Genomic DNA, 57,072 nt, shown 5'->3' on the forward strand with positions numbered 1-57,072 from the left:
AGTCGCCTGTGGGGGAGTTTGTGGATTTCCGGGCGGGGGTGCGTGGGTGGGTGTGGGGCCTGGGGGGGGCGGGGGAGGGGCACCCCCCCCCCCGCCGCCAGGGGCGGAAGCAGCCGCCCTGCTCCTCGACCTGCCAGGCCGGGCCATCGGCGACGGTGCCGATGGCGGTGAAGGATTTGATCGGTTCGCCCTCGCGCATGCCAGTGCGGGGTGAGTAGTAGACCAGTCCGTCCCCGGCCTTCATGCGTTCCACGGCCGCGCGCTTGCCGTGATTGGCCTGCGCGAAGCCGAGTTCCACACCCCGGCGGACATGATCGCGGGAGACGACCCCGAGCCAGTACCTGGTGCTCATACCAGCACCGCCTCGGCGGCCGCGACCAGCGCCTCGACATCGCCCTGCAGGGACTTGGCGAGATTGCCGCCCATGATCTTGTTCCAGAAGCCGCGCAGCGGGCCTTCCATGGTGATGCGGACCTTCACGGTGGTGCGCTCACCGTCGGTGGTGACCTCGTGGGCGAAGATCAGCCGCGCGCCGATCAGCGTGGACGAGTCGATGAATTCGGTGTCGGTGAGCTTGGTGACGACGAACTTGGTCTTGGGACCACCCTTGGGCTTGATGACGCCGGTCGCGCCCTGCTCGAACTCGCCGTCGAGCTTGGCCCACTCGGTGTCCTGGTTCCACTCGTGCCAGGTGGCCATGTCGGCCCACTTGGCGAAGAAGGCGGCGGGGGTGGCGGTCGAGGTGGCGGAGGCTTCAGCGATGAACGTCATGCAATTAGTATGCGCGCTTAGTACTTCTTCGTCAACCCCTGATCGTCGATCGGTTCGGAACAGGGTCGATCGGCTCACAACCGACCCTCCGCGGGGAACACGATCAGCGGCGAGTATGTTGCACCGACCGTGACTGCTACCGATCTGACCATGTACTCGACGACCTGGTGCGGCTACTGCCGTCGCCTCAAGAAGCAGCTCGACGAGGCCGGCATCACCTACGAGGTGATCGACATCGAGGACCACCCCGATGCCGCCGAATTCGTGGGCAGTGTGAACAACGGCAATCACGTTGTGCCGACCGTGAAGTACCGCGACGGCTCGACGGCCACCAACCCCACCCTGGTACAGGTGAAAGAGGCCCTGGCCGCCATCGGCTAGCCCCGGGGATGAAGAAAGAAGCCGCACACCAGTAGGTGTGCGGCTTCTTGTTGTGCCCGATCAGCTTTCGGCGGCCCAGGATTCGACAATGGTCCGGGCGATCGAAATCGACCCGGGCAGAAGCAGTTTCGCCTCGCCGCCGGTAGCCCCGGTGGGCGAGCCCCACGCGCCCGCGGCCAGCGCGGCCCGCACCTCGTCGCGGGTGAACCAGTAGGCCTCGGCGATCTCGCCGTCGTGGAAGGACAGCGGCTGGTCCGGGTCGGCGACGGCGGCGAAGCCGAGCATGAGCGAGCGCGGGAAGGGCCAGGGCTGGCTGCCCAGGTAGCGGATCTCGCGGACGTCGACGCCGACCTCCTCTTTGATCTCGCGTTCGACGCAGCGTTCCAGCGACTCCCCCGCCTCCACGAAACCGGCCAGCAGCGAGAACAACCCCTGCGGCCAGGTGTGCTGGCGGGCCAGCAGCACGCGGTCGCCGCCGTCGTGGATGAGGCAGATGACGGCCGGGTCGGTACGCGGGAAATCCTCGTGCCCGGTTTCGCTGATGCGCGACCAGCCGCCGTTGGCAGAGGTGGTGGAGGTGCCGTCGACCGCGCTGAAGGCGGCCTTGTCGTGCCAGTTCAGCAGGGCGATGGCGGTGGAGAGCAGGCCGGTGCCGAAATCGTCGAGGTCCAGGGTGGAGCCGTAAGCGCGCAGGTCGGCCAGCGTGCCCTCGATGGTGTTGTCGCGCACGGCCCACAGGTGGGTGCCGTCGTCGACGCCGAGGAAGACGGCCTCGGGCGCACGTTCGGGGGCGAGGGTGAGTGCGGGCTCGAGCACCACGGCCCCGTTGTCGACGCGGACCTGACCGCGCTTGTTCATTCGCAGGAGTTTGGCCTGGGCCCAGCCCTCTTTCAGGGCCTGTTCGTCGGAGCGGAGGTCTTCGGCCCGGTCGAGTGAGGTACGGGACAGCACCGGAACGGCATTCAGCTGGAAACCTGACACACCCCGAGACTAGACGGGCGTGATCGTCAGGCGTGGACGCGGCGCAGATAGAGGAGCTTGTCCCCCGTCTCGAGGGCGTCGGTCTCGGGATCGCCGACGCGGATGAGGCGGCCGTCGCGGACCACGCCCAGCACGATGTCGCGCAGGTGACGCGGGGAGCCGCCGATCTCCTCGGTCTCCACGTCGCGTTCGGCGATGGCGAAGCCGGCCTCGGGGGTGAGCAGGTCCTCGATCATGTCGACCACGGCCGGGGTGGTGGTGGCGATGCCGAGCAGGCGGCCGGCGGTCTCGGAGGACACCACCACCGAGTCGGCGCCGGACTGACGCAGCAGGTGGGTGTTCTCGGCCTCGCGCACCGCCGCGGAAATCTTTGCCCTGGGATTGATTTCGCGGGCGGTGAGGGTGACCAGGACGGCGGTGTCGTCGCGGTTGGCGGCCACCACGACGGCCGCGGCGTGCTGAACTCCGGCCAGCCGCAACACATCCGACTTGGTGGCCGAGCCGTGCACCGTCACCAGTCCGGCATTGGCGGCGAATTCGAGCACCTGCGGGTCGGTGTCGACCACCACGATGTCGCCGGCCTGCGCGCCGTCGGCCAGCATGGCGTCCACTGCGGTGCGGCCCTTGGTGCCGTAGCCGACTACCACGGTGTGATTACGCACGGTGCGCCTCCATCGCTGAATCTTGAACGCCTGCCGGGACCGTTCGGTGAGCACCGACAGAGTGGTGCCGACCAGGACGATGAGGAACAGGATCCGCAGCGGCGTGACAATGAGAATATTGATCAGCCGCGCGGTGGGGGTGACCGGTGTGATGTCGCCGTAGCCGGTGGTCGACAGCGACACCGTGGCGTAGTAGGCGCAGTCCAGCAGGCCCATCCGGTCGCGGGCGTTGTCGTGGTAGCCGTCGCGCCCGATGTACACCACCAGGGTGGCCCCCACCAGCAGCAGCACCGCCACGCCCAGCCGTCGCACCAGGGAGTACCAGGGGCTGGACTGGGCGGAGGGGACCCGCAGGACGCCGACCAGAGCGTGGTCGGGCCGCTCGGTGAGACCGGCCAGTCCGCGCGAGGAGTCACCGAACACGCGAATCACCGGTCATTTCGGGCACTTCTGGCTGCGGCACAGGTCCGGAGCGTACCGGGCGAAACGCCGTGCGGCGGTTCCGGCGGGCGCGCGTCGCGAAGTCGCGCGGCGGTCCGGGGCTCAGTGCAGCGGGTCCGGCGGCACCGATTCCGGATCGGGTGGCGGCTCGAAATCGGGTGGGAAATCGAAGCCCAGCACGGGATCCCGGTGCGAGCCCGGGCGGGCAGCGGCGCGCTCGGTGGGCATCGACGCCGAGGGCGGTGGCGCATCCGGGCCCGGTGGCGCTTCCGGGTCGGGTGGCGGCTCGAACCCGGGCGCGGGTTCATCGTCGTGTCCGGCGGGTTCGGGTCGCCCCGAAGCGGCCGGGAGACGCAGCATTTCGACATCGGTGGGCTCGGCAGGACCCGGGTGGTCGTCGTCCGGCTCGGGCGGGAGCGGGGGTTCGGGCGGGGCCGGCGGAATCCGGCGGGGGGCCGCGTCGGTGATGATGGCGGCGAGTTCGGCTGGGCCGGGCAGGTGTTCGGGGGCGATGGTGCGGCCGGTGCGGACGTAGTGGAAGGCGGCGACCGTCTCGGCCAGCAGGTCGGATTCGGTGCGGCCACTGCGGGCGGCCTCCAGACGGGCCCAGGCCAGCCGGTAGACGGCGAGCTGGACGGCGACCGAATCCTCGTCGGCGCGTTGCGGTTCCGCGCCGGTCTTCCAGTCGACGATTACCCAGGTGCCGTCGGGGCGGCGGAAGACGGCATCCATGCGGCCGCGAATCACGGTGCCCGCGATGGTGGTTTCGAAGGAGATCTCCACCTCGACGGGATTGCGGTCGGCCCACGGGGAGGCGAGGAAGGCCTCCTGCAGGCGCATGAGGTCGGCGTCGATGTCGGTGATGTCGGCCGCGCCGGGCAGTTCCTCGAAGCCGAGTAGGCGCGCGCCGCCGAACCAGCGCTGCAGCCAGGCGTGGAAAGCGGTGCCGCGGCGGGTGTAGGGGCTGGGTGGGTACGGGAGCGGACGGCGCAGGCGCGCGGCGAGTTTCGCGGGATCGGCGCTCAGGTCGACCAGCGCGGTGGCGGCGAGCTGGCCGGGAAGTTCGACCTCGCGCATGGCCTGTTCGGCGGCGCGGTGCTCGGCGATGAGGGCGCTGACATCCTCGGCCCAGCCTTCGGGATCCTCGTCCTCTGGCTCGGGATCTGCTGCGGCGCCGCCGAATTCGGGTCCGAAGTCGAGTTCTGTCTGCTGTGGGCGGGATTCGGCGCGCAGGGTGTCGAGTGCGGCCTTGACCAGGGTCACGCCCTCCTCCACGAACTCGCGGCGGGAGCCGAGGGGGTCGCGCGGCCAGGTGGCGGTCTGCGGGTTGTCGGTGAAGGGGTTGGGGGTGTCGGGCAGGGGCGGATCGTCCCAGCGGTCGATGTGCACACCGCGCGCCGGCGCCGAGCCCGGGGCCTCGGTCTCGTGTTTGAGTTCGAGCAGAAAAGCGGAGGGGCCCTTGGGTTTCGAGCCGGTCTCCGACCAGTGGTGGGCGGAGACGAACAGGGCGCGCTCGGTGCGGGTGAGGGCCACGTAGAACAGCCGGCGCTCCTCGTCGAGGCGACGGGCCGCGAGGGCCTTCTTATGGTCGTCGAGGGCGCGTTCCAGGTCGGCGCGGTCGTAGAGGTCGGCCAGGTCGAGGACGGGGACGCCGTCGGTGGCGTCCTCCTGCTCGCGGTCACCGCGCAGCGCGGTCGGGAGTTCGGCGAGCGCGCCCATCCAGGTGGCGGTGCCGGTGCCGGACGGGAAGGTGCCGTCCACCACGTGCGGGACCGCGACCACCTCCCATTCCAGGCCCTTGGCCGCATGCACGGTGAGCACCTGGACGCGGTCGTGAGCGACCTCGACTTCGCCTGGCTCCAAACCGTTTTCGACCTCTTCGGCGGCGGCGAGGAAGTCGAGCAGGCCGGACAGGGAGGAGCGGTGGTCGGCGGAGTATCCGGCCACCACCTCGGCGAAGGCGTCGAGGTGCTCGCGCCCGGCGGCGGCATGGGTGCGGCGGGCCTGGGTCTCCACGCCGATGCCGATGGTGCGCTCCACATCGGCGACCAGTTCGGCCAGCGGCTGCCCGGCCCGCTCGCGGAGCGCGGAGAGCTCGCGGCCGAGCGCCGTGATGCGGGCGAAGCCCTGGGCCGAATACTGGTCCGGCTCACCGGGATCGGCGATGGCGTCGCCGAGACCGGCCTTCTCGGCGGGTTCGGGCGCGACCTCGCGCAGCGCCTCGTCCAGGGTGGCGGTGTCGGTGATGGCGTCGGTCTGCCCGGCGGGGCGGCGGATGGACAGCTCCCGCGCACGGCGGGACAGGGCCGCAATGTCCGCGACGCCGATCCGCCAGCGGGCACCGGTCAGAATGCGCACCGCCGCGCTACCGGCCGACGGGTCGGCGACCAGGCGCAGGGTGGCGACGATATCGGCGACCTCCGGCGTGTGCAGCAGCCCGCCCAGGCCGACGATCTCCACGGGTAATCCGCGCTCCCGCAGGGCTTCCGCGAGCGGGGCGGCATCGGCATTGCGCCGCACCAGCACCGCGGAGGTGGGCGGCGGGTCGCCCGCGTCGCTCGCGGCCTCCCATTCGGCGGCGATCCGTTCGGCGACCCACTCCCGTTCCACCGCAACGGTTTCCGCGAGCGCCAAGGCGACCAGTCCGGCCGTGGCGTCCGGGCGGGGCCGCAGCGCGTCCACCGTCACTCCCCCGCCGCGCGCCGCCCGCTCGCGCAGGGGATCCGACACCAGGTTGGCCAGATCCAGGGCCTCCGGCGGATTCCGCCAGCTGGTGAGCAGCGGCAGGATCGGTGCGGGAATCCCCGGGGCACTGGGGAAGTCGGTGGCAAAGCGCGGCAGATTGGCCGCCGACGCGCCGCGCCAGCCGTAGATCGACTGCATGGGGTCGCCGACCGCGGTCACGGCCAGCGGTTGCCGGGTCCGCGCGGCGGCCGGGTCGGGCGGAGCCGTCACACCGAAGAGGGAGGAGAGCAGGATGCGCTGGGAGTGGCCGGTGTCCTGATACTCGTCCAGGAGGACCAGGCGGAAGCGATCGCGTTCGGCCGCACCGACTTCCGCGTGGGTGGCGGCCAGACGGGCGGACAAGGACATTTGCGCGCCGAAGTCCAGGGCGCCCCGGCGGCGCAGTTCCTCGGCGAGACGATCCACCAGGGGCAGCAGGGCGACGCGCTCGTGCTGCGCTTCGAGGAGGTCGAGGAGAGCCTTCTTGGGGCCGCCCTTCTGCCGGGGTCCGGCGGGGAGGGTGTGGACGAGGCGCTCCAATTCCAGGTGGGCCGCGGCCAATTGGTGCGGTTCCACCAGGTGTTCGGCGAGCTGGCCGGAGAGGGCGAGCACGGCCTCGGTGACGCCGACGGGGCTGCGGTCGGTGTCGAGGTCGCCGTCCCAGGTGGAGACGACCCGGTAGGCGAGCTGCCACAGCTGGGTCTGGGTGAGCAGGGTGGCGGTGGGTTCGACCGGCAGCAGCAGGCCGTATTCGGTGAGCAGGCGGCCCGCGTAGGAGTGGTAGGTGCTGATCTCCGGTTCGGACGAGGCGAGCTGGGCGCGCAGGTGGCCGGTGGGGTCGATGTCGCGCACCACCGGTGCGCCGGCCAGCCGGGCCAGCCGGGTGCGGATGCGCTGGGTGAGCTGCTGGGCCGCCTTGCGGGTGAAGGTCAGTCCCAGCACCTGTTCCGGTTCGACCAGGCCGTTGGCCACCATCCAGACCACGCGGGCGGCCATGGTCTCGGTCTTGCCCGCACCCGCGCCCGCCACCACCAGGGTGGGTCCCGGCGGGGCGGCGATAACAGCGGCTTGTTCGTCGGTGGGCGGCGGCAGGCCCAGCGCGTCGGCGAGCTGACGCGGGGTGACGCGCACTAGTCCGTCACCTGCCGGCCGGTGTCCTGCACGGGGCAGCTGCCGGCGACCTTGCAGTGACGGCAGCCGTCATTGCGCATGGCGAGGTAGCTGGGGCCCTTGGAGGCATCGGCGGCGTCGTGGATGACGGTGCGCCAGGTCTCGATTCCGTCCCCGTCCAGCGGCGGCTGGGTGCGCTGGGTCGCGCCCTCCTTGCTGCTGGGCTTGGCCACGTAGACCAGGCGCGCGCCGCCGGGCTCGCCCTCGCCGAGCGCGCCCTCGGCGGCGGCGACCTGATAGGTGGCCAGCTGTGCGTGCTCCTCGGCGGCCTGCTTGGAGATGGGGGTCTTGCCGGTCTTCACGTCGACGATGACGAAGCGGCCCAGGGCATCTCGCTCCACCCGGTCCACCCGGCCGCTGATCCGCACCGGCTGTTCGCCGGGGCCGCGGGCGGGCAGCACGCAGTCCACCGGCACCTCGACGCCGATGGCGGTGAGCTCGTCGCGGGTATTGCGCAACCAGGCCAGGAAGGTGTCGACCATGGTCTCGGTGCGGCGCAGTTCCGCCCGGGAGTGCCAGTTCTCACCGTCGCGGGCGGTGGGGTCGACCTTCTTCCACGCCTTGGCCAGGGCCTGTTTGACCTGGTCCTCGCTGACCTGCCCGGCCAGCGCCTGCACCAGGGTGTGCACCAGATTGCCCTTGAGCGCGTGCGGGTTCTCGCCGTCCCCGCCGCCGTGCCGCTCCAGCGCCCAGCGCAGCGGGCAGGTCTTCAGCTGATCCACGGTGGACGGCGACAGCGAGATCGCGCCTTCTTCGCTGTTCCACAGCGGATCCGCCGAGGAGAGCTCCGCGGTGCCGTACCAGTCGTCGGGGTGTGCGCCGCGCACCCCGGCCTCCGCCAGCCGCGCCAGCTGCCGGGCCGCGCGCAGGCGGCGCTCCGGCGCGGTCTCGGGATCGCAGGCGGCGGAGCGCAATTCGGCGATGAGGGCGTGCATGGCCAGGGCGCGGCCCGGGTCCACCGGCGGCGGGATCCGGCCCGGCCGGCCGTCGGCGGCCTCGCCGTCCATGTCGGCCAGGAACCGCGACGGCACCAGATCCTGGTCCCCCGTGACGGATTCGACCGCGGTCACCAGCAGTGACCGGCGCGCCCGGCTGCACGCCACCAGCAGCAGTCGCCGCTCCTCGGCCAGCAGCGGCGCGGCCCGGCTCACCTTCTCTCCCGAACCGCCCACGCCCGCAAGCAGATCCACCAGATCCTCAACGCCGAGCAGGGTGCCGCGCGGCCGCAGATCGGGCCAGATGCCCTCCTGCACGGCCGCCACCGCCACGGTGTCCCACTCCCGCCCGGCGGCCGCGTGCGCGCTGCAGATGGTCACCGCCTCGCCCGGATCGGTGACCGGCGCGTTGTCCTGCGGAATCTCCTGCTGCTCCAGGTATTCCACGAATCCTTCGATGGTGGCGCGCGGCAGCCGGTCCACATACGCCGCGGCCGCCTCGAACAACCCGACCACGGCGTCGAGGTCCCGATCGGCCTGCATCCCGACCGCTCCCCCGCGCTCGGACTGCCCCACCCACCGCCGCTCCAGCGTGGAGCTCGTCCACACCCCCCACATCACGTCTTCCAGCCCGCCCCCGTCCCGCCGCACCTTCCGCGCCCGCCCCAGCGCCTTCAGCACCCGCCGCAGCGGCGCGGCCTCCACCGGCGTGAGCTTCTCCAGCACCACCCGATTCCCGGCCCCCACCAGCAGATCCCGCAGAATTTCCGCCGACGACCGATCCAGGTCGGCGAATCGCTCCGCGTCCCGGTCGAATTCGGCGTCCGGTCGCGGCCGGACCGGGCTGTCGCCACGCGGCGGTGCGGCAGCGGACGACGAGCCCGCACCCGCACCGGGCGACTCGGAGGGCCGCCCGCTGTCTGTCGGATCCGATTCCGTCGCATCGGATTCGGCCGCGCCGATCGAATCGCGCTCGGCATCGTCCTCGGTCGCACGCTCCGGATATCCGAGCTCCATGACCGTGCGCCGGATACCGCGCCGCAGCCGCCGCAGACTGATCTGGTCGGCCCCGCCCAGCGGTCCGGCCAGCAGGTCGAGCGCGTCGTCGGCGGTGAACGCGATCGGCCGCGGATGCCGCACCGAGGTCGGATTGCCCGCGGTTACGGCCCGCAGCGCCAGCAACATCCACACCGCGCCCCGCCGCCGCGCGAGCGGAACATCCGCCGGCGGCTGCCGCACCGGCACACCGGCGGCCAGCAGCGCCCGCCGCAGCGGGGCCAGCGACAGTGGCACCGACCGCACGATCACCGCCATGTGCGACCAGGGCACCCCGTGGGTGAGATGCGCGCGCCGCAGATGATCGGCGATCAGTGCCGCCTCCTTCGCCGGTGTGGTCAGCACCTGCACCCGCACCTCGCCACCGGACTGCATACCGCCCCTGGCGCTCTCGGATCGACCGCGTTCATCGGTACCCCCGGCCGAGCACCGCGCCGAATCGCTCGCTCCGACCTGACTACGTCCGGTGCCGCCCCGATCGCCTGCGCCGGTCGTGCGCGGCGGGGCCGCGGCGGCGGGCCGGATGCCGTTCGGACGGCGCGTGCCGCCGTTGACGGTCGTGGACGTCGCGTCGTCCGGTCCCGATGTGCCGGCTGGGCCGTCGATGTGCGGCGGGGTTGTGGCACCGCGAGATTCGTCGCCGTCCACGAGGCCGGCGGCGATCTCGTGGAGGAAATCGAAGGTGACGGCAGTAGGGCGCGGATCGTGCGGTGGAGTGCGGTGGGGCGCGGCGCCGGGGAGGCGGGCCGCGATGCGGTCGGCTATTTCCTGGATAGCCGGGGTGGAGCGCTGGTTGTGGCGCAGGATGATTCGGCGGTCGGCGGGGGCGTCGGGGTCGGCGGCGAAGCGGGGGTCGGCGCCGCGGAAGGTGTAGACGGCCTGGTCGGGGTCGGCGGCGATGACCGTGGTGGCGGCGCCGCTGCCCAGGGCGCGGATGAGCTGGGCAGCATGGGGATCGAGGTGCTGGGCATCGTCGGCGAGGATGCAGTGCAGCCGATTGCGTTCGGCGGCAAGGAGTTCGGGGTCGGTGTAGAAGGCGTCGAGGGCGGCGGTGACGAGTTCGGCGGCGTCGAGGGCGGGGGCGCTGGCCTCGGGCACGTCCATGCCGACCGACCAGCGCAGCATCATGATCTGCTCGTAGCGTTCGGCGAAGCGCCCGGCGGCGACCCATTCCGGATGGCCGTGGGCGCGCCCGAGTTCGATGAGATCCTCGGGCCCCAGACCGCGTTCGGTGGCCCGCAGCATGAGGTCCCGCAATTGTTCGGCGAATCCGGCGGCGGGCAGCGCCGGATGCAGCCTTTCGGGCCATGCGGCGGCGCCGTCGGCGAGGTCGCCGCGCAGCAGTTCGCGCACCACGATGTCCTGCTCGGATCCGGTGAGCAGGCGCGGCGGCGGATTGCCGTGCGCCGCCGCGAACGAGCGCAGCAGTCCGAAGGCGTAGGAGTGGATGGTCCGCACCAGCGGCCCGCGGGTGGCGCCGGGCACCCCGCCCAGTTCCGGATCGGCCGCGGCGACGCGGGCGGTGATGGCGGCGCGCACGGCGGTGGCGGCGCGCTTGGTGTAGGTGAGCACCAGCACCGATTCGGGTGCGGCCCCGGCCAGGATGCGCGCGGCGGCCACATCGACCAGCAGCGCGGTCTTGCCGGTCCCGGGTCCGCCGAGCACCTGCCAGGGCTGCCAGCCGGGGTCGGCGCCGAGGTCGTCGAACAGCGGCCGGAGGGCGGCGTCCCACTCCCGTGAGGGGGTCTCCGCCTCGGCCCGGCGCACCAATTGCACCGAGCTATCCGATCGCATCACGTCGGCTATTTCAACAGACTGCCCCGACAGGTTTCGTTTGCCATGAGTTGGCCGTGCCGCCGATCACAGTCCGGAAGCTGTTCATATCGGGCGCAGGCAGCAGAATGGGCAGCGTGGTGGAGCTTCATAGTCATCGTTTCGGTCCCCCGACCGGTCCGGTCGTGCTGGCGTTGCACGGGTTGACGGGCCACGGCCGGCGCTGGCAGGCACTGGCCGACGAGCATCTCCCCGATGTCCGGATCATTGCACCGGATCTGCGGGGGCACGGGAGGTCGCCCGGCGTGCCGCCGTGGGATTTCGAAACTCTCGTCGATGATCTCGCGGCGCTGCTGGAGCGCGAGACGAGCGAACCCGTGGTGGTGCTCGGGCATTCGTTCGGCGCGGCCACCGCGGTGCATCTGGCGCATCGCCGCCCGGAGCTGGTGCGCGGGCTGGCACTGCTGGATCCGGCCATCGGCCTGGAACCCGAGCGCATGCTGGCCATCGCGAATTCCATGCTGGCGGCACCGGATTACGAGAGCCTCGAACAGGCCCGGTTCGACAAGCTGGAGACCTCGTGGGCCGAGGTGGACCCGGCGGTCCTGGATGCCGAGCTGGCGGAGCACCTGGTGCCCACCGCGAACGGCCGGGTGGGCTGGCGCATGACCATGCCGGCGATCATCGCCTTCTGGGGTGAGATCGCCCGGGACTTCGTGCTGCCGCCCCGCGAGATGCCGACGGTCATGGTGCAGGCGATGAAGGTGAACCCGCCGCTGGTGTCTCCGGACTTCCGCGCGGCGCTCACCGCTCACCTGGGTGACCGGCTCACCGTCCACGAATTCGATTGCGACCACATGGTCGCGCAGGCGCGGCCGGTGCAGACCGCCGCGCTGGTCCGTGCCCTGCTCTGACCCAGGAGGCGCGAAATGCCAACCACCGAAGCCGAAGTCGAGCGAGTACGCGAATTGGTCGCGGCCATTCCGCCCGGCCGGGTCGCCACCTACGGCGATATCGCGGCCGCGGCGGGTCTGTCCACGCCCCGCACGGTCGGCTGGATCATGCGCACCGATTCCGCGGACCTGCCGTGGCACCGGGTCCTGCGCGCAAACGGCACGCCCGCACCACATTTGGCGCATCGGCAGCTGGCCGAGCTGGCCGCGGAGGGCTGTCCGATCGCGGACGGCCGGGTGGACCTGCGGCGCGCCCGTTACCGGTTCGCCGAAACCTGATACGCGCCACCCCGCCCGCCGGTTACCGTGAAAAGATGTCCACCCGTCTGGCCTGCGTGGTGTTCGATGCGGTCGAGCCCAGGGCGGCGGCCCGGTTCTGGGCCGAGCTGCTGGGCTGGGAGGTGACGGTGGACCGGCCCGGCGAGGTCGATGTCGCCGCACCGGACCCGGACGCTCCGGACGTGGCGCTCACCTTCCTCCCGTCGCGGCGGCCCAAGACCGCCAAGAACCGCATCCACCTGGATCTGTGCAGCCGCTCGCTGGATCATCAGCGGCTGCAGGTGGACCGGGCGCTGGCCCTGGGCGCCCGCCGGCTGGACATCGGCCAGGGCGCGGTGCCGTGGACGGTGCTGGCCGATCCCGAGGGCAATGAGTTCTGCGTGCTGGAGCCGCGTGAGCAGTACGTGGACACCGGTGCGGTCGCGGCCATCGTGATGGATACCCGGGACCCGTCGCGGCTGGCCGAGTTCTGGTCCGCCGCCTGCGGCTGGCCGCTCACCCACCGGACCGCCCGCTACGCGGGTATCCGGGCCGCTACCGGGCAGGGCCCGTGGCTGGAATTCCTGCTCGAGCCGGCGGCGGCGGGTGAGCGCAGCCGTCTCCATCTGGATCTCGTCACCTTCCCCAGCGACGATCTCGTCGTGGAGGCGGCCCGGTTGCGGGCCGCGGGCGCGGTTCCGGTCGGCCCCGACGCACCGCCGTCCGGCGGTGAGTCACCGGCTGTCGAGCCGGTCCTGGTCCTGGCCGATCCGGAGACCAATGAATTCTGTCTCTTACGAGCGACTATCGAGTGACGCTGCTGATCCCGACCGCTTCCCCGCGCGAGGATCAGGTCCGGTTAGCCGTCAGGCCGCGCCGCGCTCGTAACGACGGCGCTCGCGCGGCGAAAGGCCGCCCCAGATGCCGAAGCGCTGATCGTGGGTGACTGCGTAGTCGAGGCATTCCTTGCGCACCTCGCAGGAGGAGCAAATGCGCTTGGCCTCCCGGGTGGAGCCGCCCTTGTCGGGAAAGAATGCCTCGGGATCGGTTTGGGTGCACAGCGCCTGCTGATGCCAGGATTCGCTCTCGGATCCGTCGCGGCGGGCGAGGGATTCGAACATTGCGTCGAAATTCGTGAAAAGCAGCTTCACTTCCTCTATCCCTTCAATAAGTTTCAGAAAGAAAAACGCGCGGTATGTTTTACGCGCGGCTCATACCGCAGTCACCACTGACGGCAGCGAGGCGGGCCTGCTCACCATTGACGAAGATACGACGGGCGTGCACGGCCGCCGGCGCACCCGACCACGGCGCGAGCGCGGTGGTGAACATGAGTTCGCACCAGCTCAATGCCGGAACCTCACCGCACGCGAGGGTATTCAGCAGAGACAGTTCCTGATCGCTGTCATTCCAGGCGGCGAACAGCCAGGAGGCATCCAGCCGGCCCAGGAATTCTTCGGCGTCTTCCGGAATGCCGAGCGGAGCATCTACCGCGAGGTGAACCACGGCCGAAATCGCATGGCGCATCCGCGCATCCAGGCCGACCCCGTCGTGCAACAGCAGACCTTCGAGCGACTCCCGCAATCCCGCGCCGCGATCGATCCGGAAGTCGTTGCGCCGAGCTGCGGTGGTAACGTCGAACATTTGTTTCCTCCCTTGAAATTGCGCTTGTCCCAAAAGCGCCACGGCCTGATTAAAAGTGGCTCGTGATCTTGTTGTCCAGTTTTGAGGCAATCTGGGGCAAACCCCTAGCAGTACTGACACTGGCCAGTGTGGGTACCCGTCGGGAACCTCACCGAACGGTGCCTGGCACCACACGGGCAAACATGTAGGGAGCGGCCGCTTCCGCCGTCTAGGGTCCGACCATGCCTTATGTGCGATCAGGTTCTGCAACAGTTCATTACGTCACCAGCCAGATCAACGGCCCGACCCTGCTGCTCGCCCACGGGTTCCTCATGGACGAGTCGATGTTCGAGCCGATGCGCGAACCTCTGGCAGACGCCGGTGTCAATCTCGTAACGGTCGATGCGCGGTGCCATGGTCGCACCCAGTCACCCGATGGCGAACCGTTCAGCTATTGGGATCTGGCGGCGGACGGATTTGCGGTCCTCGATGAACTAGGAATCGAGAAGGCGGTCATCGGCGGAATGAGCCAGGGCGGCTACGCCGCATTACGCATGGCACTGCTGGCGCCGGAGCGGGTGCAGGGCCTGGCCCTGATCGATACCGAGGCCACCGCGTGCAATCCGGCCGAATTGGCCTACTACCGCGAATTTTTCGAATGCTGGACCGGTCCGGAGCCGCTGGCCCCACTGGTCGCCGAATTGGCCCCGCAGCTCATCGGCGGCACCGATCCGCGGTTGTGGCGCGCCTGGACCAGCCGCTGGTACAACTCCGACCGCCAGAGCATCATGCCCGCCGCCCGGTGCCTGATGGACCGGCGCTCGGTACTGCATCGACTACCGGAGATCTCCGTGCCGGCCCTGGTGGTGCGCGGTAGTCACGACGCCAACAGCACCGCCCAGAAGTCCGAGGCGTTGGCCACCGGGCTGGCCGGGGCCGGCGGTGTGGTCACTATTCCGGGCGCGGGGCACGGCGCGGCCTGGACTCACCCGGAAGTGGTTGCGCCGCTGCTGATCCGGCTGGTCGAGCTGTCCAATGCCCGGCGGGAGAACCGGCTGACGCGGGCGCTGTCGACACCGTGGCCGCGAATGCGCGGGGGACGCGAGGTCCAAGCCGTGCGGTGACGGGGAGCCTTCCGCCCCGGGTGTTCGAGGGAGCGGGCCGTGCCCAGGGCGGTCAAGGCCGGCGGATTCTCACCCGGCCTCGTGCCAGCTCGGAATGCCGAGGAAGATTTGAATCTGGCTGGGGTAGGCCGCATTGAAGACACTGAACAGCTGCACCGCGATATCGAAGCGCTGGTTGCGCTCGCGGTCGCGCAGGCGCATGGTGGCGCGGGGCCGGCCGTAGGCCGCGACGCCCTCGTCCCACATTTCCCGGAAAAGTCCGAAACGTCCGAGTTCTCCGAGAAATTCAACCGACCAGGCGGTATCTCCAGAGCTCGCGATCAGACCGCGCAGCCAGTGCACGGTCAGCCGGACCTCCTCCTCCCACTCGACCATGACCTCGCGGGCGGCCTCGTTGCCCAGAAACCAGCGCAGGATATTGATGTCCCGCTCCAGCCCGGGGAAGGCGCGGGAGTAGCTTTCGTTGCAGGCGAGCACATTCCAGCGGGTGTCGACGTAGGCGGCGAGATTTGGTTCGTGCAGGTCGAGGGCGCGGCGCATGTCATCGGTGATTTCACCGCGCAGTTGTTCCACTGTGGGGAATTCGCTCACGCCGAGTCCGGCCAGATCGAGCAGATGCCGGCGCTCGACGGCCGACAGCGGGGTTATTCGGTCCAGATATCGCAGCAGCGCATCCACCACTTCGCGGGTGGGGTGGCCGCGATCGCCCTTCTCCAAATGGCTGATGTAGCTGGCACTCACGCCGGCATTGAACGCCAGCCTTTCTCGTGATACGCCTCGTTCATCACGCAGGCGGCGCAGCAGCAGTCCGAATGTCGGCGGCTTCAGATCGTCGGAGTCCCTATCCGGTTTCACGCCCAGCACCACGCCGTTCCCTCTCCACAAACATTCAGCAAACCAACCTTCATCGCTCTGAGTCCTCCCGGTACCGGACAGTGGGACCCGGTGTGACGCCTGGTGTGAACGGTGACGAACGCCGCGTACTCCGCCAGTTCTCAGGTCGGATACTGCCATATGAGATTGTTCTCAACGTTAAAACAAGACCATTTCTACTATGTGTCGTGGCACATCTCATAACGTAACGACTAACGGCAATTGCTTAGCAAGCGCAGGTTTCCGGGCGCGCCCAACAAGCTCCGAACAGCCTGCCACTACGATCTTCAACCATGCGCTGTGTACGAAGGACACGCCCCTGCCCCGGAACGGGCTCGTGACACCCGTCGACGCCATCGTGCTGGCCGGCGGAAAGGCCAGCCGGATGGGCGGGGTGGACAAGCCGGCCATCGTGGTCGGCGGGCAGTCCATGCTGGACGCGGCGCTGGCGGCGGTCGCCGACTGCGCACGCACCGTGGTGGTGGGCCCGCATCGGCCCGAATTGCCGCCGGAAATCCTTCAGGCACAGGAGATACCGGCCGGAGCGGGCCCGGTGGCGGCCATTGCCGCGGGGCTGGGCGCCCTCGCCGGTTGCGAGTTCCCGGCCGGGCTGATCGTGGTGCTGGCCGCCGACATGCCCTTCCTCACCGCCTCGGCGGTGGACGAATTGCTTTCCCACGCACGGGAATCCGGCAGCGACGCGGTCTTCGCCGCGGATGCCTCGGGCCGCCCGCAGTATCTGGTCGGGGTGTGGCGGCGCGCCGCCCTGGTCGCTGCTTTGAAAGACCTGGATTCCCTGGTGAATCGGCCGATGAAAGCGCTGGTGCCGGTGGATACCGCCATGGTTACGCTACCCGGCGTGGACGACTGCGACACCCCTGAGGACGTGCGGCGGGCCCGGACCGGGGCGGCACTCACGGCCGCGCCGCTGTGGCTCGACGAGGCCCGGGATGTGCTGCGCGGGAGCATCTCCCCGCTGCCGGTGCGCCGCGCGGTGCTGCGGGCCGCGCGCGGCGCGACGCTGGCCGCGCCCCTGCTCGCGGCGGACGCCCTGCCGCGCTTCGATGTCTCGGCCATGGACGGTTACGCGGTGAGCGGCGACGGGCCCTGGCAGCTGCGCCGCGATATCGGTTTCGCGGGCGGGCAGCGGCCGGTGGGCCTGCTGGACGGCGAGGCGGTGCGGATCGCCACCGGCGCGCACGTGCCCGACGGGACCGGTTCGGTGGTGCGCGACGAGTTCGTCCGCCTCGAGGCCGACGGCACGTTGTACCGGCTGCCGGACACCCCGATTCGCGAGGATGTGCGCCGGCGGGGCGAATACTGGCTCCCCGGTGCGGAAGTCGCGGCCGCGGGCACCCCGGTGACGGCCGCGCTGATCTCGGTGGCGGCCAGCGCGGAGGTCGCGGCGGCGGACGTGCGCGGCCCGGTGCGGGCGCGCATCGTCATGACCGGCGACGAGATTCGCGGCGAGGGGCCGCTGCACACCGGTCAAACCCGGGACTCGATCGGGCCCATCCTGCCCGATGTCCTGGGCTGGTACGGCGTGGCCACCATCGATCGGGTTCACCTGCGCGACACCGCGAATGCCTTCGACGAGGTGCTGGCCGCGGCCGCGGACTGCGATCTGCTCGTCATCGTCGGCGCGACCGGCGGCGGCGCGGCCGATCAGCTGCGCTCGGCGCTGGACCGCTCCGAGGCCACCATGCTGCTGCGCCGCCTGCGCCTGCGGCCCGGGGGCTCCACGGTGGCTGCGCAATTGGCCTCCGGCACAGTCGTTCTGGGGCTGCCGGGCAATCCGTTCGCGGCGATCGCGACCCTGCTCACGCTGATCGGCGCCACGGTCGAGGGCCTGACGGGTGCGACCCCGGCCCGCTCGATCGTGGGCCCGCTGGTGAACGCTGCCGAGCTGACCGCGCCGGTGTTGCGCATCGTCCCGGCCCAGGCGCTGCCCGGCGGCGGCTTCCGGGGCGATCTCCGGTTGCGCACCGCGCACCTGGCCGATCTGCTGCACCGTGACGGCGTGGTGGTCGTCCCGGCCGACGCCGTGGACGGCGCGCCGGCCGAATTCATCCCGCTGCGTGGGTGACGCGGGTTCAGGCGGGTAGCCCGAGAACTGTCAGCAACTGGCCGGGGTAGGCGGCGCTGTCGAGTCGGCCGTGCTGGGCGTAGACCTTGCGCTGCAGCCCGGTGACCGGATTGCGCAGCTGCACGGCCCACACATGCGGTGCGAACTCCACGCCGCCCTCGGACCAGGCCTGCCGGAATTTCGGGAATTGCCCGAGATCACGAATGAGATCAGCGAATCCGTCGGTATTGCCCGATCGCCCGATCAATCCGCGCATCCAGCGGGTGACCCGGCGGGCATCGGCCTCCCAATTCACGATGACCCGGGTGGCCAGCTCATTGCCGAAGAACCAGCGCAGCATATTGCCGTCCTCGGTCAGGCCCGGGAAGGCGGCGTCCCAGCTGTCATTGCTGGCCAGCAGGTTGGCGCGGGTGTCGAGCAGGGCGGCCATATTCGGGCTGTGCAGCTCCAGGGCCCGCAGCATCTCGGGTGTGATCGCCGCGCGCAGTTCACTCGGGGAGGGAAGCTCGCCCGATCCCAGGCCCGCGAGGTCGCCGAGCTGGCGGCGGTCCTCGGTGGACAGCGGGTCCAACCGGTGCAGATAGCGGGTGAGCGCCTCGACCACTTCCCGGGTCGGGTTGCCGCGGTCGCCTTTCTCCAAATGCGTGATGTAACTTGCGCTTACACCGGCGTTGAATGCCAAACGTTCGCGCGAAACACCGCGATTGTCACGCAGGCGGCGGAGCAGGTTTCCCAAGGTGGGTGCTTCGAGTTCCTGAGAATCCTGTCCATATACCGCTTTCGCGCCCACCTGGTTCCCTCCTGTACGGAATCCCGGTGGCCCACCGCGCCTCCCTGTGGAGGCGCCGCCGAGATCTCCTTCGAGACGGATACTTACACAGATTCGGATACGAACCGTTCCGCGCGGCAAATCCAGTCAGTATCACCGGATACTCCTATTGGTATAAGTTCCGGTGTGTCGTGGCAGTCAGCGCGGAATGGCGCTCCCCAAATTACTCTCAGGCCCCCAATGCGAGCGGCACTTGGACGGACACGATTTCGTCTCGGCGCGCGCGGGCCGGATCCGGGGCGGGAACCGCGTCCAGCAGGCGCCGCGTGTACTCCTCGCGCGGATGCCGAAAAACGGCTGTGACCGGCCCTGATTCGACTATGCGACCCTCCTGCAGCACCACCGCGCGGTCGGCCACCTGATGCACGACGGCGAGATCGTGGCTGATGAACAGGCAGGCGAATCCGTATTCGGCGCGCAGATCGGCGAAGAGTTCGAGCACCTGCGCCTGCACCGAGACATCCAGCGCGCTGGTCGGCTCGTCCGCCACCAGCAGCCGTGGCGCGAGGGCCAGCGCCCGCGCCAAGGCGACGCGCTGGCGTTGCCCGCCGGACAGCTCGCCCGGCCGCCGGCTCGCATACTCGCGTGGCAGGCGTACGGATTCGAGCAGATCCCCGACCCTGGCCCGCAACAGCGCCCCCGAGGCCGCCCGGTGCACCCGCAGCGGTTCGCCGATCGAGTCCTCGAGGCTGTGCCGCGGATCCAGCGAGGCGGCCACGTCCTGATGCACCAGCGCGACGTTCTTGCGCAGCCCCCGCAATTCCCGCTGAGACAATCCGGTCAACGAGACGCCTTGCAACACGACCTCTCCCGAAGCCGCGGGCACTAGTCCCAGCGCAGTACGGCCGAGAGTGCTCTTACCCGAACCCGATTCCCCGACCAGACCCACCACTTCGCGCGGAGCCAGAGTCAGCGAGACATCATGCAGGGCCTGAAAGCGCTGGCCGTGGCGGCGGTAGACCACCGACAGGTCGCTGAGACGCAGCACTGGCTCGGCCGCCGACTCAGCGGTGGGCGCTGACTTCCCCGCCCCCGTGAGCACACTGGCCCCGGAAACACCGGAGGCCGAGTCAGTACCCGAAATGTCCGAAGCATCCCGGGACACGACTGCGCCCGCGGGCACCGGGAACACCCCATTGAGCGGGGGCACCGCCGCAGCACGTGGGGTGGGCGATGCGACCCGTTCAGCCGACCCGTCCGCATTCGCCGACGGCGCAGAAAGACCTGCGACGGTCGGCGATGACGCAGACAGCCCTGTCACAGACGCCGATGACGAAGTCGGCGCCGCCACAGTCGACGGTGACGCTGGGCCGGCGGGCAGCACGGGGACCGCGGCCAGTAGTTCGCGGGTGTAAGTGGACTGCGGAGTCGTGAAAAGGTCGTGAACCGGCTGGGTTTCGACTATTTCACCGGCGCGCATGACCACCACGCGGTCGGCGATGGCGGCTACTACGCCCAGGTTGTGGGTGATGAAGAGGATCGCGGTGTTATTGCGGCGCTGGAGGTCCTGGAGGAGGTGGAGGATTTCGGCCTGGACGGTGACGTCGAGGGCGGTGGTGGGCTCGTCGGCGATGAGCAGGTCGGGGGCGCCGGAGAGGGCCAGGGCGATGACTACGCGTTGCTTCTGGCCGCCGGAGAGTTGGTGGGGGTACCAGTCGACGCGTCTGGCCGGTTCGGGGAGGTCGACCTGGGTGAGGAGTTCGATGGCGCGGGCGCGGGCCTCGGACCTGCTGATCCGGCGGTGGGCGCGCAGGGCTTCGGCGATCTGGGTTCCGATGCGGCGCACCGGGTTCAGCGCGGTCTGTGGTTCCTGGAAGACCATGGCCGCGCGGGTGCCGCGGAGGGGGCGCAGGTCGGTGTCGGTGGCGCCGATGATCTCGGTGCCGTCGAGGCGGATCGAGCCGGTGGCGGTCGCGCCGGTGGGAAGCAGTCCGAGGACGGCGCGGGCGGTGAGGGACTTGCCGGAGCCGGATTCGCCGACCAGCGCGACGGTTTCACCGCGCGCGACGCGGACGCCGACGCCGTTCACCACCGTACGCGGGCCGAAACTCACCACCAGGTCGCGAATGTCGAGCAAGGTGTCGTCGGGCCTACCCGTCTCCCCACCGCCGCCCCTGCTGGAATCGCTTCGCGATGCTCCGTTCATATCATCCTCCGGGCGCGGCCCAGAGCCTGGGCGATCAACAGGAATCCGAGAGTGAGCGCCGAAACCACCAGCAGCGGGCCGACGGCCATGGCGGGATTGGCGTCCAGGTTGCGGGTGGACTCGGCGATGATCGACCCGAGTGACGGGTCCGGCGGGCGCACGCCGATGCCGATGAAGCTCATGGCGCTGTCCACGAACACCGCCAGGGACAGTGACAGCGCCAGCTGCACAGCGAGTGGTTCGATCACATTGGGCAGCACGTGTTTCCGCAGTGTCCAGCCGGTGCTCGCACCGATCACCGCGGCGGCCTCCACGTAGGGCTGTTCGCGCACGGCCAGCACGGCGGTGCGGATCTGGCGGCCGAAGATGGGGAGTTCGGCGGCGATGATCACGATGACGACCGCGTGCGCGCCCGGCCCGGTGACCGCGGTGAGCGCGATGGCGAAGATGAGCGCCGGGAAGGCGAGAATGAGGTCGAAGACGCGCTGCGCCAGCACATCCGCCACCGGGTTGACGGTGGCCGCCAGGCCGATGATCGAGCCCAGCACCGCGCCCGCCGGGACCGCCAGGAAGGCGATGAGCAGGTCCATGCGGATGCCGTAGAGGGTCCGGGTGAACACATCCCGGTTGAGCTCATCGGTGCCCAGCCAGTGGTCGCCGCTCGGGCCGAGCAGGTTTGCACCCGGAATCTGCTCCAGCGGGTCGTATTTCGTGAGGAGCCCGGCGCCGAGGGCCGCCACCGCGATGAGGGCGATCAGCAGCACGCCCGCCAGCCCCTGCCCGCGGGTCAGCGCCCGCAGCAGCGGGCGCCCCGGATTCGGTTCGCGGCCCGGGCTTTCCGTGACCGTCGTGGTGCCGCCGCCCTCGGCGACGGCGAGCTCGCTCATGCGCGGCCTCCGATGCGAATGCGCGGATCCAGGTAGGCGTGCGCGATGTCGGTGGTCAGCTGGATGGCCACGAACACGGCCACCGAGAACAGCAGCAGCGCCTGCACCACCGGATAGTCGCGCCGGTTGATGCCCTGCTCGATGAGCTGGCCGATGCCGGGCCAGGCGAACGCGGCCTCCACCAGCACCGCGCCGCCGAGCAGGTTGCCGGTCTGGATGCCGAGCGCGGTGAGCATGGTGGGCAATGCGTTTCGCAGCGCGCCATGGGTGATAATGCGACGGCGCGGAATGCCGAGGGCGCGGGCGGTGAGGACGTAGGGCTTGGCCAGTTCGGTGCGCAGGGCCTCGGTGAGGAAGCGGGTCAGCGCGGCGGCCACCGGCAGTCCCAGGCAGATGGCGGGCAGCAGCAGATACTGGACGGCGATGTCGGGCCGGGCCAGGAACCCGTCCGGCGGGATGCCGCCCGCGGGCAGGATCGGAATGGCGACCGCGAACACCAGCACCAGCAGCACACCGGTCACGAAGACCGGGATGGCGACGGTCACCGTATTGGCGGCCGCCACGATCGCATTGAGCCAGCGCCGATCCCACAGGACCGAGGCGACCGATACCGCGAGGCTGACGATCACCGCCAGCGACAACGCCGCGGCGGCCAGGATGAGCGTGTTCGACAGACCCCGCACGATGAGATCCGCGATCTGACCACCGATCACATAGGACCGCCCCAGGTCTCCGGTCAACACACCGCGTAGCCATGACAGGTACTGCGCCGGGATGGGCCGGTCCAGGCCGAGCTGATGCCGGATGGCGGCAATGGTTTCCGGGGTGGCGTCCGGCCCGGCCAGGGTGGTGGCCGGATCGCCGGGCACCAGCCGCATCAGCAGGAAAATGAGCACCGAAGCGCCGAAGAGGACCGCGAGAGCCGACGGCACCCGGCGCAGCAGATAGGCGGTCATGCCAGGAACGCCTGGGTGAACACGTGCTCGCGGCGCTTGGTCCAGTCGAAGCCGTGCAGTTTCCGGGATGCGCTGTCCTGCGGGTAGTGCACGCCGATCTCGATCAGGAACAGGCTGTCCAGCAGTTGATCGCTGAGTGCCTGGTAGGCGCGGGTGGCGTCCGGGCCGGTGGCGCGCGGCAGCTGCCAGGCGGCGTCGGCGGCCGAGACATAGTCGGGCGATTCGTAGTGGGAGGCGTTCTTGCGCGCGTTGAACGGGTAGGCGCTGACCGTCAGCGTGGACGGCACGAACTGCGCCCAGGAGTGGTCGGTGATCCACAGGCCCGGGAACTGCGCGCCGATCAGCTGTTTGATGAAGGTGGCGTTCTCGGTGGGCGCGAGTTCCACCTCGATGCCGATCTCGGCGAGGTTGGCCTGCACGATCTGCGCGGCGGCCTCGAAGACCGGGTAGGCGGTGTTGTAGGTGAGCGGCAGCTTGGGCGGTTTGGGCAGCTGCGCCAGAATCTGCTTGGCCTTGGCCACATCTCGCGTGTAGCGGCTGTTGCGGGAGTCGTCGAAGGCGGGAGAGTTCTTGGGCCACGGCAGGTTCAGCGGATAGCCGGCGCCGCGGAAGACCTCCTTGATGATGCGCTCACGATCCAGGGCGTACGCGATGGCCTGGCGCACCCGCACATCGGCGAGGGCGGGGTCGGCGACATTCGCGCCGACGTAGACCTGCAGCTCGGCTCCCTCGAAGGTGATGACGCGGAAGCCGTCGGTCTTGGCGAGGTTCTCGTTGTCGCGGTAGGTGATGCCGTCGGCGAGGTGGATCTGGCCGGTCTTGAGGGCGTTGAGCTGCGCCTGATTGTCGGCGATGACGGTGAATTCGACGCGATCCAGGTAGGGGCGGTCCGGCACCCAGTAGGCAGTGTTCTTCTCGAACACCAACTGCTGGTTGGGGATTCGCTGCACGAACCGGAAGGGGCCGGTGCCGATGATCTTGTCACCGGTGGCGAGCTGGTCGATGGACTCGCTGTCCAGGATGGGCACGGTGTCGAGCAGGTCGAACAGATTGCTCAGCGGGTGCGCCAGCGTCAGCGTGATGCGGTGCGGATCGCTGGTGTCGAAGCCGGTGACGGCGGCGGCCGTGCTCTTCAGCTGCGCCGACCACTTGGGATCGGCGTAGGTGCGCAGCGAGAACTCGACGTCCTTGGAGGTGAACGAGCGGCCGCTGTGGAATTTCACGTCGTCGCGCAGGTCCAGGGTGATGGACTTGCCGTCGGGGGCGAGGGTCCAGCTCTTGGCCAGGAGCGGCTGGGGTTCGAGCTTGTCGTGCGGGTAGCGCACCAGGGATTCGAAGACCAGGCCGATCACATACGGAGTGGTGCCGGTATTGGTGAGCAGGTTGGCGGGCACGAGGTCCACCAGCACGCCGTACTTCAGTGTCCCGCCGCGCACGGGTTGCGCGTTGTCGTCGCCGCCGCGTTGCTGGTTCACCGCCGAGGTGCAGGCGGCCAGCGCTCCGCTGCCGAGGATCGCCAGGGCGGCGACGGCGGAACCGCGCAGGAAATGACGGCGGTGCAGACCGCCGGGGGACGAATTCATCTGGAAAACCTCGAGTGTGGACCGGGGCCGAATGGTGTGCGGCGACGCTATCCGTGGATGTATGACGGATCACCGGTTGCACGCAGCCAGAGTGAAACCCTGGCTCCGGCCCGGGCCCGCGCCCTTTGCTGGGGAGCATGTCAGTCCCCGCCCATGCCCGTGGCTATGAGAATTTCGCCGGCGAGATCGGCCGCACCACCGCCGATTCCACGCCGGAGTGGAACTATCCGCCGACCGCGCCCGCCGGTGCGCCCAATATCGTCGTGGTGCTGGTCGACGATATGGGTTTCAGCGATATCGGCCCGTTCGGGTCGGAGATCGAGACCCCGACCCTGGATCGGCTGGCCGCGAACGGATTGCGGCTCACCAACTTCCACACCACCCCGCTGTGCTCACCGTCGCGGGCGGCACTGCTGACCGGAATCAATTCCCACCGTGCGGGTTTCGGCTTCGTGGCGAATGCCGATCCCGGCTATCCGGGGCTGCGGCTGGAATTGGCCGATGACGTGCTGACGTTGCCGGAAATATTGCGTGCCAACGGATATGCGACCTACGCGGTGGGGAAATGGCATCTGGTCCGCGATGCCACGCTGCATCCGGCGGCGCACCGGGATTCGTGGCCGACGCAGCGTGGATTCGACCGGTACTACGGGTCGTTGGAGGGGTTGAACTCCTTCTACTATCCGAATCAGCTGATCTCCGACAGTTCGGCGGTGGATGTCGAGGAGTATCCGGAGGGGTACTACCTGACCGACGACTACACCGATCGCGCCATCGGATACCTCAAGGACCTGCGGGCGCACGATGCGGCCAAACCGTTCTTCCTCTACTTCGCGCACACCGCCATGCACGGGCCGTTGCAGGCCAAGCCGGCGGATCAGGCCAAGTATCGGGGGCGGTATCGGGAGGGCTGGGATCGGTTGCGGCAGAGCCGATTCGCGGCGCAGATCGCACAGGGGCTGTTCCCGGCGGGGACACAGCAGAAGCCGCGCAATACCGAGCCGGGTTATGAAGCGCAGGAGTGGGATGCGCTGACCGATGAGCAGCGGGCGCGGTTCGAGCGGTACATGGAGGTGTACGCGGGCATGGTCGACAGCATCGACCAGAGCCTGGGGCGGATCGTTGAGGTGCTCGAGCAGTTCGGCGAACTGGACAACACCATTATCGTTTTCACCTCCGACAATGGCGGCACCGCGGAGGGCGGGCCCGAGGGCACCCGGACCTATTTCGCGCAGTTCGCTCAGGTCGACGAGCCCGACTGGGAGCGGGATGTGCCGCACGACGACGAGTTGATCGGCACCGCGAAACTGGGGGTGCACTATCCGCGCGGGTGGGGGCAGGCGTCGAATACGCCGTTCCGTTTCTACAAGGGGCAGACCTTCGCCGGCGGGGTGCGGGTGCCGTTCGTGCTGTCGTGGCCCAGGGGGCTGCCGCGCACGGAGGCCGATACCGGGGTGCGCGAGGAGTACGTCTACATCACCGACCTCGTGCCCACGCTGCTGGAACTCGCCGGGCTCGAACGGCCGACGGTCCGGAACGGACTGCCCGCCAAGGACTTCGACGGCGTCTCGGCGGTGGATGTGCTGAGCGACCCGACCGCGGTCTCGCAGCACGTCGAGCAGTATTCGGAGATGACCGGCCACCGCGGCTTCTACCGCGACGGCTGGAAGCTCCTCGCGCTCTATGAGCCCGAGCGTGGCATCGACGACCCACGCTGGCAGCTGTTCGACGTCCGCACCGATCCGACCGAGCTCCACGATCTTTCCGAGCAGCGTCCGGACAAGGTTGCCGAACTCTCGGCCGCGTGGGACGAAGCCGCGTGGCACAACACGGTTTTCCCGCTCGTCACCCGGCAGGACCTGACTCGGCGCCGACCGGAGGAGGCCCGGCTCGGCGAGCAGGTCCGTATCCTGCCCGGCACCCCCACCCTCGAGCGGTACCGCTCCCAGCGACTGATCGCCTACCGCGACTTCACGATCACAGTGGAGTTGGCCGGCTACCGTCCCGGCGATGAGGGTGTTCTCGTCGCCCACGGTGACCCGCTCGGCGGCTACCTCCTCTACGTGGAGAATGGCCATCTGATCTTCGGCTACAACGCCTACGGCCGCTACACCGAAGCCGATGCCGGTGAAATCCCCTCCGGCAGCGGCCATTTCACCGTATCGGCCACCGTCCAACCCCACCTGCGCTGGGACTTCACCATCGGCATCGATGGCATCCGCGCGGCCAGCCTCCCCAACCAAGTCCAGCTCGTAGGCATGTCCCCCTGGACGGGGATCTCCGTCGGCCTCGACGCCCGAGGTCCCGTTTCCTGGCCTCTCCGCGACCGCCGGGGCGTCTTCCGCTATTCCGGCTCCCTCCACTCCATCACCTACCGGCCAGGCCCCGTCGGAGTGCCCGAGTCGGCCCAACAAGCTCTGGATTCCGAAGCCGAACTGATAGCGGAGTAGCAGACCCAAAACCCAAAGCCAGCAACCCAAAAGGACGAAGAGACAAAGAACCAAAAGATCAAAAGACAAAGACGCCTGGAGAAGGGAGGGGGGCCGGGCTTGGGGACGCGCCTTCGTCTACCAGCCCACTCACCTTTGAACCTCCATGTGGGTGTCGTTGCAGGAGGTATTCGCTTAGATCTCGGGTTTGGGGTATCCGCAGGATGGGATGTAGCGAGGAGAAGACGGCTGTGGTTGTTCGGTGTTCGAGGATTTCAGGGTGGGCTTGCGGTGGGTTTTGTCTGTAGAAGGTGATGTGTGCGGTCCGTGGGCTGGGGTCGGTGGGTGGCGCTTCCAGCCCGGCGTCAGCCCAAGTCCGGTAGGGCAGGCGAGATGACCACACCTCCCCGTCACTGCGCACGCCAGTAGGACATGCGCAGCCGGGATTCATGCGGCCCGTGAACCCCACCTCAGGCAACTCGATTCGATGGCAGCGGCGACCCACTCCCCAACGTGATGTCTGTCGTTCACGCGTGGGGTGCCTGTTGGGTCGAGGCTTTTCGGTGCGATCCATCCGGTGTGTCCCCGATAGGGGGAATCTTTGCCCATGACAACGGTTTTCCAACCCTCGGCACTGTCGTTGACCAGCGCGTGGCAGTGATCACAGACGAGCGTCAAGTTGGTCAGATCGGTGGGGCCGCCTTTGGCCCAGTCGGTGACATGGTGCACCGCACACATACTCGCGGGTGCCTCACATCCCGGGCGGGTGCAGCCCTTGTCGCGGGCGATCAATGCCAAACGCTGAGCCGGGCTGGCCAGTCGGTGGCAGCGACCCAGGTACAACGGCAGCCCGTCCGCGTCGAGGACCACCAGCACCGGCTTGGTCCCCTCGGCCATCTTCAAAGCCTCATTGATGGAGACGTGGCCACGAGTCGACGACCGTTGCAGTGGCGGCAACGCTTTCGGTGTCGTCGATGTTGCACATGCCCGGACGCGCGAGCTTGGCGAAGACGGCATCGAGCAGGGCCCGCAGTTCGGGGGTGATCCAGCCTTCGATCCAGCTCATCCCATCGACGCCGGGGCGGCCCAGAATGAGGCCGCGTCGGCGACGGCGGTCAGTGTCGGAGACGACCTTGCCGTCGGGGTCGACACGAGCCATAATCTCGCGGCCGATCTTCGGCAGGTCATCAGGCCACCCGACACGGGAGTGGCCGACCAGGATGTCCTCGGCCTCGGCGCGGGTTTCCATGGGAATGTCGGCGGGCAGATGGGTCATCACATCGATGATGTTGCGGACATGATCGCGTGAGATGTCGCCTGCCTCAAAGGCTTCGGCGGTCGCAGCCAAGGTGGCCGGACGCAGGTGGCCGGTAGGTTCGAAGAACTCACCGCACTGCATGGTGATCTTCACCCGCACCGACGCGTCGTACTTCGACAATCCAAAGGTCTGCCGCAGGAACGGCACCACATCCTTCGCCCCACTGCCTTCAGGCAACGAACGATTGCAGGCTTCGATGATCAGGCGTGAATCCAGCGCCGACAGTTGACGTTTGCAGGTCTCCAACCGCTGCATCAACTCCACGACCTCACCATCCGCAAGCGGAGTGAGGTTTCCGTGGAGGACGGAATTCGACAGGGTTTCGACGGCGGACGCCAGTTCTGCGATGCCGCACGTGTCGAGTGTCACCCCCGTCGAATTCATGCACTAATTCTATCGCTGCCCCCAACCGAGAGGAACCCGAAATGTCCTATATTCCATCATAATTCAATTCATTCATTTTGAAACAACCACTCCCTCAACGAATTTGGATGACGCATCGGATCGGTTTCAAGAACCGCCGGCGAGGGAGTCGACGATCTTGCCGATCCGGCGAGTGCGAGTCTCCGGTTTCTTGGCGTCGGTCACGGCGGTGACGTGCTCACGGCGGTTGGTGTACGAGAGCCCGTCGAAGGCGTCCTGCACGCCCGCCTCCCGCAGTGCGGCGGCGAGGTCGTCGGGGACAGCTATGGCGCGTTCCACGGCGTCACGCTCGACAGTGACGGCGACCCGGTCTCCAGCCCCCTTGCCGAGTTCGGCGCGGATCGCCTTCAGCAGCCCCAGGCACGGTCCCGCACCCATGTTGGCGATGGAGCCTCGGTACGGGATGCCGTCGAAGGTGGCCTGGACCGGGATGCGGCCGCCGCCACCGAGGGCGGTGATGATGTCGGGAGGAATGGGAATGTATGCACCACCGTTGGCAGCGGTCTCGATGACGCCGTCGAATCGTTGCATGGGTGCACGATATAGCGATCACTCAGCAATCCGAAGGTGTGTTAACAAATATTAAGTAACCGAGAACCAACCGTTTCGGAAGCTTCACCGACACTGCCCCGGAAGCCCCCTCCGAGAACTTGTTTCACTGCCTGCGAAGAGGTTTCCCCAGGTCGCGACCGCAAGGTGTGACCTCGGCCGCTACCCCGCAGTGACCGGAACATTGCGGCGATCTCACAGCTCACAAATGCGCTTCGAGCATTGTGAGCAAACCGTTTTGATGCCTCCCCCGGCGTCCCTACAGTCGAGCCAGCAGCCCGGTTTTCCAGCTCGAAGGGGGCGTTATGGCTATTACGCAGAACGGACACTCGTCCGCCGATGCGCTGCTTCGACTGGGGAAGTACTTCAACCGCGGCGAGGTGTCCGGTGACCTGCGCACCCTGCACAAGGTGGGCGGGCGCGAGGCCGACGAGTTCTACCGGGATCGGTGGTCGCACGACAAGGTGGTGCGGTCCACGCACGGCGTGAACTGCACCGGTTCGTGCTCGTGGAAGATCTACGTCTCCGACGGCGTGATCACCTGGGAGTCGCAGCAGACCGACTACCCGAGCGTCGGCGCCGACAAGCCGGAGTACGAGCCGCGCGGCTGTCCGCGTGGCGCGTCGTTCTCCTGGTACACCTACTCCCCCGCGCGCATCCGCTACCCGTACGTGCGCGGCACGCTGCTGGAGCTGTACCGCGACGCCAAGACGCGGCTCAAGGATCCGGTGCTGGCGTGGGAGTCCATTGTCGAGGACGCGGTCCGGGCCGAGGCCTACAAGTCCGCGCGCGGCAAGGGCGGGTTCGTGCGCGCCGAATGGTGGGAAGCCGCCGAAATCGCCGCCGCCGCACACGTTTACACGATCAAGAAGTACGGCCCCGACCGCATCGCGGGTTTCTCGCCGATCCCGGCCATGTCCATGGTCTCGCATGCGGTCGGCGCCCGGTTCATCTCGCTGATCGGCGGCTCGATGCTGTCGTTCTACGACTGGTACGCCGACCTACCCGTCGCCTCCCCGCAGGTCTTCGGCGACCAGACCGACGTGCCCGAGTCCGCCGACTGGTTCGACGCCGGCTATCTGATCATGTGGGGCTCCAATGTCCCGGTCACCCGAACCCCGGACGCGCACTACATGACCGAGGCCCGCTACCGCGGCCAGAAGGTCGTGGTGGTCTCCCCGGACTATGCCGACAACACCAAGTTCGCCGACGAGTGGGTGCCCGCGCGCCCGGGTACGGATGCCGCCCTGGCCATGGCCATGGGTCACGTGGTGCTGCGAGAGTTCTTCGTGGACAAGCAGACTCCGTATTTCAACGACTACGTCAAGCGCTACACCGATCTGCCGTACCTGGTGGTGCTGGACGAGCACGAGGGCGGCTGGTCCACCGAAGGCGACTACAGCGGTCACACCTTCACGCCCGGCAAGTTCCTCACCGCCGCCGATCTCGGCCGCACCGGCGAGGGCGTCGAGCACCAGACGGTGCTGCTGGACGCGGACGGTAGTCCGCAGGTGCCCAATGGCTCTCTCGGCCACCGCTTCAACGAGGCGGGCAAGGGGCGCTGGAACCTGGACCTGGGGGACACCGATCCCCTGCTGACCCTGCACGGGCGCACCGATGATGTTGCGGCCGTGCAGTTCCCCCGCTTCGACGGGCCGCCGGGTGGGTCCGAGGGCAATGATGCAGCCGTCCTCACCCGTGGCGTGCCGACCACCGTCATCGCGGGACGACGGGTGACGACGGTGTTCGACCTGCTGCTGGCACAGTATGGCGTAGCCCGGTCCGGCCTGCCCGGCAGTTGGCCGACCGGCTATGACGATGCGACCCAGCCGTACACTCCCGCCTGGCAGGAGTCGATCACCGGCGTCCCCGCCCAGCAGGCCGAACGCCTCGGCCGCGAATTCGCCGACAATGCCGAGCGTTCCAAGGGCCGGTCCATGATCCTCATGGGCGCGGGCACCAATCACTGGTTCCACTCCGACCAGATCTACCGCTCCTTCTTCACCCTGACCCTGCTCACCGGCTGCCAGGGCGTGAACGGCGGCGGCTGGGCGCATTACGTGGGCCAGGAGAAGTGCCGGCCGGTGACCGGTTGGGCCACACTGGCTTTCGCCTCGGACTGGCAGCGGCCGCCGCGGCAGATGCAGGGCACCGTGTTCTGGTACCTGGCCAACAACCAGTGGCGCTACGACCCGTTCACCTCCGAGTCGTTCGCCTCGCCGTTGAGCAAAGGCACGTTCTCCGGGCGCACGGCGGCCGACAATATCGCGCTCGCAACACGTCTGGGCTGGATGCCGTCGTATCCGACGCTCAACCGCAATCCCCTCGATCTCGTCGACGAGGCCGAGCAGGCGGGCAGGACGCCCGCGGATTATGTGGTGGACGGGCTGAAGTCGGGCGATCTCCGCTTCGCCTGCGAGGATCCCGATGCGCCCGAGAACTTCCCGCGCGTGCTGACGGTGTGGCGCGCCAACCTGCTGGGTTCCTCCGGCAAGGGCAACGAGTACTTCCACAAGCACCTGCTCGGCGCGGACTCCAACCTGCAGACCACCGAGACCACCGGGGTGCGCCCGCAGGAACTGGAATGGCGCGACGAGGCCGCCACCGGCAAGCTGGATCTGCTGATGTCGATGGACTTCCGCATGACGTCCACGACCCTGTTCTCCGACATCGTGTTCCCGGCCGCCACCTGGTACGAGAAGCACGACCTGTCCTCCACCGACATGCACCCGTTCGTGCACGCCTTCTCCCCGGCCATCTCCCCGCCGTGGGAGGCCAAGACCGATTTCGAGGCCTTCCACCGCATTGCCCGCGGGTTCTCCTGGCTGGCGGAGAAGCACCTGGGCGTGCGCCGGGACCTGGTCGCGATGCCACTGCAGCACGACACCGCCGACGCGCTGGCGCAGGCCGGCGGGCGGGTGCTGGACTGGAAGCACGGCGAATGCGAGCCCGTTCCGGGTGTCACCATGCCGAAACTCGTTGTCGTCGAACGTGACTACCCGAATGTCGCGGACAAGATGGCCGCGCTCGGGCCGTTGGTCGAAACGCTGGGACTCACCACCAAGGGTGTCACCACTCTGCCCGATATCGAGGTAGATTACCTGCGCGGCGTCAACGGCACTGTGGTTTCCGGTGTCGCGCAGGGCCGTCCGTCCCTGGCCAAGGACACCCACGCGGCCGAGGCGATCCTGGCACTGTCCGGCACCACCAACGGCCGGCTCGCGGTGGAAGGGTTCCATGCGCTGGAACGGCGCACCGGAACCGAGCTGGCCGACCTGGCTGCCGAACACGAGGGAAAGCGAATCACCTTCGCCGACACGCAGGCCCGGCCCGTTCCGGTGATCACCTCACCGGAATGGTCCGGGAGCGAGACGGGCGGCCGCCGGTATTCACCGTTCACCATCAATGTGGAGCGGTCCAAGCCCTGGCACACGCTGACCGGGCGGCAGCACTTCTATCTCGATCACGACTGGATGATGGAGCTGGGCGAGCAGCTGCCGATCTACCGGCCGCCGCTGGACATGACCGCGCTGTTCGCCGAGCCGGGTATCGGCAAGGTGAGCGAGAACGGCGTGACCGTGCGGTATCTGACGCCGCACTCGAAGTGGTCGATCCACTCCGCCTACCAGGACAACCTGCACATGCTGACGCTCTCGCGGGGCGGTCAGGCGATCTGGATGTCGGACAGGGACGCCGCGAAAATCGGTGTCGCCGACAATGATTGGATCGAGGCCATCAACCGCAACGGCATCGTGGTGGCCCGCGCGATCGTCTCGCACCGCATGCCCGAGGGCACGGTGTTCATGTATCACGCCCAGGACCGCGCGGTGAACGTGCCGCGCATCGAAGGCACGGCGGATGTCAAGCGGGGCAAGGGTAAACGCGGTGGTATCCACAATGCGCTGACCCGGATCATGATCAAGCCCTCGCACCTCATCGGTGGCTATGCGCAGCAGTCGTTCGCGCTGAACTACCACGGCCCCACCGGAAATCAGCGCGACGAGGTCACCACGATTCGCAAGCGCTCGCAGGAAGTGGAGTACTGATATGCGTGTGATGGCGCAACTGGCCATGGTCATGAACCTGGACAAGTGCATCGGCTGCCACACCTGCAGCGTCACCTGCAAGCAGGCCTGGACCAACCGTTCCGGCACCGAGTACGTGTGGTTCAACAATGTGGAAACCCGTCCGGGACAGGGTTATCCGCGTCGTTACGAGGACCAGGAGAAGTGGCAGGGCGGCTGGACCCTCGACAGGAAGGGCCGGCTGACCCTCAAGTCCGGGTCGCGGATGAAGCGGCTGCTCAATATCTTCGCCAACCCGGATCTGCCCACGGTGTCGGACTACTACGACCCGTGGAGCTACGACTACGACAATCTGCTGTCCGCACCGCAGATGGACACCACGCCGGTGGCGCGGCCCAAGTCGCTGATCACCGGTGAGGACACCAACGTCACCTGGGGCGCGAACTGGGACGACTCGCTGGGGTCGGGCCCGGAGCAGGTGGGTAAGGACCCGTTGCTGGCCAAGCTCTCCGAGCAGGTCAAGCTGGAGTTCGAAGAAACGTTCATGTTCTACCTGCCGCGCATCTGCGAGCACTGCCTCAACCCCTCCTGTGCCGCGTCGTGCCCGTCGGGTGCGATCTACAAGCGCGCCGAGGACGGCATCGTGCTCGTCGACCAGGACAAGTGCCGCGGCTGGCGGCAATGCGTCACCGGATGCCCGTACAAGAAGATCTACTTCAACCACAAGACCGGCAAGGCAGAGAAATGCACCTTCTGCTACCCGCGGGTGGAAGTCGGCATCCCCACCGTCTGCTCGGAAACCTGCGTCGGGCGACTGCGCTACATCGGGGTCATGCTCTACGACGCCGACAAGGTCCTCGAGGCCGCTTCGGTGGAGAACGACCAGGACCTCTATCCCTCCCAGCTGGGTGTGTTCCTCAACCCGCACGACCCGCGCGTCATCGCCGAGGCCGAACGGGCCGGGATCTCGCCGGAATGGATTCAGGCCGCCCAGGATTCACCGGTCTACAAGCTGATCGTGGACTACCAGATCGCGTTGCCGCTGCATCCGGAATACCGGACCATGCCCATGGTCTGGTACGTGCCGCCGCTGTCGCCGGTGGTGGACACCCTCACCCAGACCGGGCACGACGGGGAGAACCACAACAACCTCTTCGGCGCCATCGATGCTCTGCGTATTCCGTTGGAGTACTTGGCCGAACTGTTCACCGCCGGTGAGATCGGGCCGGTCCGCGCCTCGTTGCAGCGGCTCGCCGGGATGCGGTCGTTCATGCGCTCGATCAACCTCGGCCAGGAACCCGACCTGTCCATCCCGGACGCCGTCGGTCTCGAGCCCGAAGAGATCGAGGCCATGTACCGGCTGCTGGCCATCGCGAAGTACGAACACCGGTACGTGATCCCCTCGGGCGCGACTTCCCGTGCCCACGAACTGGATTCCCTCGCCACGGGATGCTCGCTCGACACCGACGGCGGCCCCGGCATGACGGCCTTCGACTACATGGCCGACAAATTCCACCTCACCGACACCAACGATGCCTCCCCCGACCGGAAATCCAACCGCATCAACCTGTTGAACTGGGACGGCAAGAGCACGAAAGGCTTGGTGCCCACCGAAACCGGCACCAATGGCTCCGGTGCCAACGGCTCCGGCGCCAATGGCCATGGCGGAAGCGGAGCGAACGGCAGCGGCGCCGGCGTATCCACCGCCACGTCCGGAAATGGCAACGGAAACGGCAACGGCCACCATGGTTCCGGTGTCGACGGCGTCAGCAACGGCGCTGCCGCCGCCGAGCCGGAACCCACCGGAGCCACACGATGAGCCTGCTGAAACCGCGACGGCGCACCGAACCCGCCGTCACCGCGCACGAAGAGGATCGGCGGCAGGCCTGGCGGCTGAACGCGCTGTCGCTCGACTACCCGCACCCGCGCACGCGCGCCATGATCGACGAACTCGACACCGCCGCAACGGAATCCACCGGAGCCCCGCGATGAGCCTGCTGAAACTGCGGCGACGGCCCGAACCCGCCGTCGCCATGAGCGAACGTGATCGGCGACTGGTATGGCGGCTGGGCGCGCTGCTGCTCGACTATCCAAGTGCGCAGACCCTGGCCATGCTCGACGAACTCGACGCCGCCGCAGCGGAATTGCCGGACGCGATCCGTCCGCTGCTGGCCGGGTTCCTCGCGCACCTGCGCACCGGCGATGCGATCGCGCTGGCCCAGGAGTATGTCGAGACCTTCGACATGCGCCGCCGGGCCAGCCTGCACCTGACCTTCTACGCCTACGGGGACACCCGCAAGCGCGGGATGGCGCTGCTGCGTTTCAAGCACGCCTACCGGCACGCCGGGGTCGAGCTCGGCGACGAGGAACTGCCCGACCACCTGCCCGTGCTGCTCGAATTCGCCGCCACCGTCGATCCCGTCGGCGGCGAACGACTGCTGGGCGAACACGTCCCGGTGCTGGAACTGCTGCGGTTGTCGCTTTCCGACACCGGATCTCCTTACGCCGGGGTGCTGGCGTCGGTGGTGGCGACCCTGCCACCGGTCACCACCGCCGACCGCCGGCGCATCGCCGAACTCGCCGCCCAGGGCCCGCCCGAGGAAGAAGTCGGATTGGAGCCCTTCGCCATGGACCCGCTCGCCTTCACCGGATCGGAGGCCCGCCGATGAGCTCCGCGCTCTGGCTGATGCTGCCCTACATCGCGTTCACGTCGTGCGTGCTCGGGCACCTGTGGCGCTATCGCACCGACCAGTTCGGCTGGACCACACGGTCTTCGCAGGTCTACGAGTCGCGGCTGCTGCGCCTGGGCAGCCCGCTGTTCCACTTCGGCATGCTCGGGGTGATCGGCGGGCACGTGCTCGGCGTGCTCATCCCGCAGTCCTGGACCGACGCCGTCGGCATCTCCGAGGAGACCTATCACGTGGTCGCCGTCTCCGCGGGATCCGTTGCGGGCGTGGCGGTCATCGCCGGGATCGGCATTCTGCTCTACCGCCGCGTCACCGTCCCCGCCGTCCGTCAGGCCACCACCACCAATGACAAGGTGATGTACATCCTGCTGGCCGCCGCCCTGATCACCGGTCTGCTCAACACCGTCGGCAGCAATCTGCTCTGGGGCACCTACAACTACCGCGAGACCGTCTCCCCCTGGTTCCGCAGCCTGTTCACCCTGCACCCGCATCCCGATCTCATGGTCGGCACCCCCTGGACCTTCCAGGCGCACGGCCTGATCGTGTTGTCCCTCATCGCCTTCTGGCCCTACACCCGCCTGGTCCACATGTTCTCCGCGCCCATCGGCTACCTGGTCCGCCCGTACGTGGTGTACCGCGCCAAGCCGAACAAGTCCGCGGACAAGACCCGCTACGCCCGCGCCTGGGATACCCCCGCCATTCCCCGTCGCTGAGACACCGGGCGTGCATCGATTTATCGATGGCGCCCGGTCCCGGCCGGTGTTATGGTTCGGCGCGGCCGAGCCGAACGGTTGGGCTCGAATTGTCTTCGGGGGAAACCATGTTCAATTGGTATGTGGGCCTGCTCGCGCTCAGTGGCGTGATCATGCTGGCGCTGGCGGTGGTGCGACAGGGGCAGAGCAGCGCCTCACGCTCGATCAACGGCATTTTCGGCGCGGTCTATCTCGGCTACGCCTTCTATCTCGCCTTCCTTTTCGACGGCGGCTCCTACCTCATCTTCTTCCAGGCGTTCATTCTGCCGGTCGTGATGGTGGTCAATTTCTTCCGCAATCGCACACCGAAGCCGAAACTCACCGAAACACAGAAAGCCTGGCGCGAATACCAGCGCTCCGCCGGGCAGCAATAGGCTCGCCGCGCGACAATAACGCGGTGTTCTCCAAGAAGACCGAGCCCGAGCGGGTTACGCCACCGGCCACGCCCTGCCCCGACTGCGGGGAACGCCGCGTGACCCTGAGCGGGAATATGGATACGTATCTGATCCAGCGCAATGGCGGGCGGGCCCTGACGGACCTGCTCGCCCTGCTCTGCCTCGGATGCGGACGGGTGTTCTTCTATGCCGAGCGGCTCGACAAAGTGCGGGCCGCGATGAAATCGACGACGTCCTGAGTGCGCGAGTCTGGCTGCTCCCGCGCTGCGCGCGTCAGGCGATCCAGAGCCTCGTCGAGGCGTGAGCTCGGGCCGTGCTCGGCGAGCAGCACGGCGATGGCCTCCCAGGTAACGGTGGTCGGGTTCGGTTGCGCCAGTAACTCTTCGAGATAGCTGTCCGGGTCGAGCAGGCGCAGCGCGCGGCGGGCGTGGGCGTGGACGCGCCGGGGCAGCTCTGCGCGAATGAGGTCGATATCGCCGGGCTGGACGTGACCCGGCTGGTCGGGGTCGAGGCGCACCGACCACAGCTGGTCCGGGTCCTCGGGTAGGCCCTCGCCCGGGAGCAGGCCCGGCCCCGCCGCGGTCTCGATCGCGAGCGGTGCACGGCCCAGGCGTTCGTTGCGCCAGTTGCGGAATTCCCACCACGCGGTCGGGGTCGCCCAGGCGCCCAGCCCGAGTCGGAGCATCTGCTGTCCACCGGTGAACGTTCGGAATGTCCGCGTCCGCGCCACGGTGGCCGTACCGCCGGGCATCACCCGCACCCAGGTCGGCTCCGCCCCCTCAAACCCATACGGCTGCAGCAGTTTTCCCGTATCGCGCATCAAGCGGCGCAGCGCCGACTCCGGTTTGACCATCCCCGCAGACTAGCCGCGCGAACCGACAGGATCCCGCACCTCGTCATCCGCCCAGGATGCCGCGCGTCGCCCGAACACGCCGCGCAGCAATACCGAACACGCCGCGCAGGCACGCCGGGTGTGCCTGCGCGGTCAGATCATCCGGACGAGCGACGGTACCGTCAGTGGCCGGACCAGATGTCGTTCACCGTGGCCGCGTAACCATCGTTGTTGGTCAGGGGCTGCAGGCCGAGGGCGGTGTCGATGGTACGGAGCAATCCGTACTGGTCGGTGCGCTGGGAGCTGGTGTAGCCGGGCTTCACGGAGTTCTGCGAGCCGAGCACGATGGTCGGGACCCGGTTCGGGAACAGCGGGCCGAACGCCTTGGTGGTGCCCTCGTCCCAGGTCAGGATGAGCAGCGAGCGCTGCTGCTTCCAGGCCGGCGAGTTGAGGATCGCAGGCAGGGTGGTGCTCAGCCAGCTGTCACCCGAGGCGACGCCGCAGCCCTCCATGTTGTGGCATTCGTTGGCGGCGAACCACACGAAGTTCGGGGTGGTGGCGGCGGATTGCAGGTCGGTCGTCATCTGCGTGAGCGGCTGCAGGTGCGCCGCGCAGTAGGACTGGTTGGACTTCATGTTCTGGAAGTACAAGAACGGCAGGTCATCCGGGTAGTACTGGCCGTGGGAGGACTGGTCGCAATTGCCGTTGGCGTCCTCGGCGTAGCCCTTCCAGGTCTTGTGCGCGGCGTCCACGCTGTTGCCGATGTGGCGCGCGTCGAGGGTCGTCGTGCCCACGCTGTTGTCGACCAGCCCGTACAGTCCGCCCGCCGCCAGCGCGACATAGTTCGGATCGCTCGGATGCGTCGTGGCGTAGGACTGGCTCAGCGTCGCGCCCTGCGGCCGCAGGCCGTTGATGTAGGGGGCCTGGGGATTACCGATGATGCCGGTCAGGCCGTCGTAATCCTGGTTCTCCAGGTAGACCACGAATACGTGGTCGTAACCAGGCACCGTCGAGGCGGGTGCGGTCAGCTTCGGCGCGGGCAGTGCGGCGTCGATGGTGAACGACAGGTTGTCGGCGTAGCCGTCGTTGGTGTCGCCGTAGGTCCAGCCGAAGTTCAGCTGGATCTTCACCGCGCGCGTGCCCTTCGGCAGGGTGCCCTTCGTATCACGCTGCAGCAGACCGGTTTTCAGGCCGCGATCGATGCTGCTCACGTCGTCGCACTCGGCGGAGCCGAGCTCGGACCCCGATGCGCTGAGGAACGTCGCCGTCATGTTGACCCGATCGTCCTGGGCACCGAATCCGCCCAGCCAGCCATTGAGATCGAAGCTCACGCCACCCTGGTCGATGGCCGCGCCCGCGGCCGAGACGCTGATGGTCTGATCCATCTCGGCATTACCGGTGCCGCCGCCGGCGAAGAACTTCGAACCCCGGTTCGACGGACCCGGCGAGGACGCGTCCGGCCATCCGGACTGTCCGTAGCACACCGCATTCGGCTCACCCTTGCCGATGGTCCAGCCCGGCAGCGTCATGCCGTCCAGCCCCTTCGGTGAGCACTGTGCCACCGCCTCGGCATCGCCATCCACGATCAGGTTCGGGCTCGTGACCGCGGCATGCGCCACGGACGGCGTGACCGCGGAGCCTCCCAACACGGCCAGTGCCGCCGCAGCCGTGATAGCGAAGAATTTGCCTTGGCTGTTTCCAACGCCTTTGTGGCGCATACATGTTCCTTTGCGGGTCGTTACCGAAGTGCGCCCCGAATGGAACAGGTTCTAGGTGTCGGATCACCGCTCTGCCCATGGCCGGGTGGTGAACACCACTCGGCTTTTGGACGGACGACCAGCAATGAGGAAGGTTGTGTCACAAGGAACGTCGGTCAGCAAGTACAGCTATCGACAAGCAACAGATCGAGCGTGGACTAGGCCTTCGTGCGGGCGACCCGCTTCGAGCGGGCGAAGTTCCGCATGATGGGCAGGTCGACCCAGTGGTAGAGCAGTGCGGCGAGGGCGGTGGACACGACCAGGCACAGCAGGGAGAAGCCGGCCCAGCCGAGGATGCCGAACTCCCTGCCGCCGATCAGGTATCGGGTGACCAGGACCATGACGGGGAACTGGATGAGGTAGAAGGCGAAGGAGACATTGCCGAGCCACACCATGCGCGGGTGGGAGTTGAGGCCGCGGATGCCGGCCAGGTCCCGGGCGGCCATGGTGGCCACCACCGCCGTCATCGGGGGCAGCAGCAGCACCGACATCTTGTAGTTCACCGGCACCACCCAGGTCGCCGCGTACGCGACGGTCAGCGCGGCCAGCGGCCAGGCGAGATTGGTATTGCGCCAACGACCTTCGAGCACCATGCGGGCCGCCAGCACGCCGAGGAAGAACTCCGGCAGGCGCGACAGCGGGAAGGTGTAGCTGAGCCAGTACGACGGGGACACCGGGATGTCGGGCTGCTGGAACCAGGCCGGGGAGGCGTGCAGTTCGTAGTGCGGCGACGCGTTGCCCGGAACCAGCCTCGGCGCAAAGGCATTCGCGATGCCCTTCGGACCGTCCACCCACAGGAAGTACGAGGTGTGCAGCAGGGCGATGCCCAGCATCAGCAGGCCCGCGGCCAGCAGCAGGCGGCGGGTCGGGATCCGCATGACCAGCGGCAGCAGCAGCGGAAAGCTCAGGTAGAACAGCACTTCCGCGGCCAGCGACCAGGACGGGACGTTCAGCCCGCCGACCGTGGTCCACTTCGGCACCCAGGTGTGCACGAGCAGCAGGTTCGGCACCCACACCACCGCGCGGTGCAGGGGCACGCTCGCCACCACGATGAAGGCGGCGGCGGCCAACAGGTGCGTCGGATAGATCTTGAGCACCCGCCGCCGGTAGAAGGCGCGCACCGACATGCCCGGCCGGAACGACCAGTAGATGATGAAGCCGGACAGCACGAAGAAGAACGTGACGCCCGCGGCCCCGAGCTGCATCGGGATCCACTCGTGGATGTGGCGGAACAGCGCCGACTTCTGGAACGGGTAGACCGGCAGGAACACCAAGGCGTGCAATACGAATACCGCGAACGCCGCCCACCACCGCGCGCCGGTCAGCGAGGGCAGCGCGGGCCGCTCCCGCCGGGCGCGCTCGGCGACGGACTCGGTGAGGCCCTTCGTCCGGACCGGCTCGGCCGTCAGGACCGGTTCGGCGGCCCGCGTGGACTGGGCGGGCTGGAGGAGCTGGGTGGTGTACTGCTCCACCCCGAGCGCGGCGGAGGCCTCGCGCGGGGCGACTTCGGGTGGGCGGGTCATCGTGCGTACCTCTCGTACAGTGCGTTTGCTACCACGGCGTCGCCCTGCGGAGCGGGGTGGAACGGCAGCCCGGCGATATTGACTTTCGGGTCGAACACTCCGTTGACCCACTGCTGCGGCGTACACAGCCCATGCCCGGCGGTGAGCGCGCGGGCGTCGAGGTATTCCAGGTTCAGCTGCGCGGCGGCTTCCCGCTCGGCCTGGTCGATGCGATTGAGGTACTCGACGACCGTGCGGCCGCGCGGCTGGGTGGCCGGGACGCCGGCGATGTCGAAGCAGATGGCGTCCTGGTCGGGCCGGAACAGCTCCGGGTAGCCGACGATCACGATGTGCGCGTTGGGGGCGTAGTACCGGATGTAGGTGATGACCTTGCTGATACGGGAGGCGTACTCGGCGCCGGTCACGTTCTGCGGGTCGGTCATTCGGCCGGCGGCCACCGCGTCGGGACCGCAGCCGCCGACAACGTCGTAGAAGCAGCGCTCGATCGAGCTCCACGGGGACTGTGGGGCGCCACCCCAGACGTCGTTGAGGCCGAACTGCACCGTCACCAGCTTGGTTTTCGGGCCGAACGAGCCCGCCTTGTCGGCATTGCCGGCCTGGACCTTCAGGGTGTATCCGTCCCCGGTGTCGAGCGACGCGCCCGGACACGACTGGTTCCACATCCGATCGGTGCCCTGCACGCCCATCAGTGCGCCCAGCTGCACCGGCCACGCGGTGTCACCGTGGTCGCACTTCTTCTCCTGCGACAGCGGGTTCCAGCCGTTGGCCGTGAACGAGTCGCCCAGGATGACGAGTTCCTTACCCTGCGGAACCGAATCCGCTTGCGCCCCCGATGTTCCCGTCATGGCTGCGGCGAACGCGACCACCGCGGCACACAGCCACCGACCGTTGATTCCCGACACGTGTGTACTCCGGTTTCGTCAGTAGCCTGCGCGGGGCTCGAACCCGGGGGCATCCAGGGTCGGCGGCGCGGGCTTGGGCGCCTGCTGGGTCTGCGGCGCGGGCTTGGGCGCAACCGGTTGTGCCGCAGGCGCTTCGGGCGCTGCGGGGGCCGCCGGCTGCGGGGCGGGTGCTTCGGTGGCGGCCTCCGGGGCCGCGGCGGGCGCGGGGGCCGCACTCGGCGCCGGGGCGGCGCTGCTCGCGGGAGCGGCCGAGCTGCTCACGACTACAGCGGTGGTGCTCGCCGGGGTGGCGGGCGTGTCGGCGGCCTTGTCGCTTCCGCACGCTGCCAGCGCGCCGATCAGCACGACCCCGCCGATGGCGGCCACCGCGGTGCGCGCGCCTGAGATACGGAACTTCATGAAACCCTCGAATCGCAAATTGAACGGTGAACTTTTCACTTTTGCGCGGAGTGTACAAGAGGCCCCGACGGCCGGGGTGCGGGATTCAGCAAACCGCAAAACCCCTGGACAATCGGGAAACTCAACGAGGAGGCTATCGATGGTCAACGGTCCGATCGACGGAATCTCGATGGCATCAGTGCCCGTATCGGTCGTAGATGGCATTGGCGACCACGGCGTCGCCCTGGCTCGACGGATGGAAGAACAGGCCGTCGAGATCGGTCCGTGGATCGAACACGCCATTCAGCCAGGGCTGCGACGAGCAGAGCCCATGACCGGTGGTGAGCGCGCGGGAATCCAGGAACCCGATGCCCAGCAGCTGGGCGGCTTCCCGCTGCGCCTGGTCGATGCGGTCGAAGTACTCCACCACCGCGCGACCGCGTGACTGGATGAACGGCGCGATGCCGCCGATGCTGAGACAGACCGTGCTGCTGCCCGGGGTGAACAACTCCGGATAGCCGACGAACACGATGCGGGCGTTCGGTGCGTAGTACTTGATGTAGGTGACCGCATTGTTCATGCGCTTGGCCATCAACGCCCCGGACACACCGTTGTAGTCGGGCATCCGGCCCTGGTCGATCGACTCCGGATCACAGCCGTCGACCAGGTTGAACACGCAGCCCTGCAACGACTTCCAGAGCGTCTGGTCGTTCTTGCCCCACTTGTCGTTGAGCCCGAACTGCAGCGTGACCACCTTGGTATTCGGCCCGAAAGCGCCTGCCTTGTCCGCTTTCTGGGCCTCCTGGGCCAGGCTCCACCCCGGGCCGCTGTCGATCGACGCGCCCGGGCAGGAGGGATCGGCCATCTCGTCGGTCCCGTACACGCCCATGAGCCGGCCCAGCTGCACCGGCCAGGCCGTCCGGCCGTGGCGCAGGCAGCTGTTGCCCTCGTCGAAGAAGTCCCAGGCGTTCGCGGAGAACGAATCACCCAGCACTACCAGCTCTTTGCCCGCGGGGGCGGCATCCGGCGAGGCCGGATCCGCGTTCGCCGCGGCCACGGTCGACACCGAGGCCGCGAGCGCTAACGCGGCGGCACACAGCCACCGCCCGCCATTACCCAGCACGAACCTGTCCAGCCTTCTCAGTAACCCGCACGCGGCTCGAATCCGGGCGCGTCCAGGGTCGGCGGCGCGGGTTTCTGCTGCTGCGTCTGCGGCGCAGGCTTGGGTGCGGCCGGCTGCGGCGCGACCGGTTGCGGCGCGACGACCTCCGGCGCGACGGGCTGCGGTGCGACGGGCTGCGGTGCGACCGGTTCCGTGGCCGCCGGTTGCGGCGCCGGGGCCTCGGTGGTCGGCGCGGGCGCGACGGTCGTCGGTGCGGGGGCGGCTGTGGAGCTCACTGATGTGGCGGCGGTGCTGGTGGCACCGCCCGGCGAACTGTCGGACGACTTGTCGCTGCCGCACCCGGCAACGCCTGCGATCAGCAGCCCCCCGCCGATCACGGCCGCGGCGACACGGACGGCAAACACCCCCACCGGTGTTGAAGACTTCATGGGTACCTCGAATTCAGGATCTGAAGTGACGTCTATTCACTTCAGCGGGGAGTGTACAAAACGCGTTCACCCCACCCACCCCGATTCGGGAAACTGCCCCCAACTTCCGGGGCATCGAATCCGATAATCCCTGGTCAGACGCACCTCATCCAGTGGAACAGGTTTCAACAGAAGGTCACAGCGGACTACCTCACCAGGCCGCCCAGGTCCGCGTATCCAAGCACAGATTCCGCACGAAGGGGCCACTATGGACTTCCCTCACCGAGCGCCCGACCCCACCCGCGCAACCCCACCCGATTTGAAGCAATGGCGGCGAACCCCGGCCCACCTGCCCATGGCGCAGATCTACAACAACGCCGCCACCGGCTCCGGCGTCCACAACTGACACGAACATGATGGCCTGCATCGGCGCGGCCGACTCGCGAAAAGCCCGCCGCGCCAATGCATTCTCGCTGGCGACGACCTTCCGCTACCAGTGCTGTTCACGGATCTTGACAGTTGCGGCTAGCGGCAGCAGTTCGGGTCGAGGACGACGCACAGGGCGGCGAGGGAGTCGCGCTGGGCGCGGTGGTAGGTGTTCATGCCACGGCGTTCGGACTCGATCAGGCCGGCCTTCTTCAGCTGGCCGAGGTGGTGGCTGACGGTGGATTCGGCGAGGGTGACGGCTGCGGCCAGGTCGCCGGTGTTCTCCTCGCCGAGGGGGCTGGCGAGGAGGAGGGACAGGAGTTTCACGCGGGCCGGGTCGGCAATGGCCTTGAGGCGCAGGGCGATTTCCAGGGCGGCGGCGTCGCCGACGGGACCGGCGGCGACGGGGGCGCAGCAGACCGGGGCGGACATGTCGATCACGGGCAGCGCCTTGGGCATGCGAACCAGGTTACCCACCTTCTTGACATATGTCGAAATAGTGGCGCAGACTCGGTCGCACCAGTTCTTCGACATATGTCTCACAAGTGGAGGTACGGTCTCATGTCTCGTGTTCAGCTCGCTCTCAACGTCGACAACATCGACCAGGCGGTGGCGTTCTACTCGACCCTGTTCCAGGCCGAGCCCGCCAAGCGCAAGCCCGGTTACGCCAATTTCGCCATCGCCGAGCCGCCGCTCAAGCTGGTGCTGATCGAGAATCCGGGGCACGGCGGCAGCCTCAACCACCTCGGGGTCGAGGTCGAGTCCAGCGACCAGGTGCACGCTGAGATCGCGCGGCTCTCCGAGGCCGGGATGTTCACCGAGGAGCAGATCGCGACCACCTGTTGCTTCGCCACCCAGGACAAGGTGTGGGTCACCGCGCCCGACGCCGAGCGCTGGGAGGTCTACACGGTGCTGGCCGATAGCGAAACCTTCGGTACCGCACCGGTTCTGGCCTCGGGAGCGGTCGCGGACGACGCGCAGGCCGTGGCGGTCTGCTGCGGCACCGCAGAGGAAGCCGCCGCTGAAGCGGCCTGCTGCGGCAGCGCGGCCAAGGCGGATGCCGTGGCCTCCGGGGCATCCTGCTGCGGCTGAGCCCGCACCGGGTCGTTCACCAGGTGTTCGCTTGCCCACGGATTCGATATCCATCAATATCGACGGGTGTCGAATCGAGTGCTTCCGCTGGCCGTGACCTCACCCGCGTGTGAGGTCACGCCCCTGGTCCGCGAACCGTTGACAGCGCAGGCCGCGTCGGAACTGGCGGCGGTGTTCAAGGCATTGTCGGACCCGGTGCGGTTGCGGCTGCTGTCGGTGATCGCCAGCCACACCGGGCAGGAAGCCTGCGTGTGCGACATCTCCGACGGCTTCGACGTCTCCCAGCCGACCATCTCCCATCACCTGCGGGTATTGCGCGAGGCGGGGCTGCTGTCGAGCGAGCGGCGCGGGTCGTGGGTGTACTACCGGGTCGAACCCGCCGCGCTGCACCAGCTTTCGGCACTACTGGATATCGCGCTACCCGAGGCGGCGGTCCGATGAACACGCTGAGACAACGACTGCTGGCCGAGTCCGTCGGCACCGGTCTGCTGGTGTGCGTGGTGGTCGGGTCCGGGATCGCGGCCCAGCAACTGTCCACACAGGATGTGGGTCTCCAACTACTGGAGAACTCGACCGCCACGGTGTTCGGGCTGGGCATCCTGATCCTGATGCTCGGCCCGGTTTCCGGGGCGCACTTCAATCCGGTTGTCTCGGCGGCGGATTGGTGGTCCGGACGCCGCCGCGGCACCGGCCTGAGCGCCACCGACCTGGCGGCCTACATCGGTGCGCAGATCCCCGGCGGGATCGCGGGGGCGGTGCTGGCCAACATCATGTTCGACCAGCCCGCCGCCCAGATCGCCACCCATCACCGCGTCACGACCGGCCATCTGGTCGGCGAGGTGGTCGCCACGGCCGGCCTGATCGCGGTCATCTTCGCGCTCGCCCGCACCGGCCGCGCGGCACTCTCGGCCGCAGCCGTCGCCGCCTACATCGGCTCGGCCTACTGGTTCACCAGCTCCACCAGTTTCGCCAACCCGGCCGTCACCGTCGGGCGCGTCTTCTCCGACACCTTCGCCGGGATCGCCCCCGCGTCGGTGCCGGCCTTCATCGCCGCCCAAATCCTCGGCGCCGCAATCGGTTTCGGCCTGATCTGGCTGCTCTACCCCGATCCCGTACCGGCGGACGACATCGTCACACCCCGCAACATCCAGACCTCCTGAAAGGCCCGCCCAGCCGATGACCGCCACACCCAGCGTGCTGTTCGTCTGCGTCCACAATGCCGGACGCTCCCAGATGGCCCAGGGCTTCCTCACCCACCTGGCCGGCGACGCGATCGAGGTCCGGTCGGCCGGGACCGCGCCCGCCGAGACCATCAACCCCGCCGCGGTCGAGGCGATGGCCGAACTCGGCATCGACATCACCGCTCAGACGCCGAAGATCCTCACGCCCGACACCGTGCAGACCTCCACCGTCGTCATCACCATGGGCTGCGGCGACACCTGCCCGTTTTTCCCCGGCGTCGACTACCGTGACTGGCAGCTCGACGACCCCGCCGGCCGAGACGTGGCGGCCGTCCGTCCCATTCGCGACGAAATCCGCACGCGCGTAGAGAAACTCATCGCCGAACTACTCCCCACCGGCCGGACCCACGTCTGATCCGCCCCAACCTGGTCGGCCATCTGCCGAGTCGGCAAGCAGTGGTGTTGATCGGCCCCGGCCGAGGATGGTTCCGGCGTTGATCTGCAGGATCTGTCCCGTGGTCCTTGCGGCCTCGGGCACGGCGAGATGCGGGATGGCAACGCTTGTTCCATTGCGTCCGAGCGGGATTCGGGAACACGATCGTCTTCCAGATCGGGTGTCGGGCGCTCGGTCCAGAATTCGGCGGCGGGCACGAATCCTCGCGACGATGTTGACGGTGCCGCCGTTCAGGGCGAGCCGCTTGGAATCTTTCGGCGTAAGCGCTCCGTGTCAGCCAGGCCAGGCAGGTGAGGGCTGCGGCGCGCTCCACACGCCCACGCGTCGAGATCAAAGCTATTTGCGAAAGAGTAAGGCGTACAGGACAATTCTGGTTCTCTCAATGATCGCGCGGCGGTAGAATTAGCACATGGATTCGAAGGGGGAAACACTCGACATGTGCGGTATCGCCGACCTGGCGGCCGCCGTCGAAACCCTGTCGAATTCCGTCCTGCACGGCAACCTGAACCCGTTCTGGACGGTGATGTCGTGGAGTTGATGCAGCGCCTGGAAACCTGCAAACGTCAACTGTCGGCACTGGATTCACGCCTGATCATCGAAGCCTGCAACCGCTCACTGCCCGAAGGTAGTGGGGCAAAAGACGTGGTGCCGTTCCTGCGGCAGACCTTGGGCCTGTCGAGGTACGACGCGTCGGTGCGAGTGAAGATCACCCGCCAGTGCGGAGAATTCTTCGAACCCACCGGACACTTGTGCCCGGCCACCTTGGCTGCGACCGCCGAAGCCTTTGAGGCAGGCGACATCTCACGCGACCACGTCCGCAACATCATCGACGTCATGCACCACCTGCCCACCGACATCCCCGCTGAGACGCGCGTGGAAGCCGAGCACATCCTGGTCGATCACGCCCGTGTCGGTTGGCCCGATGACCTGCCCAAGATCGGCCGCGACATCCTCGCTCGTGTCGACCCCGACGGCAAGGTCGTCTCCGACACCGACCGCCGTCGCCGCCGCGGCCTGATCCTCGGCCGCCCCGGGGTGGATGGCATGTCGTGGATCGAGGGCTGGATCACCCCCGAACTGCGGGCCCTGCTCGATGCCGTCTTCGCGAAGCTGGCGCGTCCGGGTATGTGCAACATCGACGACGCCGACAGCGTTGCCGCCACGGCCAAGGTCGTCGATTCGACAGTGTTGGAGGCGGCCGCCCGTCGCGACCGTCGTGATGCCGGGCAGCGCACCCACGACGCGTTGTTCGCGTTGCTGCAGCCCGGTGTCGACCCCGCCAAGCTGGGGTCGCACCGGGGTCTGCCGGTGCAGGCCATCCTGACCATGAACCTCGCCGACCTCGAACGTGGGGCCGGGGTCGCGACCACCGCCTCCGGCGGCCACGTGAGCATCAACGAGGCCCTCAAGATGGCCGAGGGCACCCGCCCGGTGCTGGCGGTCCTCGACGCCGACGGACTGCCGCTGTACCTGGGTCGCTGCGAACGCCTGGCCACCCCCGCCCAACGGTTGGCGTTGATCGCCCGCGACAATGGCTGTACCCGCCCGGGATGCGACGCACCCGCGAGCATGTGCGCGGTGCACCACATCACCGACTGGGCCAAAGGCGGCCCCACCGATCTGACCAACTTGACGCTCGTCTGTGATCACTGCCACGCGCTGGTCAACGACAGTGCCGAGGGTTGGAAAACCGTTGTCATGGGCAAAGATTCCCCCTATCGGGGACACACCGGATGGATCGCACCGAAAAGCCTCGACCCAACAGGCACCCCACGCGTGAACGACAGACATCACGTTGGGGAGTGGGTCGCCGCTGCCATCGATTCCAGTTGCCGGAGGTGGGGTGCTCGGGTGGCGTGATTCCCGGCCCGCTGGTGTCGGGCTGGCGTGCGCAGGGACGGGGAAGTGTGGTTACGTCGCCTCCCCAGCGCCCACGGTGATATTCCCACCACCGCCACTGCGATCCGCACCCGCGACAGCCACCTTGGTCTCAGTACTGAGACCGCCGCCCGGATCGTCAGCTCCGCCGCGACTGCCACGCCGATCGCCGCCGCGCCGTGACAGCCGCCTCGGCTGCTACTTCGATCGCCGCCTGACCGGGACCACATTCGGCCCCTTCGACGGCCACCACTGTGACAGCCGCCGCCATCTCCACCGCTTCACAGGCGACCGCCGCCGAGCGGGATCACCACCGAATCCAACAACCTCATCGTCAGGGGTGCTGGGGCCACCAACTGGAACTTGCTTGCGGCCGACGGTGGAGTTCATGACGTGGCGACTCCAACCCCCGGATCCGATGGAATACCTCCTGCAGCAATCCCCACATGCGGCTTCAAAGGTGAGGGGGCTGGTAGGTGAAGGCGCGGACGTGAGCCCGGCCCCCTCCCATTCCAGGCATCTTTCGTCTTTTGCTCCTTTGGGTCCTCGTCTGTGGCGCTTTGACTCCCCTATGGCGCACAGCGATTCCGGGTCAGCGAGTCAGCTCGACCAACTCGGCGCGAATCGGGCGGCCGGTTACTCGTTGAAGCAGCGGCGAATAGACCAGAGGGATGGCGAATTCGATGACGAGCATGGCGATGTAGAACCAGTGCGGCCAGCCGACGTAGGCGACGGTCAGTAGACGGACCACGCCGCCGGCGAAGAACAGCACCATGAGCAGGTGGATCAGGCCGGCGTAGCGGTCCAGGTCCCGGGCCGCCCACACACAGGCCGCGCCGTAGGAGAGGAAGAGCACCATCGAGAACCGCAGGTCGCCGTCCAAGGTGGCGTTGGGCGTGTTCGCGCCGATGATCGTGCTGGGCCCGATGAAGATGTGCGCCAAGGCGATCAAGACGCAGCAGACACCGAAAAAGGCTAGGAACCACTGTAATACGGCTCGCATGACCGCCCCTTCCCGGGCGAAACCCGGAGCTTGGTATACACGTGTCAACTAGATGATTCGGAGCGTAACCCCCTAGTACACACGCGTCAACTACGGTGGTGCCATGCCGCCGCGACGTCGCCTCAGCCCCGAACAGCGCCGCGCCGAATTACTGGACGTGGGTGCGCAGCTGTTCGCCGCCCTGCCGTACGACCAGGTACAGATGGACCAGATCGCCGAGCGGGCAGGCATCTCGCGAGCCCTGCTGTATCGCCACTTCCCCAGCAAGAGCGCACTTTTCGCCGCCATCTATCAGCGCGCCGCCGAAACGTTGCAGGCCGCGGTACACCTCGACCCCGGCCTCCCGCTGACCGACCAGGTCGCCGCCGGGCTCGACGCACACCTGGGGTACTTCGCCGCCAACCGCAATACGGTGCTGGCCGCCAACCGCGCGCTCTCCGGCGATCCGGTCGTCCAGGCGATCGTGTTCGGCGACCACACCGCCATGCACGACGAGATGCTCGCCGCCATTGGGCTCACCGGCCCGGCCCGCGACGTCATGTCGGCCCTGCTGACCTCGTGGCTGATGTTCGTCCACACCCTCTGCCTGGAATGGCTGGAACACCAGACCCTCACCCGCGAGCAGGTCCGCGCGGCCTGCCTCGGCGCACTGACCGGCGCGCTGGCCGCGGTACAGGATTCGCCCCGCTGACCGACCCGCCCTGGGCTGGAACGTGTTTCGGGGCCCAGGGCGGGTTCTCGGCTCAGCCCGCGAGCTTCGCCAAGTTCGGGAAGTTGCTCAGCTCCCAGCCGCCGTCCACCACCATGTCGATACCGGTGATGTAGGAGGCGTCGTCGGAGGCGAGGAACAGGCTGGGGGCGGCGATCTGTTCCGGGGTGGCGGGCGCGCCCATCGGGATGCGGTCCAGGAACATCTGTTTGGCGGGCTCGTAACCCATGACCGCGGCGACCAGCGGGGTGTCCACCAGGCCGGGGAGGATGGCGTTCACCCGGATGCGGAACTGGGCCAGCTCCAGGGCCGCGTTCTTGGTGAACATGACCACGCCCGCCTTGCCGGTGGAGTACGGGCTGCCACCGGGCATCGGCACGCGGGCGTCGAGCGAGGAGATGTTCACGATCGCGCCGCCGCCGGTCGACTTCATCAGGCGCGCTTCATGTTTGGTGCACAGGAAGACGCTCTTCTGAATCAGGTCGATGGTGAAATCCCAGTCGGCCTCGGTGAGGTCGGTGACCGCGCCGATACGGGATGCGCCCGCCACATTGAAGGCCGCGTCGAGACGGCCGAAACGGGATGCGGCGGTGGCGATCCCGGCCTCCACCTGGGCCTCGTCGGTGACGTCGGTGACCACGGGGACGAAGGCGTCGCCGAGTTCGGCGGCCTTCTTCCCGAGACCTGCCTCGTCGATGTCGAGGCCGACCACATTCGCGCCCTCGGCGATCAGCGCGGCGGCGATGGCCGCGCCGATACCGGAGGCCGCACCGGTGACGACCGCGGCACGGCCGTCGAATCTACGGGCGTTCATCGGGCACCTGCCCGCAGGAATTCGCCGGTGCGTTCCCTGCCCAGGGTGTCGGCCTTCTCCCCCAGCCCGAAGACGAACTCGCCGTTCACCAGCACCGCGGTGACCGTGTCGTCATTGCGGTTGACCATGCGGGAGAGGTTGTCGAACTCCGGAATCGGGTTCTCGGCATAGGCTTCCAGGCTGTCGTCCAGCCGCGCCGGATCGATGATCAGCACATCGGCCCGATCGCCCTCGCGCAGGTGACCGGCATCCAGGCCGTACCAGTCGGCCAGCTCGCCGGACACCCGGTGCACGGCGTGCTCGACCGTCATGAACGGCCGGCCCGCCTGTTGCGCCTTGTGCACGCGCTTCAGCAGCCGCAGCCCGAAGTTGTAGAAGGCCATGTTCCGCAGATGCGCGCCGGCGTCCGAAAAGCCCAGCTGCACACTGGGATCCGCGGCCAGCACGTCCAGCACCTCGGGCCGGTGATTGGAGATGGTGGTGCGCCAGCGCACCTTGGGCCCGTACTCCACCACCAGATCCAGGAAGGCGTCCACCGGGTGCACGCCGCCGCGATCCACGCCGACCTGACCGAAGGTCTTGCCGATCACGCTCGCATCCGGGCACTCGGTGATCTCGGCGTCGAAGAAGTCCCGATGCCAGACCCGCGGACCCCACTTCTTGTCGTAGTCCTTGCGGAACCAGCGGCGGTAGTTCTCGTCGGCCAGCAGTTCCCGCCGCTCCTCCAGCTGGTTGGACAGGTGCAGAGCCGCTGCGCCGGAACCGAATTCCTCGAACACCGGCAGATCGATGCCGTCGGAGTACACCTCGAACGGCACCGGCAGATGCTGCCAGCGGAAGTCGCCGCCGAGCCCGTTGATGATCCGGCCCAGCAGCGGAAAGACCTTCACCACACCGGGAATCGCCTTGATATCGGCCGCCGACAGCAGGCTCACCTTCAGTTTGGGCCGGAAGAAGCCCAGGCTGCTGGCCGCCATGCCGAGCATGCTCTGCGGCTTGGCGACGTCGGGACCGCCCTGCAGCGCCCGCTTGCGGTCGCGCAGAATGCGATTCAGCCGCCGCCGCTCCTTGCCGGTGGCGTAGGTCGACGGCAGCGTCCGCGACCGGCACACCTCGCCGTCCAGCTTGTCGAACAGCAGCTGCTGCGAGGACATGCCGACGAATCCGGCGTCCAGCGCCTCGGTCAGCTTGTGCTCCATGGCCGTCAGCTCGGACTCGGTCGGCTGCACATCCGGATCGGTGGCCCGCTGCAAGCCCAGCTGGGACGCCCGGATATCCGAATGACCGATGAAGGCAGCGACATTCGGGCCCAGCGGCAGCGACTCCAGCGCCGCCACATAGCCGTGCGCGCTGTTCCAGGTCTTCAGCGCGTCCACCGCCTCGACCACGTGCTTGCGCGGAATCGCCTCCACCCGGCCGAACAGGTCACCCGCGTCCGAGCCGCCGACATGCACGGTGGACAGCGAGCACGACCCGAGCAGCAGCGTGGTGACGCCGTGCCGCAGCGACTCCGACAGCGTCGGGTCCAGCAGCACCTCCACGTCGTAGTGGGTGTGAATATCGATCATGCCCGGCATGACCCAGCGGCCGGTCGCGTCGATCACTCGCGCACAGCCGGTCTCGTCCAGCGGGGCGGACGACACGGTCGCCACCCGGCCATCCCGGATGCCGAGATTACGGATGGCCGAGGGTGCGCCGGTGCCGTCGAACCAGCGCCCATTCTTGATGATGGTGTCGTACACAGGAATTCACTTTCCCAGGGAGAGGTCACGGCGCAGTACCTTGCCGGTGGCATTGCGCGGCAACGGATCCGCGGTGACCAGCCAGCGGGCGGGCACCTTGAAGTAGGCCAACTGCTTGGCCACATGATCGCGCAACTCGTCCTCCGACAGCTGCTCCGGGTCGTCGACCACCACGATCGCGGCGACCTCCTGCCCCAGATCCTCGTGCGGGACACCGATCACCGCCGACTCACGCACCAGCGGGTGCTCGTCGAGGACGTTCTCGATCTCCTGCGGGTACACGTTCTCGCCACCCCGCAGGATGAGATCCGAACGGCGGCCGGAAATGTAGAGCTTGCCCTGCCGCAGCGTGCCGTAGTCACCGGTGCGCAGCCAACGGTTCTCATCGATCGCGGCCCGGGTGGCTTCCTCGTTGTTCCAGTAGCCGAGCATGACGTACGGGCTGCGGATGCAGACCTCGCCCTCCTCGCCATCGGGCACCGGCTTACCGTCGAGGTCGCGAACCTCGACCGACACACCGACCACCGCACGACCCACGGTCTCGTTGTCAGCGGCCAACTCCGGCGGGGTCGCCACCGTCGCGGCGGTACCGGACTCGGTGCACCCGTAACTGGTGGTCAGGCCCTGCAACGCGACCGGGAACCGCTCCCTCAACCGCTGCACCAGCGCCGGAGACGACGGCGCGGAATTGAGCGAGAACGCCGTCAGCGACGACAAGTCATAGCGCGAGATGTCCACGGCCAGAATGCGACTCGCCAACGTCGGCACCGCCGCCCAGTTGGTGACCTTCTCGGTCTCGACCAGCTGCAGCAGTGATTCGGCATCGAACTCGCCCGAGGTCGGGAAGACGACCGCGTCACCGGTGGCCAGACGCGGGATCGACAGGTTGTGCAGGCTCGCGATGTGGAACAACGGCATCGTCGCCAGGTAGCGACGGCCCGCCGGGGAACCGTCCCACCCCTGCCCACGGAAACCGGCCGCCAACGCGTCCATGAACCGGTGATAGTCGGCGACGGCGACCATGTTCTGCTGAGTGTGCACCACACCCTTCGGACGACCCGTGGTCCCGGAGGTGTAGAGGATGATCGCCGGATCGTCCTCGGACACCTCGGCACTCAGGTTGCCGCCGGCGAACTCCTGGATCAGGGCGGGCAGGTCGGTTTCCATGGTCAGCACCGGAATGTCGGTGCCGGTCTCGGCGGCCAGCGCGGCGCGTTTGGCGTCGGCGATCACGACCTTCGGGGAAGAGTGCTCGAGACCGTAGGCGATCTCGCGCGGCACCCACCACGCGTTGTAACCGACCGGGATCGCCCCCAACCTTTGCGCGGCCCAGAACGTCAACACCCACTCGGGAGTGTTGGCGGCCAGGATGCCGATCCGGTCGCCCTTGCCCACGCCGTAGCGTTCGGCCAACGCCGCGGCCAAAGCTCCGGCGGCCGCGTAGTGCTCGGCGAAGGTGTAGCGGGTCCGCGCGGACACCAGATAGTCGCGATCGCCCAGCTCCCGCGAGGCTTCCAGCAGTTCCAGCAGCGAACCACGGCGATGCTTGAACACCGGCAGCGGCACACCCAGCACCGGCTCGACCGTCATCTCGAACGGCCCACCCGGCCCGGTCAGCTTCCCGGCCACCTGCGCGGCCAGAGCCTGCAGATCAACAGCGTTGGTCATGAATCAAGTCCTCGAATCCGATTGCGCGAACCTTCGCAGCTTGCCCGAGTGAGGCCCGTCACGCACGTCCCCTCACTGTGTCGAAGGTCGCCTTCATATAGGCGTCGGCCCGCTCGGAGCCGATCAGGCCGGGTGCCATGCGGTTCATGGCGTAGGCGAACGTGACGCGGTGGTCCAGATCGTTGACGACGTGCGCGCCACCCAGTCCGTTCCACCAGCAGACGCGGCCGTCCGGCACCTGCGGGGCGGTCTGCGCGTGCGGCAGGCCGTAGCCGATGCCGAAGCGCAGCGGCAGCAGGATGGCCAGGTCCACCCCATCGGACTGCTGCTCGAAGATCAGGTCGATGGTCTTGTCCGACAGGAACTTCCGGCCGGCCAGCTCGCCGCCATTGCTGATCACCGACTGCAGCCGGGCGATGGAGCGGGCATTGCCGTGGCCGCCCATGCCGCCCAGCTCCGCCTGCCGCCAGCCCGGGGTCGCGCACTCGGCGAAGTCGAGCAGGGGCTGGAACAGCGTCTTGAACATAACGCTGTCCTGCGGCAGCAGCGACTGATCGAACTCGGGGAGATCCGGCGGCACCAGGGTGGCGATGCGGTCGAAATCGGCTGCGGGCGTGCCGATGTGGAAGTCCGCGCCCAGCGGCCGCGCCAGCTCCTCCGTGAAGAAGCTGCCCAGCGGGCGGCCGGTGACGCGCTTGATCACCGCACCCAGCAGGTGGCCGTAGTTCATGGCGTGATAGCCCGAGACAGTGCCCGGCTCCCACCAGGGCGCCTGCGCCGCAAGGCGATCCGAGGCCGCGTCGATGTCGTAGATGTCCGACAACACGATCGGGGCCTCCCAGCCGGAAACGCCCGAGGTATGCGAAAGCAGGTGCCGCACTTCGATATCGGCCTTGCCGTTCGCCGCGAACTCCGGCCAGTAGTGGGCCACCTTCTGGTGCACGTCCAGCTCACCGCGGTCGACCAGCAGCAGCACGCTCAGCGCGACCATGGTCTTGGTGATGGAGAAGGTGTTCACCAGGGTGTCCGCGGTCCACGGCCGGGTCTGCTCCGGATCGGCCCAGCCGCCCCAGAGATCCACCACCGTTTCGCCGTCGACGGTCACGCACACCGAGGCGCCCAGCTCCGCGCCCGACTCCACCTGCTCGGTGAAAGCCGCACGGACAGCGTCGAATTCGTCGGCACAGAATCCAGCCACGTTGCTCATCCTGACCGCTCCCCTCTACGCCCGCACCAGCGCGCGACTGCGCACCGGCAGCGTGTTGCCCGCGGCGGCGGCGCGTCGCGCGCCCTCCACCAGTTCCTTCTTCAGCTCGCGGACATAGACGTCGAAGTCGATCTGAATGGTGTGCCGCGGCGAGTTGTAGTAGCGCTCGGCGCGTTCGGCCTCCGCCTTCGCCACCGCCGCCGTCATATCCGCCTGCGACGGGAACCGGTAGTTGCCCGACAGGTACGCCGCGACCAGTTTGGACTGCTGCTCGGCGAAGTTCACCAGGGTCGGCATCGGCTGGGCCAGGCCGAGATAGAAGAGATTGTCGATCTCGGGCTTCATCATCTGGCGGTACAGCGGCAGCTTGTTGTTGTCGTCGGGCCGCAGCGCCGGATCGGTGAAGAACGGGAAGCTGATGTGATAGCCGGTGGCGCACACCACCACATCCACCTCTTCGGACGAGCCGTCCGCGAAATGCACGGTCTTGCCGTCCAGCTTGGTGATCGCGGGCTTGAAATCGATATCGCCGCAGCCGACCCGGTGCAGAAACTCCTCGCTCGCCGACGGATGCGCCTCGAACGGCAGATGATCCGGCTTGGGCAGACCGTAATCCTCCATGCGGCCGCGGTTCTTGACCACGAAACGCTGCTTGAGCTTGAGCGCCACCTTCGGTGGCATCCACGCCGGCACCACCTGGGTGTCACCGACCTTGCCGTTGACGTACTTGGGCAGCACCCACACGCCGCGGCGGGCCGAGACCCACAGCTTCGAGGCGATGAACTTCTGCGACAGCTCCGAGGCAATGTCCAGGCCCGAATTGCCCATGCCCACCACCACGACGCGCTTGCCGCGCATATCGATCGGGTCGAACGGGTCGTTGTAGGCGTGCGAATGGATCAGCGTGCCGTCGAATTCACCCGGGTAGTCGGGCGTACGCGGATCCCAGTGGTGGCCATTGGCCACGATCAGCGCATCGTAGGTCTCGACGCGGCCCTGATCGGTGGTCACCGTCCACAGGCCGTCGCTGCCGCGCTCGGCCGAAATCACCTTGTTGCCGAAGACGATTCGATCGCGGATGTCGAAATGGTCGACGTAATCCTTGAAGTACTGGTGCAACTGGCTGTGGTGCGGGAAGTCCGGCCATTCCTCGGGCGCCGGGAAGTCCTCGAACTGCAGCCGGAATTTC

At 68.0% G+C, this 57,072-nt stretch carries 53 protein-coding genes (1 of these 53 only partly in view); 22 read left to right on the plus strand and 31 right to left on the minus strand.

What is annotated here, in order from left to right; genetic code table 11:
- Positions 1-352: EVE domain-containing protein (locus ACFXHE_RS03565; protein ID WP_379379398.1), on the minus strand; the 352-nt coding region annotated here is incomplete at its 3' end.
- On the minus strand, positions 349-771 hold the full coding sequence (locus tag ACFXHE_RS03570; RefSeq protein WP_379379400.1) for an SRPBCC family protein: 423 nt from the start codon (positions 769-771) through the stop codon (positions 349-351). The genes ACFXHE_RS03565 and ACFXHE_RS03570, both read right to left, overlap by 4 nt.
- A 129-nt stretch (positions 772-900) precedes the next feature.
- On the opposite strand from ACFXHE_RS03570, the gene ACFXHE_RS03575 reads away from it, so the two are divergent.
- Complete coding sequence (locus tag ACFXHE_RS03575) at positions 901-1,152, plus strand: mycoredoxin (protein ID WP_354840418.1); 252 nt, start codon at positions 901-903, stop codon at positions 1,150-1,152.
- Between the two features lie 60 nt (positions 1,153-1,212).
- On the opposite strand, the gene nudC is transcribed toward ACFXHE_RS03575, so the two are convergent.
- The 4 genes from nudC to ACFXHE_RS03595 all read right to left on the minus strand — a co-directional run bounded on the left by nudC (position 1,213) and on the right by ACFXHE_RS03595 (position 10,915).
- The gene (gene nudC / locus ACFXHE_RS03580) at positions 1,213-2,133 is read right to left on the minus strand and encodes an NAD(+) diphosphatase (RefSeq protein WP_379379402.1); all 921 of its coding nucleotides are present in this window, start codon (positions 2,131-2,133) and stop codon (positions 1,213-1,215) included.
- A gap of 26 nt (positions 2,134-2,159) precedes the next feature.
- Positions 2,160-3,218, minus strand: a complete 1,059-nt coding sequence (locus ACFXHE_RS03585) for a potassium channel family protein (protein WP_379379404.1) — start codon at positions 3,216-3,218, stop codon at positions 2,160-2,162.
- Between the two features lie 120 nt (positions 3,219-3,338).
- Positions 3,339-7,091: an ATP-dependent helicase gene (locus ACFXHE_RS03590; protein WP_379379406.1), complete on the minus strand. Its 3,753-nt coding sequence runs from the start codon at positions 7,089-7,091 to the stop codon at positions 3,339-3,341.
- A complete protein-coding gene (locus ACFXHE_RS03595) occupies positions 7,091-10,915 on the minus strand; it encodes an ATP-dependent helicase (protein ID WP_379380371.1) in 3,825 nt (1,274 codons plus the stop codon). The genes ACFXHE_RS03590 and ACFXHE_RS03595 overlap by 1 nt, the downstream gene beginning before the upstream one ends.
- A 107-nt stretch (positions 10,916-11,022) precedes the next feature.
- Here ACFXHE_RS03595 and ACFXHE_RS03600 point away from each other — a divergent pair, with 107 nt between their 5' ends.
- From ACFXHE_RS03600 to ACFXHE_RS03610, 3 genes are read left to right on the plus strand one after another with little or no spacing between them, the layout of a single operon-like run.
- Positions 11,023-11,808, plus strand: a complete 786-nt coding sequence (locus tag ACFXHE_RS03600; RefSeq protein WP_379379408.1) for an alpha/beta fold hydrolase — start codon at positions 11,023-11,025, stop codon at positions 11,806-11,808.
- A 15-nt stretch (positions 11,809-11,823) separates the two neighbouring features.
- Positions 11,824-12,126: an MGMT family protein gene (locus tag ACFXHE_RS03605; RefSeq protein ID WP_354840404.1), complete on the plus strand. Its 303-nt coding sequence runs from the start codon at positions 11,824-11,826 to the stop codon at positions 12,124-12,126.
- Between the two features lie 35 nt (positions 12,127-12,161).
- A complete protein-coding gene (locus ACFXHE_RS03610) occupies positions 12,162-12,920 on the plus strand; it encodes a VOC family protein (protein ID WP_379379410.1) in 759 nt (252 codons plus the stop codon).
- Between the two features lie 51 nt (positions 12,921-12,971).
- Here the strand turns inward: ACFXHE_RS03610 and ACFXHE_RS03615 are convergent, their stop codons facing one another.
- The gene (locus ACFXHE_RS03615; protein ID WP_379379412.1) at positions 12,972-13,256 is read right to left on the minus strand and encodes a WhiB family transcriptional regulator; all 285 of its coding nucleotides are present in this window, start codon (positions 13,254-13,256) and stop codon (positions 12,972-12,974) included.
- A 49-nt stretch (positions 13,257-13,305) separates the two neighbouring features.
- The gene (locus ACFXHE_RS03620; RefSeq protein WP_379379414.1) at positions 13,306-13,788 is read right to left on the minus strand and encodes a hypothetical protein; all 483 of its coding nucleotides are present in this window, start codon (positions 13,786-13,788) and stop codon (positions 13,306-13,308) included.
- A gap of 179 nt (positions 13,789-13,967) precedes the next feature.
- Between ACFXHE_RS03620 and ACFXHE_RS03625 the strand changes: the two genes are divergently transcribed.
- A complete protein-coding gene (locus ACFXHE_RS03625; RefSeq protein WP_379379416.1) occupies positions 13,968-14,849 on the plus strand; it encodes an alpha/beta fold hydrolase in 882 nt (293 codons plus the stop codon).
- A gap of 69 nt (positions 14,850-14,918) precedes the next feature.
- On the opposite strand, the gene ACFXHE_RS03630 is transcribed toward ACFXHE_RS03625, so the two are convergent.
- Positions 14,919-15,704 carry a helix-turn-helix domain-containing protein gene (locus tag ACFXHE_RS03630; RefSeq protein WP_379379418.1) on the minus strand — a complete coding sequence of 262 codons (786 nt, stop codon included), beginning with the start codon at positions 15,702-15,704 and terminating at the stop codon, positions 14,919-14,921.
- A 355-nt stretch (positions 15,705-16,059) separates the two neighbouring features.
- On the opposite strand from ACFXHE_RS03630, the gene ACFXHE_RS03635 reads away from it, so the two are divergent.
- A complete protein-coding gene (locus tag ACFXHE_RS03635; RefSeq protein ID WP_379379420.1) occupies positions 16,060-17,808 on the plus strand; it encodes an NTP transferase domain-containing protein in 1,749 nt (582 codons plus the stop codon).
- Positions 17,809-17,815: 7 nt separating this feature from the next.
- On the opposite strand, the gene ACFXHE_RS03640 is transcribed toward ACFXHE_RS03635, so the two are convergent.
- From ACFXHE_RS03640 to ACFXHE_RS03660, 5 genes are all read right to left on the minus strand, one after another.
- Positions 17,816-18,544: a helix-turn-helix domain-containing protein gene (locus ACFXHE_RS03640; RefSeq protein ID WP_379380373.1), complete on the minus strand. Its 729-nt coding sequence runs from the start codon at positions 18,542-18,544 to the stop codon at positions 17,816-17,818.
- A gap of 262 nt (positions 18,545-18,806) precedes the next feature.
- Entirely contained in the window at positions 18,807-20,783 is a 1,977-nt protein-coding gene (locus ACFXHE_RS03645; RefSeq protein WP_379379422.1) for a dipeptide ABC transporter ATP-binding protein, read from the minus strand.
- The gene (locus ACFXHE_RS03650; protein ID WP_379379424.1) at positions 20,780-21,670 is read right to left on the minus strand and encodes an ABC transporter permease; all 891 of its coding nucleotides are present in this window, start codon (positions 21,668-21,670) and stop codon (positions 20,780-20,782) included. Before ACFXHE_RS03650 ends, ACFXHE_RS03645 begins: the two co-directional genes overlap by 4 nt.
- Positions 21,667-22,626 carry an ABC transporter permease gene (locus ACFXHE_RS03655; RefSeq protein WP_379379426.1) on the minus strand — a complete coding sequence of 320 codons (960 nt, stop codon included), beginning with the start codon at positions 22,624-22,626 and terminating at the stop codon, positions 21,667-21,669. Before ACFXHE_RS03655 ends, ACFXHE_RS03650 begins: the two co-directional genes overlap by 4 nt.
- Positions 22,623-24,209 (minus strand): ABC transporter substrate-binding protein, encoded by a 1,587-nt coding sequence (locus ACFXHE_RS03660; RefSeq protein WP_379379428.1) that lies wholly within the window; start codon positions 24,207-24,209, stop codon positions 22,623-22,625. Before ACFXHE_RS03660 ends, ACFXHE_RS03655 begins: the two co-directional genes overlap by 4 nt.
- Positions 24,210-24,346: 137 nt before the next feature.
- Here ACFXHE_RS03660 and ACFXHE_RS03665 point away from each other — a divergent pair, with 137 nt between their 5' ends.
- On the plus strand, positions 24,347-26,659 hold the full coding sequence (locus ACFXHE_RS03665; protein WP_379379430.1) for an arylsulfatase: 2,313 nt from the start codon (positions 24,347-24,349) through the stop codon (positions 26,657-26,659).
- Positions 26,660-27,085: 426 nt separating this feature from the next.
- Here the strand turns inward: ACFXHE_RS03665 and ACFXHE_RS03670 are convergent, their stop codons facing one another.
- From ACFXHE_RS03670 to ACFXHE_RS03680, 3 genes are all read right to left on the minus strand, one after another.
- Positions 27,086-27,535 (minus strand): HNH endonuclease, encoded by a 450-nt coding sequence (locus tag ACFXHE_RS03670; protein WP_379379432.1) that lies wholly within the window; start codon positions 27,533-27,535, stop codon positions 27,086-27,088.
- A gap of 10 nt (positions 27,536-27,545) precedes the next feature.
- Positions 27,546-28,340: a DUF222 domain-containing protein gene (locus tag ACFXHE_RS03675; RefSeq protein ID WP_379379433.1), complete on the minus strand. Its 795-nt coding sequence runs from the start codon at positions 28,338-28,340 to the stop codon at positions 27,546-27,548.
- A 126-nt stretch (positions 28,341-28,466) separates the two neighbouring features.
- Positions 28,467-28,910, minus strand: coding sequence for a YdeI/OmpD-associated family protein (locus ACFXHE_RS03680; protein WP_379379435.1), 444 nt, complete (start codon positions 28,908-28,910; stop codon positions 28,467-28,469).
- A 323-nt stretch (positions 28,911-29,233) separates the two neighbouring features.
- Between ACFXHE_RS03680 and ACFXHE_RS03685 the strand changes: the two genes are divergently transcribed.
- The 7 genes from ACFXHE_RS03685 to ACFXHE_RS03715 all read left to right on the plus strand — a co-directional run bounded on the left by ACFXHE_RS03685 (position 29,234) and on the right by ACFXHE_RS03715 (position 37,026).
- Positions 29,234-32,974: a nitrate reductase subunit alpha gene (locus ACFXHE_RS03685; RefSeq protein ID WP_379379436.1), complete on the plus strand. Its 3,741-nt coding sequence runs from the start codon at positions 29,234-29,236 to the stop codon at positions 32,972-32,974.
- Positions 32,975-32,984: 10 nt separating this feature from the next.
- Positions 32,985-34,772, plus strand: a complete 1,788-nt coding sequence (gene narH / locus ACFXHE_RS03690; protein ID WP_379380375.1) for a nitrate reductase subunit beta — start codon at positions 32,985-32,987, stop codon at positions 34,770-34,772.
- Positions 34,769-34,945, plus strand: coding sequence for a hypothetical protein (locus ACFXHE_RS03695; protein WP_379379438.1), 177 nt, complete (start codon positions 34,769-34,771; stop codon positions 34,943-34,945). Before narH ends, ACFXHE_RS03695 begins: the two co-directional genes overlap by 4 nt.
- A complete protein-coding gene (gene narJ, locus ACFXHE_RS03700) occupies positions 34,942-35,622 on the plus strand; it encodes a nitrate reductase molybdenum cofactor assembly chaperone (RefSeq protein ID WP_379379440.1) in 681 nt (226 codons plus the stop codon). Before ACFXHE_RS03695 ends, narJ begins: the two co-directional genes overlap by 4 nt.
- Entirely contained in the window at positions 35,619-36,353 is a 735-nt protein-coding gene (gene narI, locus ACFXHE_RS03705; RefSeq protein WP_379379442.1) for a respiratory nitrate reductase subunit gamma, read from the plus strand. Before narJ ends, narI begins: the two co-directional genes overlap by 4 nt.
- A gap of 122 nt (positions 36,354-36,475) precedes the next feature.
- Entirely contained in the window at positions 36,476-36,766 is a 291-nt protein-coding gene (locus ACFXHE_RS03710; protein ID WP_379379444.1) for a hypothetical protein, read from the plus strand.
- 23 nt (positions 36,767-36,789) lie between these two features.
- Complete coding sequence (locus tag ACFXHE_RS03715; protein WP_379379446.1) at positions 36,790-37,026, plus strand: hypothetical protein; 237 nt, start codon at positions 36,790-36,792, stop codon at positions 37,024-37,026.
- Here ACFXHE_RS03715 and ACFXHE_RS03720 read toward each other — a convergent pair.
- The 7 genes from ACFXHE_RS03720 to ACFXHE_RS03750 form a co-directional block, all read right to left on the minus strand.
- Complete coding sequence (locus tag ACFXHE_RS03720) at positions 36,972-37,640, minus strand: hypothetical protein (RefSeq protein WP_379379448.1); 669 nt, start codon at positions 37,638-37,640, stop codon at positions 36,972-36,974. The two genes, ACFXHE_RS03715 and ACFXHE_RS03720, sit on opposite strands and share 55 nt — an antisense overlap.
- A 161-nt stretch (positions 37,641-37,801) precedes the next feature.
- On the minus strand, positions 37,802-39,337 hold the full coding sequence (locus ACFXHE_RS03725; RefSeq protein WP_379379450.1) for an alkaline phosphatase family protein: 1,536 nt from the start codon (positions 39,335-39,337) through the stop codon (positions 37,802-37,804).
- 197 nt (positions 39,338-39,534) lie between these two features.
- The gene (locus tag ACFXHE_RS03730; protein WP_379379452.1) at positions 39,535-40,899 is read right to left on the minus strand and encodes an acyltransferase family protein; all 1,365 of its coding nucleotides are present in this window, start codon (positions 40,897-40,899) and stop codon (positions 39,535-39,537) included.
- Entirely contained in the window at positions 40,896-41,801 is a 906-nt protein-coding gene (locus tag ACFXHE_RS03735; RefSeq protein ID WP_379379454.1) for an SGNH/GDSL hydrolase family protein, read from the minus strand. The genes ACFXHE_RS03730 and ACFXHE_RS03735 overlap by 4 nt, the downstream gene beginning before the upstream one ends.
- An 18-nt stretch (positions 41,802-41,819) precedes the next feature.
- Positions 41,820-42,200 carry a hypothetical protein gene (locus tag ACFXHE_RS03740; RefSeq protein ID WP_379379455.1) on the minus strand — a complete coding sequence of 127 codons (381 nt, stop codon included), beginning with the start codon at positions 42,198-42,200 and terminating at the stop codon, positions 41,820-41,822.
- A 175-nt stretch (positions 42,201-42,375) separates the two neighbouring features.
- Positions 42,376-43,302 (minus strand): SGNH/GDSL hydrolase family protein, encoded by a 927-nt coding sequence (locus ACFXHE_RS03745; protein WP_379379457.1) that lies wholly within the window; start codon positions 43,300-43,302, stop codon positions 42,376-42,378.
- 17 nt (positions 43,303-43,319) lie between these two features.
- The gene (locus ACFXHE_RS03750; RefSeq protein ID WP_379379459.1) at positions 43,320-43,730 is read right to left on the minus strand and encodes a hypothetical protein; all 411 of its coding nucleotides are present in this window, start codon (positions 43,728-43,730) and stop codon (positions 43,320-43,322) included.
- A gap of 247 nt (positions 43,731-43,977) precedes the next feature.
- Between ACFXHE_RS03750 and ACFXHE_RS03755 the strand changes: the two genes are divergently transcribed.
- Entirely contained in the window at positions 43,978-44,115 is a 138-nt protein-coding gene (locus ACFXHE_RS03755) for a hypothetical protein (RefSeq protein WP_379379461.1), read from the plus strand.
- A 119-nt stretch (positions 44,116-44,234) separates the two neighbouring features.
- Here ACFXHE_RS03755 and ACFXHE_RS03760 read toward each other — a convergent pair whose 3' ends face one another.
- Positions 44,235-44,594 (minus strand): Rv2640c family ArsR-like transcriptional regulator, encoded by a 360-nt coding sequence (locus tag ACFXHE_RS03760; protein ID WP_364607655.1) that lies wholly within the window; start codon positions 44,592-44,594, stop codon positions 44,235-44,237.
- A 102-nt stretch (positions 44,595-44,696) separates the two neighbouring features.
- Here ACFXHE_RS03760 and ACFXHE_RS03765 point away from each other — a divergent pair, with 102 nt between their 5' ends.
- The 6 genes from ACFXHE_RS03765 (at position 44,697) to ACFXHE_RS03790 (ending at position 48,722) form a co-directional block, all read left to right on the plus strand.
- On the plus strand, positions 44,697-45,227 hold the full coding sequence (locus ACFXHE_RS03765; RefSeq protein ID WP_379379463.1) for an ArsI/CadI family heavy metal resistance metalloenzyme: 531 nt from the start codon (positions 44,697-44,699) through the stop codon (positions 45,225-45,227).
- A gap of 66 nt (positions 45,228-45,293) precedes the next feature.
- The gene (locus ACFXHE_RS03770; protein ID WP_379379465.1) at positions 45,294-45,668 is read left to right on the plus strand and encodes an ArsR/SmtB family transcription factor; all 375 of its coding nucleotides are present in this window, start codon (positions 45,294-45,296) and stop codon (positions 45,666-45,668) included.
- The gene (locus tag ACFXHE_RS03775; RefSeq protein ID WP_379379467.1) at positions 45,665-46,387 is read left to right on the plus strand and encodes an aquaporin; all 723 of its coding nucleotides are present in this window, start codon (positions 45,665-45,667) and stop codon (positions 46,385-46,387) included. The genes ACFXHE_RS03770 and ACFXHE_RS03775 overlap by 4 nt, the downstream gene beginning before the upstream one ends.
- A gap of 16 nt (positions 46,388-46,403) precedes the next feature.
- Positions 46,404-46,823 (plus strand): arsenate reductase ArsC, encoded by a 420-nt coding sequence (locus ACFXHE_RS03780; RefSeq protein WP_379379469.1) that lies wholly within the window; start codon positions 46,404-46,406, stop codon positions 46,821-46,823.
- A 448-nt stretch (positions 46,824-47,271) separates the two neighbouring features.
- Positions 47,272-47,400 (plus strand): hypothetical protein, encoded by a 129-nt coding sequence (locus ACFXHE_RS03785; RefSeq protein WP_379379471.1) that lies wholly within the window; start codon positions 47,272-47,274, stop codon positions 47,398-47,400.
- Complete coding sequence (locus tag ACFXHE_RS03790; protein ID WP_379380377.1) at positions 47,400-48,722, plus strand: DUF222 domain-containing protein; 1,323 nt, start codon at positions 47,400-47,402, stop codon at positions 48,720-48,722. The genes ACFXHE_RS03785 and ACFXHE_RS03790 overlap by 1 nt, the downstream gene beginning before the upstream one ends.
- 610 nt (positions 48,723-49,332) lie before the next feature.
- On the opposite strand, the gene ACFXHE_RS03795 is transcribed toward ACFXHE_RS03790, so the two are convergent.
- The gene (locus ACFXHE_RS03795; protein WP_379379473.1) at positions 49,333-49,743 is read right to left on the minus strand and encodes a DUF4345 domain-containing protein; all 411 of its coding nucleotides are present in this window, start codon (positions 49,741-49,743) and stop codon (positions 49,333-49,335) included.
- Positions 49,744-49,846: 103 nt separating this feature from the next.
- Here ACFXHE_RS03795 and ACFXHE_RS03800 point away from each other — a divergent pair, with 103 nt between their 5' ends.
- Entirely contained in the window at positions 49,847-50,434 is a 588-nt protein-coding gene (locus ACFXHE_RS03800; RefSeq protein WP_379379475.1) for a TetR/AcrR family transcriptional regulator, read from the plus strand.
- 52 nt (positions 50,435-50,486) lie between these two features.
- On the opposite strand, the gene ACFXHE_RS03805 is transcribed toward ACFXHE_RS03800, so the two are convergent.
- The 5 genes in view from ACFXHE_RS03805 to ACFXHE_RS03825 are tightly spaced (at most 58 nt apart) and all read right to left on the minus strand, a layout consistent with a single transcriptional unit that may run on beyond the window.
- Positions 50,487-51,266, minus strand: coding sequence for an SDR family NAD(P)-dependent oxidoreductase (locus ACFXHE_RS03805; RefSeq protein WP_379379477.1), 780 nt, complete (start codon positions 51,264-51,266; stop codon positions 50,487-50,489).
- Entirely contained in the window at positions 51,263-53,008 is a 1,746-nt protein-coding gene (locus ACFXHE_RS03810; RefSeq protein ID WP_379379479.1) for an amidohydrolase family protein, read from the minus strand. Before ACFXHE_RS03810 ends, ACFXHE_RS03805 begins: the two co-directional genes overlap by 4 nt.
- A 6-nt stretch (positions 53,009-53,014) precedes the next feature.
- Complete coding sequence (locus tag ACFXHE_RS03815; protein WP_379379481.1) at positions 53,015-54,676, minus strand: class I adenylate-forming enzyme family protein; 1,662 nt, start codon at positions 54,674-54,676, stop codon at positions 53,015-53,017.
- Positions 54,677-54,734: 58 nt separating this feature from the next.
- The gene (locus ACFXHE_RS03820) at positions 54,735-55,883 is read right to left on the minus strand and encodes a serine hydrolase domain-containing protein (RefSeq protein ID WP_379379483.1); all 1,149 of its coding nucleotides are present in this window, start codon (positions 55,881-55,883) and stop codon (positions 54,735-54,737) included.
- A gap of 15 nt (positions 55,884-55,898) precedes the next feature.
- On the minus strand, positions 55,899-57,072 hold the 3' portion of the coding sequence (locus ACFXHE_RS03825; RefSeq protein ID WP_379379485.1) for a flavin-containing monooxygenase. Its footprint extends 179 nt past the window's final position; only the last 1,174 of its 1,353 coding nucleotides appear in the window; its start codon lies off the right edge, out of view — the gene reads right to left on this strand; it ends in the stop codon at positions 55,899-55,901.

This window comes from Nocardia sp. NPDC059229, assembly GCF_042754165.1.
In the GTDB taxonomy this organism is placed as follows: Bacteria; Actinomycetota; Actinomycetes; order Mycobacteriales; family Mycobacteriaceae; genus Nocardia.

Bases quoted from the DNA above. Each gene is read 5' to 3' on its own strand.
- ACFXHE_RS03570 (WP_379379400.1), bottom strand. From the start codon at position 771: ATGACGTTCATCGCTGAAGCCTCCGCCACCTCGACCGCCACCCCCGCC.
- ACFXHE_RS03595 (WP_379380371.1), bottom strand. From the start codon at position 10,915: ATGCGATCGGATAGCTCGGTGCAATTGGTGCGCCGGGCCGAGGCGGAG.
- ACFXHE_RS03600 (WP_379379408.1), top strand. From the start codon at position 11,023: ATGGGCAGCGTGGTGGAGCTTCATAGTCATCGTTTCGGTCCCCCGACC.
- ACFXHE_RS03605 (WP_354840404.1), top strand. From the start codon at position 11,824: ATGCCAACCACCGAAGCCGAAGTCGAGCGAGTACGCGAATTGGTCGCG.
- ACFXHE_RS03610 (WP_379379410.1), top strand. From the start codon at position 12,162: ATGTCCACCCGTCTGGCCTGCGTGGTGTTCGATGCGGTCGAGCCCAGG.
- ACFXHE_RS03625 (WP_379379416.1), top strand. From the start codon at position 13,968: ATGCCTTATGTGCGATCAGGTTCTGCAACAGTTCATTACGTCACCAGC.
- ACFXHE_RS03645 (WP_379379422.1), bottom strand. From the start codon at position 20,783: ATGAACGGAGCATCGCGAAGCGATTCCAGCAGGGGCGGCGGTGGGGAG.
- ACFXHE_RS03650 (WP_379379424.1), bottom strand. From the start codon at position 21,670: ATGAGCGAGCTCGCCGTCGCCGAGGGCGGCGGCACCACGACGGTCACG.
- ACFXHE_RS03655 (WP_379379426.1), bottom strand. From the start codon at position 22,626: ATGACCGCCTATCTGCTGCGCCGGGTGCCGTCGGCTCTCGCGGTCCTC.
- ACFXHE_RS03660 (WP_379379428.1), bottom strand. From the start codon at position 24,209: ATGAATTCGTCCCCCGGCGGTCTGCACCGCCGTCATTTCCTGCGCGGT.
- ACFXHE_RS03665 (WP_379379430.1), top strand. From the start codon at position 24,347: ATGTCAGTCCCCGCCCATGCCCGTGGCTATGAGAATTTCGCCGGCGAG.
- ACFXHE_RS03670 (WP_379379432.1), bottom strand. From the start codon at position 27,535: ATGGCCGAGGGGACCAAGCCGGTGCTGGTGGTCCTCGACGCGGACGGG.
- ACFXHE_RS03675 (WP_379379433.1), bottom strand. From the start codon at position 28,340: ATGAATTCGACGGGGGTGACACTCGACACGTGCGGCATCGCAGAACTG.
- ACFXHE_RS03680 (WP_379379435.1), bottom strand. From the start codon at position 28,910: ATGCAACGATTCGACGGCGTCATCGAGACCGCTGCCAACGGTGGTGCA.
- ACFXHE_RS03685 (WP_379379436.1), top strand. From the start codon at position 29,234: ATGGCTATTACGCAGAACGGACACTCGTCCGCCGATGCGCTGCTTCGA.
- narH (WP_379380375.1), top strand. From the start codon at position 32,985: ATGGCGCAACTGGCCATGGTCATGAACCTGGACAAGTGCATCGGCTGC.
- ACFXHE_RS03695 (WP_379379438.1), top strand. From the start codon at position 34,769: ATGAGCCTGCTGAAACCGCGACGGCGCACCGAACCCGCCGTCACCGCG.
- narJ (WP_379379440.1), top strand. From the start codon at position 34,942: ATGAGCCTGCTGAAACTGCGGCGACGGCCCGAACCCGCCGTCGCCATG.
- narI (WP_379379442.1), top strand. From the start codon at position 35,619: ATGAGCTCCGCGCTCTGGCTGATGCTGCCCTACATCGCGTTCACGTCG.
- ACFXHE_RS03720 (WP_379379448.1), bottom strand. From the start codon at position 37,640: ATGGTCAAACCGGAGTCGGCGCTGCGCCGCTTGATGCGCGATACGGGA.
- ACFXHE_RS03725 (WP_379379450.1), bottom strand. From the start codon at position 39,337: ATGCGCCACAAAGGCGTTGGAAACAGCCAAGGCAAATTCTTCGCTATC.
- ACFXHE_RS03730 (WP_379379452.1), bottom strand. From the start codon at position 40,899: ATGACCCGCCCACCCGAAGTCGCCCCGCGCGAGGCCTCCGCCGCGCTC.
- ACFXHE_RS03740 (WP_379379455.1), bottom strand. From the start codon at position 42,200: ATGAAGTTCCGTATCTCAGGCGCGCGCACCGCGGTGGCCGCCATCGGC.
- ACFXHE_RS03750 (WP_379379459.1), bottom strand. From the start codon at position 43,730: ATGAAGTCTTCAACACCGGTGGGGGTGTTTGCCGTCCGTGTCGCCGCG.
- ACFXHE_RS03755 (WP_379379461.1), top strand. From the start codon at position 43,978: ATGGACTTCCCTCACCGAGCGCCCGACCCCACCCGCGCAACCCCACCC.
- ACFXHE_RS03760 (WP_364607655.1), bottom strand. From the start codon at position 44,594: ATGCCCAAGGCGCTGCCCGTGATCGACATGTCCGCCCCGGTCTGCTGC.
- ACFXHE_RS03765 (WP_379379463.1), top strand. From the start codon at position 44,697: ATGTCTCGTGTTCAGCTCGCTCTCAACGTCGACAACATCGACCAGGCG.
- ACFXHE_RS03775 (WP_379379467.1), top strand. From the start codon at position 45,665: ATGAACACGCTGAGACAACGACTGCTGGCCGAGTCCGTCGGCACCGGT.
- ACFXHE_RS03780 (WP_379379469.1), top strand. From the start codon at position 46,404: ATGACCGCCACACCCAGCGTGCTGTTCGTCTGCGTCCACAATGCCGGA.
- ACFXHE_RS03785 (WP_379379471.1), top strand. From the start codon at position 47,272: ATGGATTCGAAGGGGGAAACACTCGACATGTGCGGTATCGCCGACCTG.
- ACFXHE_RS03790 (WP_379380377.1), top strand. From the start codon at position 47,400: ATGCAGCGCCTGGAAACCTGCAAACGTCAACTGTCGGCACTGGATTCA.
- ACFXHE_RS03795 (WP_379379473.1), bottom strand. From the start codon at position 49,743: ATGCGAGCCGTATTACAGTGGTTCCTAGCCTTTTTCGGTGTCTGCTGC.
- ACFXHE_RS03800 (WP_379379475.1), top strand. From the start codon at position 49,847: ATGCCGCCGCGACGTCGCCTCAGCCCCGAACAGCGCCGCGCCGAATTA.
- ACFXHE_RS03805 (WP_379379477.1), bottom strand. From the start codon at position 51,266: ATGAACGCCCGTAGATTCGACGGCCGTGCCGCGGTCGTCACCGGTGCG.
- ACFXHE_RS03815 (WP_379379481.1), bottom strand. From the start codon at position 54,676: ATGACCAACGCTGTTGATCTGCAGGCTCTGGCCGCGCAGGTGGCCGGG.
- ACFXHE_RS03820 (WP_379379483.1), bottom strand. From the start codon at position 55,883: ATGAGCAACGTGGCTGGATTCTGTGCCGACGAATTCGACGCTGTCCGT.